Origin of the sequence: Aquimarina spongiae (assembly GCF_900141785.1) — a bacterium.
Taxonomy (GTDB): Bacteria; Bacteroidota; Bacteroidia; order Flavobacteriales; family Flavobacteriaceae; genus Aquimarina; species Aquimarina spongiae.
The window spans coordinates 171,949-229,619 of the sequence record NZ_FQYP01000009.1 but is presented as its reverse complement, the minus strand read 5'-3'; the positions used below and the strand labels follow the sequence as shown (position 1 = coordinate 229,619).

The 57,671-nt window shown below is 35.9% G+C and carries 44 protein-coding genes and 1 tRNA gene (2 of these 45 only partly in view); 19 read left to right on the top strand and 26 right to left on the bottom strand.

What is annotated here, in order from left to right; genetic code table 11:
* The 5 genes from BUE24_RS19895 to pbpC form a co-directional block, all read right to left on the bottom strand.
* Positions 1-756, bottom strand: partial view of an acyl-CoA carboxylase subunit beta gene (locus BUE24_RS19895; RefSeq protein WP_084549628.1) — the 5' portion only. It extends 846 nt beyond the left edge of the window; 756 of the gene's 1,602 nt are visible here — the first part of the coding sequence; it begins with the start codon at positions 754-756; its stop codon lies off the left edge, out of view.
* Positions 756-1,550, bottom strand: a complete 795-nt coding sequence (locus tag BUE24_RS19890; protein WP_073320150.1) for an SDR family NAD(P)-dependent oxidoreductase — start codon at positions 1,548-1,550, stop codon at positions 756-758. Before BUE24_RS19890 ends, BUE24_RS19895 begins: the two co-directional genes overlap by 1 nt.
* Positions 1,543-3,231, bottom strand: a complete 1,689-nt coding sequence (locus BUE24_RS19885) for an AMP-binding protein (RefSeq protein ID WP_073320147.1) — start codon at positions 3,229-3,231, stop codon at positions 1,543-1,545. Before BUE24_RS19885 ends, BUE24_RS19890 begins: the two co-directional genes overlap by 8 nt.
* 9 nt (positions 3,232-3,240) lie before the next feature.
* Entirely contained in the window at positions 3,241-3,894 is a 654-nt protein-coding gene (locus BUE24_RS19880; RefSeq protein WP_170864646.1) for a TetR/AcrR family transcriptional regulator, read from the bottom strand.
* A 108-nt stretch (positions 3,895-4,002) separates the two neighbouring features.
* Complete coding sequence (gene pbpC / locus BUE24_RS19875) at positions 4,003-6,354, bottom strand: penicillin-binding protein 1C (protein WP_073320141.1); 2,352 nt, start codon at positions 6,352-6,354, stop codon at positions 4,003-4,005.
* A gap of 303 nt (positions 6,355-6,657) precedes the next feature.
* Between pbpC and BUE24_RS19870 the strand changes: the two genes are divergently transcribed.
* Positions 6,658-8,880 carry a tetratricopeptide repeat-containing hybrid sensor histidine kinase/response regulator gene (locus tag BUE24_RS19870; RefSeq protein WP_139242064.1) on the top strand — a complete coding sequence of 741 codons (2,223 nt, stop codon included), beginning with the start codon at positions 6,658-6,660 and terminating at the stop codon, positions 8,878-8,880.
* Positions 8,881-8,892: 12 nt separating this feature from the next.
* On the opposite strand, the gene BUE24_RS19865 is transcribed toward BUE24_RS19870, so the two are convergent.
* The 6 genes from BUE24_RS19865 to BUE24_RS19840 all read right to left on the bottom strand — a co-directional run bounded on the left by BUE24_RS19865 (position 8,893) and on the right by BUE24_RS19840 (position 19,467).
* Complete coding sequence (locus BUE24_RS19865; RefSeq protein WP_073320135.1) at positions 8,893-9,810, bottom strand: bifunctional metallophosphatase/5'-nucleotidase; 918 nt, start codon at positions 9,808-9,810, stop codon at positions 8,893-8,895.
* On the bottom strand, positions 9,800-10,564 hold the full coding sequence (locus BUE24_RS19860) for a 5'-nucleotidase C-terminal domain-containing protein (protein ID WP_073320132.1): 765 nt from the start codon (positions 10,562-10,564) through the stop codon (positions 9,800-9,802). Before BUE24_RS19860 ends, BUE24_RS19865 begins: the two co-directional genes overlap by 11 nt.
* 123 nt (positions 10,565-10,687) lie before the next feature.
* Positions 10,688-16,216, bottom strand: a complete 5,529-nt coding sequence (locus BUE24_RS19855) for an alpha-2-macroglobulin family protein (protein ID WP_073320129.1) — start codon at positions 16,214-16,216, stop codon at positions 10,688-10,690.
* 87 nt (positions 16,217-16,303) lie between these two features.
* Complete coding sequence (locus BUE24_RS19850; RefSeq protein WP_139242063.1) at positions 16,304-17,233, bottom strand: hypothetical protein; 930 nt, start codon at positions 17,231-17,233, stop codon at positions 16,304-16,306.
* Between the two features lie 166 nt (positions 17,234-17,399).
* Complete coding sequence (locus BUE24_RS19845; RefSeq protein WP_073320124.1) at positions 17,400-18,470, bottom strand: isoaspartyl peptidase/L-asparaginase family protein; 1,071 nt, start codon at positions 18,468-18,470, stop codon at positions 17,400-17,402.
* Between the two features lie 13 nt (positions 18,471-18,483).
* Positions 18,484-19,467, bottom strand: coding sequence for a toll/interleukin-1 receptor domain-containing protein (locus BUE24_RS19840; RefSeq protein WP_073320121.1), 984 nt, complete (start codon positions 19,465-19,467; stop codon positions 18,484-18,486).
* 148 nt (positions 19,468-19,615) lie between these two features.
* Between BUE24_RS19840 and BUE24_RS19835 the strand changes: the two genes are divergently transcribed.
* From BUE24_RS19835 to BUE24_RS19825, 3 genes are all read left to right on the top strand, one after another.
* Positions 19,616-20,689 carry a PA0069 family radical SAM protein gene (locus BUE24_RS19835; RefSeq protein WP_073320118.1) on the top strand — a complete coding sequence of 358 codons (1,074 nt, stop codon included), beginning with the start codon at positions 19,616-19,618 and terminating at the stop codon, positions 20,687-20,689.
* 461 nt (positions 20,690-21,150) lie between these two features.
* Positions 21,151-23,142: a M12 family metallo-peptidase gene (locus BUE24_RS19830; protein ID WP_073320115.1), complete on the top strand. Its 1,992-nt coding sequence runs from the start codon at positions 21,151-21,153 to the stop codon at positions 23,140-23,142.
* A 74-nt stretch (positions 23,143-23,216) separates the two neighbouring features.
* The gene (locus BUE24_RS19825; protein WP_073320112.1) at positions 23,217-26,498 is read left to right on the top strand and encodes a discoidin domain-containing protein; all 3,282 of its coding nucleotides are present in this window, start codon (positions 23,217-23,219) and stop codon (positions 26,496-26,498) included.
* 82 nt (positions 26,499-26,580) lie between these two features.
* Here BUE24_RS19825 and BUE24_RS19820 read toward each other — a convergent pair whose 3' ends face one another.
* From BUE24_RS19820 to BUE24_RS19805, 4 genes are all read right to left on the bottom strand, one after another.
* Positions 26,581-27,234 carry an HD domain-containing protein gene (locus tag BUE24_RS19820; protein ID WP_073320294.1) on the bottom strand — a complete coding sequence of 218 codons (654 nt, stop codon included), beginning with the start codon at positions 27,232-27,234 and terminating at the stop codon, positions 26,581-26,583.
* Between the two features lie 12 nt (positions 27,235-27,246).
* The gene (locus BUE24_RS19815; RefSeq protein ID WP_073320109.1) at positions 27,247-28,242 is read right to left on the bottom strand and encodes an acyl-ACP desaturase; all 996 of its coding nucleotides are present in this window, start codon (positions 28,240-28,242) and stop codon (positions 27,247-27,249) included.
* A 13-nt stretch (positions 28,243-28,255) separates the two neighbouring features.
* Positions 28,256-28,996: a lysophospholipid acyltransferase family protein gene (locus BUE24_RS19810; RefSeq protein ID WP_342039432.1), complete on the bottom strand. Its 741-nt coding sequence runs from the start codon at positions 28,994-28,996 to the stop codon at positions 28,256-28,258.
* A gap of 174 nt (positions 28,997-29,170) precedes the next feature.
* Positions 29,171-29,581, bottom strand: coding sequence for a BrxA/BrxB family bacilliredoxin (locus tag BUE24_RS19805; RefSeq protein ID WP_073320105.1), 411 nt, complete (start codon positions 29,579-29,581; stop codon positions 29,171-29,173).
* Positions 29,582-29,796: 215 nt separating this feature from the next.
* Here BUE24_RS19805 and BUE24_RS19800 point away from each other — a divergent pair, with 215 nt between their 5' ends.
* Positions 29,797-30,528 carry a TerB family tellurite resistance protein gene (locus BUE24_RS19800; protein ID WP_073320102.1) on the top strand — a complete coding sequence of 244 codons (732 nt, stop codon included), beginning with the start codon at positions 29,797-29,799 and terminating at the stop codon, positions 30,526-30,528.
* A gap of 3 nt (positions 30,529-30,531) precedes the next feature.
* Here BUE24_RS19800 and BUE24_RS19795 read toward each other — a convergent pair whose 3' ends face one another.
* The 3 genes from BUE24_RS19795 to crtD are packed head-to-tail and all read right to left on the bottom strand — an operon-like array spanning position 30,532 to position 33,786.
* Positions 30,532-31,671 carry a lycopene cyclase family protein gene (locus tag BUE24_RS19795; protein WP_073320099.1) on the bottom strand — a complete coding sequence of 380 codons (1,140 nt, stop codon included), beginning with the start codon at positions 31,669-31,671 and terminating at the stop codon, positions 30,532-30,534.
* Complete coding sequence (locus BUE24_RS19790; RefSeq protein WP_073320096.1) at positions 31,672-32,298, bottom strand: carotenoid biosynthesis protein; 627 nt, start codon at positions 32,296-32,298, stop codon at positions 31,672-31,674.
* Between the two features lie 6 nt (positions 32,299-32,304).
* Positions 32,305-33,786 (bottom strand): 1-hydroxycarotenoid 3,4-desaturase CrtD, encoded by a 1,482-nt coding sequence (gene crtD, locus BUE24_RS19785; RefSeq protein ID WP_073320093.1) that lies wholly within the window; start codon positions 33,784-33,786, stop codon positions 32,305-32,307.
* Positions 33,787-33,883: 97 nt separating this feature from the next.
* Between crtD and BUE24_RS19780 the strand changes: the two genes are divergently transcribed.
* Complete coding sequence (locus BUE24_RS19780; protein WP_073320088.1) at positions 33,884-34,303, top strand: hypothetical protein; 420 nt, start codon at positions 33,884-33,886, stop codon at positions 34,301-34,303.
* Positions 34,304-34,348: 45 nt separating this feature from the next.
* On the top strand, positions 34,349-35,275 hold the full coding sequence (locus BUE24_RS19775; protein WP_073320085.1) for a DMT family transporter: 927 nt from the start codon (positions 34,349-34,351) through the stop codon (positions 35,273-35,275).
* Here the strand turns inward: BUE24_RS19775 and BUE24_RS24090 are convergent.
* The 4 genes from BUE24_RS24090 to BUE24_RS19760 all read right to left on the bottom strand — a co-directional run bounded on the left by BUE24_RS24090 (position 35,272) and on the right by BUE24_RS19760 (position 38,574).
* Positions 35,272-35,424: a hypothetical protein gene (locus BUE24_RS24090; protein ID WP_170864645.1), complete on the bottom strand. Its 153-nt coding sequence runs from the start codon at positions 35,422-35,424 to the stop codon at positions 35,272-35,274. The two genes, BUE24_RS19775 and BUE24_RS24090, sit on opposite strands and share 4 nt — an antisense overlap.
* Before the next feature lie 39 nt (positions 35,425-35,463).
* On the bottom strand, positions 35,464-37,560 hold the full coding sequence (gene feoB / locus BUE24_RS19770; protein ID WP_073320082.1) for a ferrous iron transport protein B: 2,097 nt from the start codon (positions 37,558-37,560) through the stop codon (positions 35,464-35,466).
* A gap of 15 nt (positions 37,561-37,575) precedes the next feature.
* On the bottom strand, positions 37,576-37,803 hold the full coding sequence (locus BUE24_RS19765) for a FeoA family protein (RefSeq protein WP_073320079.1): 228 nt from the start codon (positions 37,801-37,803) through the stop codon (positions 37,576-37,578).
* Between the two features lie 93 nt (positions 37,804-37,896).
* Positions 37,897-38,574 (bottom strand): SCO family protein, encoded by a 678-nt coding sequence (locus tag BUE24_RS19760; protein ID WP_073320289.1) that lies wholly within the window; start codon positions 38,572-38,574, stop codon positions 37,897-37,899.
* A gap of 156 nt (positions 38,575-38,730) precedes the next feature.
* Here BUE24_RS19760 and rseP point away from each other — a divergent pair, with 156 nt between their 5' ends.
* From rseP to BUE24_RS19745, 3 genes are all read left to right on the top strand, one after another.
* The gene (rseP, locus tag BUE24_RS19755) at positions 38,731-40,053 is read left to right on the top strand and encodes an RIP metalloprotease RseP (RefSeq protein WP_073320076.1); all 1,323 of its coding nucleotides are present in this window, start codon (positions 38,731-38,733) and stop codon (positions 40,051-40,053) included.
* 91 nt (positions 40,054-40,144) lie between these two features.
* Positions 40,145-40,218: transfer RNA gene (locus tag BUE24_RS19750), tRNA-Asn, on the top strand.
* 557 nt (positions 40,219-40,775) lie between these two features.
* Positions 40,776-41,600, top strand: a complete 825-nt coding sequence (locus BUE24_RS19745; RefSeq protein ID WP_170864644.1) for a putative zinc-binding metallopeptidase — start codon at positions 40,776-40,778, stop codon at positions 41,598-41,600.
* Between the two features lie 32 nt (positions 41,601-41,632).
* Here the strand turns inward: BUE24_RS19745 and BUE24_RS23765 are convergent, their stop codons facing one another.
* The 3 genes from BUE24_RS23765 to BUE24_RS19735 all read right to left on the bottom strand — a co-directional run bounded on the left by BUE24_RS23765 (position 41,633) and on the right by BUE24_RS19735 (position 44,132).
* Positions 41,633-41,830: an ATP-binding protein gene (locus tag BUE24_RS23765; RefSeq protein ID WP_139242062.1), complete on the bottom strand. Its 198-nt coding sequence runs from the start codon at positions 41,828-41,830 to the stop codon at positions 41,633-41,635.
* Positions 41,831-42,525: 695 nt separating this feature from the next.
* A complete protein-coding gene (locus tag BUE24_RS19740; protein WP_073320070.1) occupies positions 42,526-43,734 on the bottom strand; it encodes a hypothetical protein in 1,209 nt (402 codons plus the stop codon).
* A gap of 71 nt (positions 43,735-43,805) precedes the next feature.
* Entirely contained in the window at positions 43,806-44,132 is a 327-nt protein-coding gene (locus tag BUE24_RS19735; RefSeq protein ID WP_073320067.1) for a hypothetical protein, read from the bottom strand.
* Between the two features lie 198 nt (positions 44,133-44,330).
* Between BUE24_RS19735 and BUE24_RS24085 the strand changes: the two genes are divergently transcribed.
* The 3 genes from BUE24_RS24085 to BUE24_RS19720 all read left to right on the top strand — a co-directional run bounded on the left by BUE24_RS24085 (position 44,331) and on the right by BUE24_RS19720 (position 47,198).
* Positions 44,331-45,068 (top strand): hypothetical protein, encoded by a 738-nt coding sequence (locus BUE24_RS24085; RefSeq protein WP_073320064.1) that lies wholly within the window; start codon positions 44,331-44,333, stop codon positions 45,066-45,068.
* 143 nt (positions 45,069-45,211) lie between these two features.
* Positions 45,212-46,390, top strand: coding sequence for an SMI1/KNR4 family protein (locus BUE24_RS19725; protein WP_170864643.1), 1,179 nt, complete (start codon positions 45,212-45,214; stop codon positions 46,388-46,390).
* 142 nt (positions 46,391-46,532) lie between these two features.
* Entirely contained in the window at positions 46,533-47,198 is a 666-nt protein-coding gene (locus tag BUE24_RS19720) for a hypothetical protein (RefSeq protein WP_073320059.1), read from the top strand.
* Positions 47,199-47,736: 538 nt separating this feature from the next.
* Here the strand turns inward: BUE24_RS19720 and BUE24_RS24285 are convergent.
* A complete protein-coding gene (locus BUE24_RS24285) occupies positions 47,737-47,973 on the bottom strand; it encodes a hypothetical protein (RefSeq protein WP_073320056.1) in 237 nt (78 codons plus the stop codon).
* 612 nt (positions 47,974-48,585) lie between these two features.
* Here BUE24_RS24285 and BUE24_RS19710 point away from each other — a divergent pair.
* The 6 genes from BUE24_RS19710 to BUE24_RS19680 all read left to right on the top strand — a co-directional run.
* The gene (locus BUE24_RS19710; RefSeq protein WP_073320054.1) at positions 48,586-49,224 is read left to right on the top strand and encodes a hypothetical protein; all 639 of its coding nucleotides are present in this window, start codon (positions 48,586-48,588) and stop codon (positions 49,222-49,224) included.
* A 109-nt stretch (positions 49,225-49,333) separates the two neighbouring features.
* A complete protein-coding gene (locus BUE24_RS19705) occupies positions 49,334-50,947 on the top strand; it encodes an AraC family transcriptional regulator (RefSeq protein ID WP_073320051.1) in 1,614 nt (537 codons plus the stop codon).
* A 137-nt stretch (positions 50,948-51,084) separates the two neighbouring features.
* Positions 51,085-52,749, top strand: coding sequence for a tetratricopeptide repeat protein (locus tag BUE24_RS19700; protein ID WP_073320048.1), 1,665 nt, complete (start codon positions 51,085-51,087; stop codon positions 52,747-52,749).
* A gap of 571 nt (positions 52,750-53,320) precedes the next feature.
* Complete coding sequence (locus tag BUE24_RS19690) at positions 53,321-54,769, top strand: hypothetical protein (protein ID WP_073320042.1); 1,449 nt, start codon at positions 53,321-53,323, stop codon at positions 54,767-54,769.
* 59 nt (positions 54,770-54,828) lie between these two features.
* Complete coding sequence (locus BUE24_RS19685; RefSeq protein WP_073320039.1) at positions 54,829-56,733, top strand: leucine-rich repeat protein; 1,905 nt, start codon at positions 54,829-54,831, stop codon at positions 56,731-56,733.
* A 51-nt stretch (positions 56,734-56,784) separates the two neighbouring features.
* A protein-coding gene (locus BUE24_RS19680; RefSeq protein ID WP_139242061.1) for a hypothetical protein crosses the window boundary here: on the top strand, positions 56,785-57,671 show its beginning. 970 nt of this gene lie beyond the right edge of the window; the window shows 887 of its 1,857 coding nt (coding positions 1-887); its start codon is at positions 56,785-56,787; its stop codon lies beyond the right edge, outside the window.

Sequence of the window (57,671 nt, the reverse complement as noted above, 5' to 3'; positions counted from 1 at the left end):
AGCGTCCTTTTCATCTTCGGCCAGATAATCTGAAACTCCAGATACTCTACTGTGCATTTCGGCACCACCTAGTTCCTCGTCGGTTGCAATTTCATTGGTTGCCATTTTTACTAGTGGAGGTCCCGCCAAGAATACTTTTGCAGCTTGCTTTTGAAAAATGGCATAGTCGGACATCCCTGGCACATACGCTCCCCCTGCCGTAGCATTACCAAATACTACAGATATTGTTGGAATGCCCATTTCAGATCGTCTGGTAATCTCTTTGAAGGCTTCACCTCCATAATTGAATATTTTGGCCTGGTCCGGGAGGTTAGCCCCGCCACTTTCTACCAAATTGATAGAAGGCAATCTACATTCTCTGGTAATTTTTGCGATGCGGAAACCCTTAAAAACCGTTGCATAGTCTACAGATCCTCCTTTACGCGTTCCTACATTGGCATTGATCATGCACAATTTACCTTGTACCAACCCGATTCCTGAAACGTTGGTTCCACCAGCCCCAAAACCATTCTTATTTTGCATACCCGCTAGTGGTAATAGTTCTAAAAAAGGACTGTCTTTGTCCAACAACAATTCGATTCGTTCTCGTGCGAGTAATTTGCCTCTGCTCCTGGCTTTATCAATGGATTTTTCCTTCCCTTGAAATCGACTTTCTTTAAGATGTTCCTCTAATTTGGCAACCAAATCGAGCATGGCTTTCTTATTTTTCCGGAAAGCTTCACTTGTCGTATTAATTGTAGATGATAAGGGCCTCATTATGCTATTTCTTTAATTTCTTTTCTGACTAAAAACTGTTGAAATCTATAGGGAAGTAATCCAGAGATTCGGTATAACATTCTCATCTTTCTACCACTTATGATAAAATCTTTTCCGCCACTAAACCCTTTCCAGATATCACTGGCTACCTCTTCTACTGTTGTTGCAGCGATACCTTGAAACGTTCTTACCTTTTCCATATTCCCTGATTTCTTGAAGTTGGTATTCTCGATGGCCGCGGGACATACACAAATTACTTTTACCTTCGATTGCTGCATTTTCAATTCTTCATTTAAACTTCGACTGAAATGGGTAACAAATGCTTTTGTGGCTCCATAAGTGCTTAATTTGGGAGTTGGTTGGAAAGAACTATTCGAACTAATGTTGATAATAGTCCCCTTGTTTTTGTTAGTCATATCTTTCAGAAACAACTTGGTCATTTCATACACACATACCACATGGAGATGAACCATCTTGAGTTCTTTTTCTAGAGGTGTATTGCTCAAATATCCATAGGTACCAAATCCTGCATTATTCACTAGTACATCAATACTCCATTCGTTTTTAGTAACCCATTGATGCACTTTATGTGCTGCATTTGTTATTGACAAATCTTCAACAAGAGTATGTATCGTGCATCCTTCGATTTCTTGCAATAGTTTTTTCTTCGACACTTCAATTTCTTCTGGCAAAAGAGAAACCCAAAGAAGGGTGTATCCTGCCTTTGCAAAATATCTGGATAGGGAATACCCGATGCCACTAGAACCTCCTGATATCAGCGCCATTTTACTCATACCAAACTATATTTTCATTACGATCATGCCACTCCAAAAAGTACTTGCTATATCGCCTATCGATCTCTCCTCTTCTGATTTTTAATGTTGGTGTAAGGAATGCATTTTCCATATTCCAGGTATTCTGATCGATAACAATGGTGGATACTCTTGTATAATTTGCCAAAGTATCATTCAATTTGGAAAGTGTTTGATCCAGTGCTACCTCAACTTCTTCTTTTGGAGTTGCATGTGCAACTTCAGAAAGATTCACAATCGCAATGGGTTGGGGAATGCCTAAACCAGCAATACATACTTGTTCTATTAATACATTTTTCTCTATTTCTTCTTCGAGAGGATTGGGTGTAATGTATTTTCCTTTGCTTGTTTTAAAAGCATCAGAAACTCTACCTATGATTTTTAGGAAACCATTCTCATCAAAACTCCCTTTATCACCGCTATGGAGCCATCCATTCTTTAGCACTTTTGCTGTCATTTCTGGATCTTTGTAGTACCCTTTCATCATATAAGGGGATTTCATTAATACCTCTTGTGTATCCTTTGCGATTTTTATCTCACAACCTGGGATGGGTTTTCCCACGGAATCTTTAGGTGCATCTAGCATGGGCGTATTGGTAATCGAACCACAAACTTCGGTCATCCCATAGGCTTCGATAAGATGAATCCCCAGACCGGCATACCATACTTTGAGATAGGTGGGTGTAATCGCAGATCCTGTAGCCACTATTTTGGCTTTCGACAATCCTAAACCATATCGTATTTTCCTTTTCAGAATCCCAGAGATGATCGGAATGCTAAACAGCAGCTTCTGTTTTTTTAATGACATTTTGTTGGCAACTGCAAGATAAAATTTGGTCCAAATTCTGGGCACTGCAAAAAAGATCGTAGGTTGTGTATCTTGTAAATTTTTGGCAAAAGTATCGATGCTCTCTCCAAAAGAAACAGTTCCACCAAGCATTAGTGCTACAGCATATACTCCTATTTTTTCGGCAACATGATTTAGCGGCAAATACGATAATAAATTAGGTGTTGGATGCTTAGCGATCCCTACCCAATCATTCTTACTGTCGTCCTTAATAATCTGCACCGGAGTATTATGGATATGCATTACTCCTTTTGGTGTACCTGTAGTGCCAGAGGTAAACAAAATGGTCCATAGTTCTTCTGGATCCGGAACATGAACTTCTGGTAATAGTTCATTACTATTCACCAAATCGTCCCACAAAACACCTTCAGTTACTTCTGCATTGCCTTGATAATACGGAAAACGTATAATTTGAACATCATTAGGTACATGCTCTGGATGAGCTAACCATTGATCAAGCTTACCTATAAAAACTGCTTTTGCATCAGCCAACTGTAGTACTGTAGAAAGTTGGTTTGCAGAAAGGTTGTGATATAAGGGTACCGAAACCATCCCACACATCATTATGGCCAAATCTGCCAGAATCCAATGATAACAGTTTTTGGAATAAATGGCTACATGATCTCCTTTTTTTAAACCTATAGAGATCAAAGCATTTGCCATTTTTGAAGCCTGCTCGTAGGCTTCACCAAAGGTTACTATTTTCCAATGTGTTCCTTTTGGTTGTTTTAAGAATGGAGCATCAGGCTTTTCCTGCACCCAATGATAAAAATACTCTGGGAGTGAATCATGATCTGGAATACCGATGCTAGCCATATCTGAAGTTTAAAAGTTGATATACGATTCCATAGTTTGATCAAATCCTTCGCCCAAACTATCCAAATAAGCATCTCCAAAGAATTTTTTGAAGGAAGCCAATCCCTTTTCCGTAAGATGAGGCAGTAACAAACTCCAAATTACCTTCTCTCCATCTTCTTTCGTTTTATCTCCTCGAATCATTTGCTGTGATGACCAAAAAAACATCATCATCCAAGATGTTAATGCCAGGTTTTTGTACACCCCAGGTACTGGTTCTGTTTGCATATTTCCTAACTGGATAGAAAATGCAATTGCTGTTTCGATATCCTTTACCGTTTTATCACAAAGGGATTTCATTTTTGGTGCAATCAGTTTGTGTTTCAACACCTGGTTATCATGAAATATAAAAGAGTATTCTTTTTGCAGCTTATAATACAATTGTGCATCGTGATGCAAGTTCTGAAATGAAGGAATCCCCTTTGCCACTCGCCCACTAGTTAGCTTTTCCCATAATTGGTCCATCAATGCTTTCAACAAGGCTTCTTTATCCTTGAAATGATAAGTCATATTACCTCTGCTCATCTCCAAAGATTTTGCAAGTTCGAATAGATTTACTGCACCGTATCCCGATTTATTGAAGGCCTTAAGCGCCTGACTGAGTATCCTTTGTTTCGTTTCCACGTATTCCTTTTTACTCAAATATAGAAATAAATTTTATATAGTTAACAATATTTTTAGTCATTTATGACTAAATTAAGAAAATAAGAATACCAATATAGAAATAACGCACTATTCCTTCACTTCCAAAACCCGCTTTAACTCATTTCCATTTTCATCCAGAATAGTGATCAGATGTTTCCCTGGCTCGGGTAGGATTGGCATTTCATGAAATTGCCGGGTTGCTCCAACAAACTGCTCATCGACGTACCAGAATACTTGTGCCTCTGGATTGGTATGTGCAATTTTAAGAACAACTTCGTTGGTTTTACCATCAAAACCTTTAGGCAAGTAGACACTGCTATTGGCTTTGGGAAAAATAAAATCCATTCGATCTTCATCTACGGTACTACAACCAGGAAGAAACGAAGGTAATTCATGATAATCAGCATTGTTATTTTTGAAATAGTATGCTTGCAATGATGGTAATACAAACCACGACTCATGAATCATATTATCTACAGATTCGCAAGAGGAATTTACCTGATACCTCCGCTCTTTGTCCAAATGAATTAATCGATGATAAGTACAAGGTTCTGTTTTGGTTCCAGAAAGCGAAACATTAATAGTTTTTTTAGGACAATGCTCTCCAGCTATATGACCACTTTGAGCACATACTGTTGTCGTAACCAAATCGTCGTATGGAGTTGCAAACCATTTTGTATCCGGAACAATATTAAACACATCAAAGAGCACAGGTGCTGCAGCAGTTAGGCCAGTAACTTCTGGACGACCTTCTCCATCGGCATTTCCGATCCATACTCCAACCACATATTTTGAAGTAGCACCTATCGCCCATGCATCGCGATTACCATAACTGGTACCTGTTTTCCAAGCAATTTCTTTGGAAGAATCATAGAATTCCCAAGCATCATCTCCTTCGGGACGGTTTACCTCTTTCATGGCTTCAAAAGTGAGCCAAATACTTCCTGCTCCAAAAATCAATTTTTCTTTGATTGGTTTCCCAAAATCAACCTCACTATTCTTTTCAAGGATAGGTTCTGCAAATTCATTGGTAAAATATTCACTCGAAGACTCCAAAAAATGGTTCAGCGTTCCTGCCATCCCTGCATAAGTTTTACACAGATCCCAAAGGTTAGCTTCTGCACCTCCAACTATCAAGGATAACCCATAATGATCTGCACTATACTGAATATCTTTGATTTGAAACGCATTCAACTCATCTCGAAAACGCTGTAATCCATATTGTTGTAATAATCGTACTGCGGGCACATTAAGCGATCTTGCCAATGCCCTATTTGCTGGTACGGCTCCACTATAGGTTTCATCGAAGTTTTTGGGATTATACCCTGCTATTACTGTTGGGATATCGGATACCAATTGTTCTGGCAACAACTCTCCTTTATCCATCATCGCTGCGTACAATAATGGTTTTAAAGTACTCCCTGTGCTTCGAGGGGCCTGTATAATATCCACATCTTTTTGATGCGTCTTATCTGTGGGAGTGTTCCCAACATAACTCAATACATTTCTGGTTTCTACATCCAAGACCAAAACCGCCATGTTATACACCTCATTTTGACGAAGCTGATCATAATGTTTTTTTACAATGTCATTGACTTGTTTTTGAAGCGCTAATCGGAGTGTAGTTTGCACTCTTTCTCCTTTATGTTTTTTTGCAATGTTATCCACCAAATGTGGAGCAATCTGTGGCAACCTGTATGGCCTTTGCGGTAAAGTTTCTTGAATGGAAAGCGTATAGGTCAATGAATCAATAGTCTGCTGTTCTAGTAATGTTTTTAATAATCGATTCCTTTTCTTCAGCAATCGCTCTTGATTCTTTCCGGGATAAATCAATGAAGGTGCGTTGGGTAAAACAGCCAAGGTTGCACTTTCTGCCCAGGAAAGCTGATGCGCAGGCAACCCAAAGTAACGCCATGCTGCCATATCGACCCCAACAACGTTTCCTCCAAAAGGAGCATGAGAAGCATATAGTTTGAGGATGTCGGACTTTGATTTACCCCACTCTAAGCGAGTAGCTAAAATGAGTTCCTTTAGTTTTTCAAAGTATGTTCTTTTTTTTCCCTTTCTGGATAGTCGAATCACCTGTTGTGTTAAAGTACTTCCTCCTCTTACAATTTTACCTGCTTTACTATTATCGATCATAGCATCTACAATTGCAATAGGATTGAATCCGGGATGGTTGTAAAACTGCTGGTCTTCAAAAGCAATTATGCACTTTGCAAACTTTGTAGGTACACTGTCTGTTTCCGGAAAACGCCATTGTCCGTCCTTTGCTATTTTGGCTCCAACCAACTCACCATCTACAGATTCTACTACCGTTGCCGTGGGATCTTTAAACAATGTGGACGGAAGAGAAAAGTAATACCACACCAATAAAATGGTTATTAATACAATACGTTTAGGGTGGTTTTTGATGTATGTCTTTATTCTCTGAAACACAAATATGCTTTGTTTATGGTAATCGCTTTCTAACCTCTCAAGTTTAGAAAATAAAATTAGCGTAAATGCAGGTATTTATCCTTCAAAACTATTAGAATTCATTAAAGTACCGCTATCATTATTCGAATAAATCCCAGATTTTCATTAAATTTAAGAACCTCTTAAAACAAGAAAATGCTTTTTTTTCTTCAGTTCGGTTGAGAAAATTAAGGGACTCAAACGTAAAAATACAATTGGTCGGTCATTGATATAATGGGTATTACCCCTACGCAATCCGTGTATTTTTATTAAAATTGTTGTGTGTTGAAAAAAGTTACCATCGTCATTCTCCTCTGGCTTATGCCTGCGGTTCTGCTTTCTCAAAACGATAAAGGTTATGAGAAAATAGATAGTCTTGATGTGCTTATCCAGCAATCTCAAGAACTAAGGTTGGAGAATAATATGTATGAGGCCTTAGAACTTACCTTCAAGGCGGTCACCTATGCTAACGAGCTCAATCACAATCATTACTTGTCCCATTCTTATTTTATGATGGGTACTATTCAATATGAAATTATTGATTATGACAATGCCAAAATTAATCTCTTAAAAGCTTTAGACCATAGCGAAAAAACTATTTCAAAAATACTATTACCTTATATACTGCATAGCCTAGGAAACATCTACTATGATGACAATGAAGATTATGAAAATGCTCTAATTTATTATAAAAAGGGAGTAAAACTCAGCAAAAGAATCAATCCAGCCAACAATTATCAAATTCCCTTGCATAACCTTATTTGGACCTTTATGGATTTGGATAGGTACGAAGAAGCTGCTCCTTACCTTAAAGAAGCTGATAGTTTGGATCTTATCATCCCAGATAGTATTCAACTCGGTAGAAGCACCCTGTACCTAATACGCGCAAGAAACTATGCACATCAGAAAGATTTCGAAAGTGCAGAAGAAAACTATGATAAAACCTTCGACCTGTTGGAGACCGAAGACAAGTACTGGCTGAAAGGTAAAAGCTATTTTTATCAATATCGATCAGAGATGTATCAGGCGATGGGTGATTATCCCAAAGCCATACAAGATCTAAATAGTATGCAGAGGAATGAGTTTGAAGTTTTTAAAAACGCTCGGAAGAAAAATGAAGAAATTGCAAAAATCAGGTTCAAAGTAGATGAATACGAACGAAAATTAAGCGCTTCAGAAAGAGAAAAAGAACTACTACAAAATATTGATCGAAGTAATAAAACTATTATTACCATTTCTTTGGCAGCACTTGTTTTACTCATTTTTGTAGTTTTCTTTTATTACCGGGGATATATATCGAAGAAGAAAGCAAGTGAAATTCTTGAAGCTAAAAATGCTGAACTGAATCAAGCCAAGCTTCAGGCCGAGAAATTGAGTAACATCAAGTCACAGTTTATTTCTACGGTAAGTCATGAACTTAGAACTCCGCTATATGGAGTGATTGGTATTTCGTCTCTGTTGATAGAAAACAACAAACAGTCCGACAACGACAAAAAGCTGCTCAATTCCTTAAAGTTTTCTGCAGACCATTTGTTAAACCTGGTCAACAAGGTCTTAAAAATTAGTAAAATAGATTCAGAAAAGACAGATCTTACACAAACCCCTACCAATCTAGCTTCGCTAACAAAAAACATATTGCAGTCCTTCGAATTTCAATCTGGAGAAAAAGGAAATGAGTTGATTTTTGAATACAATCACTCCATCCCTAATTCGTTGTTGATTGATCCGTTAAGAATCTCCGAAATCCTAATCAATCTGATCAACAATGCGATAAAATTTACTGTTGATGGAAAGATCTGGCTTCGAGTCAAACCAATTACTACCTCTGCCGATAGGGTTACTCTTCGATTTGAAGTCGAAGATACAGGAATAGGAATTCCAGAAGATCAGAAAGAATATATTTTTGAAGAATTCTCTCAAATCGGAAGTATTTACAGCAACAAACAAGGAACAGGGTTAGGATTGGCTATCGTAAAACGATTGTTAGGATTAATGAACAGCAGGATTCAATTTGAAAGTAACAAAAAACAAGGAACCCGCTTTTACTTTGATGTCGATTTACAAATTGCCGATCAGTTAAACGGTACTCCTGGCCTGCCTGCAGATATGGAAGTTAGTCACACCATTTCTGCTCACATCTTGATTGCCGAAGACAACAAAATCAATCAGATGGTAACCAAAAAACTGCTTACTCAAATTGGTTGCAAATCAACTATTGTAGAAAACGGAGAAGAAGTGCTCGAAATTTTGAAAAAAGAAAATTTCGACCTGATTCTAATGGACATTAATATGCCTGTGCTGGATGGTATGCAAGCCACTTTAAAAATTCGCGAGTTTGATACTATTATCCCTATTATCGCCCTTACTGCATCAGAATTAAGCGAAGTAGAAGAAGAATGCAGAAAAGCAGGTATGAATGATTTACTTAATAAACCGTTACTTAAAATGGATTTACGTAATGCTATATTCAAACATCTTGTAAAAAGAAAGCACCAACCTGGCTCTTAAGATTGCTATAGATTACACTGCTATAGATCTCCCTTTTGATGTTTTATTCCCTTTGTTATCCAAATAAAAATCAATTTGCCCCATATAAACACCACTATTACCACATTGATTGATTAAAACCTTTTCTCCAGCTGCATTGTCAACTACGGTCGGTTTTGGTAATAAGGTATGGGTATGCCCTCCAATAATTAAATCAATATCCTTGGTTTTTTTGGCCAAATTAAGGTCTGATATCCGATCTGGCGATTTTTTGTAGTCATACCCAATATGCGATAAACAGATAACGATATCACACTTTTCTTCTTGTTTTAGTGCCTGTGTCATATCCTGGGCAATCTCTACAGGATCCAAATACTTTGTTTCTTTGTATAGGTTTTTGTTTACCAACCCTTCTAGTTGAACTCCAAGTCCAAAAACTCCAATTCGGATACCATCTCTTACTAATACTTTATAAGGTTTTACATGACTGTCCAAAACGGTATTTTTGAAATCATAATTAGCCGACACAAAATCAAAAGTGGCATTGGGTAACTGGCCAAATAATCCATCTATTCCATTATCAAAATCGTGATTTCCTATCGTTGCCAGGTCATAATTCAGCTTCGACATGAGTTTAAACTCAATTTCACCTCCATAATAATTAAAGTATGGTGTTCCTTGAAATATATCGCCAGCATCTAGCAAGATCGTATTAGGATTCTCTTTTCGAACTGCTTCGATAATTGAAGCTCGTCGTGCAAAACCTCCTAATCCCGGATATCGGTAATGGTTCTCGGGAAGAGGATCTATTTGACTATGTACATCATTGGTGTGCAATACTGTAATCTTTTTGGATAAGGGTTGTGTACACGAAGTTAAACTTAACCCTCCCAGGCTTGCAAAGGCTGTAGCCGAAGCCATCTGCTGAATAAACACTCTTCTACTTTGCATAACTCATTCTTTTATCTAGTGAAACATGAAGTGTATCTGTCTTTTTGAAATAATCAATCAAAGCATTCCTAAGCTTATAATCTGTTTTATAGAGATGTACCGGATCCTTAAAGAAATCCATACGATCGCCACCTTGTTGCAAATAATCTGTAGTCAATACCAAATAGGTTCTTCCTTCTTCCAAAGGTTTACCATCGATTAGTACTTTTTCTGCTTGCTTGGTTTCCTTATTAATACTCAATTCCAGATTGCTTATCGGATGGGCACGAAGTCTTGCAGTCAAATAGGAAATTAATTCTTTTGTCTTTTCAGAAGTCAATTCGGCAACTACCAGTTCATTTTCAAAAGGCATTACTTCGAAAGCAGTCCTTGCTGTAACGTTCCCTTTCAGGATTGGAGCTCTTAATCCACCATGATTTAGCAATACCAAATCGATATTCTTGTTATGTCTTTTGGTAAAAATTGAAGCCGTTTGTTCTAAAGATATATCCGCTACCAGATTTCCTAAGGTGCTTTCTAATTCACCATCTCCTTTGGTAAGGTTCTTTGTTGCAAAACTAAGTGGAGCATCCAGTGTTTCATTTAAATGCTTGCGAAATGGCGCAATAAAATCATCTACTTCTTTATCGTCGGCAATCGATGCATCAATTTTTTGAGGACTAGAGGTTACCTTTTCTACTACAAATGGTTGTTGTTTACACGAAAACAAGGTTCCGGTAAGCACCATCAAAATTATTCTGACTCTAAATTTCATGTTTTTACCACATATAATTTCCACAATGGTACGCAAAATTGTTTTAACTCACTGTTAATTCTAAGATCATCATATCATTTAACATTTTGCTAAGTTAAAATAAGGGATTTCATCCTAGTGTATTTATTTTACTACTTCAATCCACCTTCCTTTTGTTCTCACCAAATAGTCATTGTCGTACATGGCTTCACACTGGATCCCAGGCAAATAATATTTCCCTAAGTAGGAAGCATTAAGCAACAAGGTCACTTTTTTGCTCTCTCTCGGTTTCAAATCAAAATAGAAATTAACACGATCATCTCTGATATCGGTATGGGTCACTTTATTGGCTTTAAAAGAACCAAAATCAGTAAATCGGGTATTCACCACTTCCCAGCCTGAGGGGAATAGTTCGGTAAGCGCAATATCCTTCACTTTAGATCCTGTAGTATTGGTAATGGTAACTTCGGCAACAAAATCGGTCCCTTGGGTCAATTTTGTAGGATCAATGATTCTACCATCTCTATTTTTATAATCTACGATCGCCTTAAAATTACTCTGAATTACTTTCTCTTCTCCAACCGGTAAAATCCCACTAGCTGCAATTTGCACAAAGATGGTATTGTCTTTATTATTTTTCAGGACCAGCGTATTGTTTTTGATAATGCTCAACTCTCCTGAGGTCGCCAATGTTTTCTCTGTATTTGCCGTATTGGATTTTCCGTTGAGACTGTATCCTACGTTTACTCCTTTACCACCTACATAATCCGCATATTTGGCCATAGCTACCAAGGCATATGCCGTGGTTTGTGTACTCATCCAGCTATTAGAAGATAACTCCTTTGCTAGGGCAACAGCTACTTCTTGTGCTTTTTCTTTACGATCTAGCGATACATAAGTTTCGATAGCCATAGCTCTATTTCGATTGGTAGAACCATAAGTGTAATAGCTATTTTTTGTTGCGCTATAATCGATATTTGCCGAATTTAATAATTGGTTAGCTGCGCTCTTTTGTCCTGCCAATCCATAAGCCGCTGCTAATCTAAGTTTGGCATTGTTAGACAAATTCGAGGACTCTCTTAATCTATTCATTGATGACAAATCTGGACTTCCAGCCAATGCCAAGGTATATAATCTGTACGCCTGGGCGAGATCATAGTTTCCGTTTCTCCATCGTTTGGCTTGCTGTTGTTGGTAATTAATCCAGTTACTCTTGAATCCTATTGGCAGCACATACCCTTTCTTATTCGCCTCTAACAAGAAATGACCGGCATAGGTCGTTCCCCAATCATTAGGATTCGTATATCCTGGCCAATATGACATCCCCCCATTGGGTTGTATAAAACGTTTTAATCTTCGAATAGCCGCTTCAATGTTTTTCTGAATTTTATCTTTCTTTTCTGAAGAAAGGTTGAATACATCTCCCAGATACAACTGCGGAAATGCGGCCGAGGTAGTTTGCTCAACGCATCCATGCGGATAGCGTATCAAATAGCTTAATCGACCTTCAAAATTCATTGGTGGCAACGAAGAAAACTCGATTGTAGCACCATTGCTTCCATCAATCCCAAACGCGTCAAAATTGATCGTTTGTTCACTATTAGGTTCGAGTACCACCGAAGTGATTTCGGTAGTCATCGGATTTGGATTCAAAATATCTATAGGTACACTATATGAGGCTTTCTCTCCATTACCACTAGCCACAACTTCAATATCGGTAATCGATGCACCTTCCAATACCTCAATATCAAAATAAGTCATTTTTTCGTCGGGTTGCGCAAAGGAGAGTTGTTGTTGTGCTTCTCCAACAACAGTAAACCCTTTGTTTGGCTTCAAACTTACGGTCACATTTTTCACTTTCTTTTCCATTGCAAAAACAGTAACAGGTATGGTCACTTTTTCTCCCGGAGTAATTTTTCTAGGAATTGAAGTTAGTACCATTAATGGTTTGCGAACTGGTGTTGTTTTATCTGTACTTCCATAAGCCGCTTTTTCTGCATCAGATGCCACAACCATTGTACGCACAGAACCTACATACTTCGGAATTTTAATTTTATGCGCTCTAGTTTCTCCTTGTTTTAATTCAAACGGCCCTTCATAAACCACCATGGGCTTAAAGCGATTTGCCTTCTTGGATTTACTTCCTCCGGCTTCGGCATCCCCACCAATACTAAACACCTGATTAATACTACCTCCATATGCACCGATCACCTCATCATAAATATCCCAGGTTTTTACTCCTAATGCTTCTCGTGCATAAAAACTAGTCCATGGATTCGGTGTTTTAAAACGAGTAAGATCTAAAAGTCCTTCATCTACTATAGCAATAGAATAGGTCATTGCCTTCCCTTTGGTTTCGCCCACTTTTACTGTAATCGTCTCTTCAGGTCGCAACACATCCGGCATGGTCAATTTTGGTTCGATCTTCGTATTAGGATCTTCTACAGATATCGGCACCACCCCATACAATCGTATAGGCAGGTCATTTTTGGTTGAAGAATGTGGTTGTAATAAGGTAATATGGATATATACATTGGGTGTATACAATTCTTCTATTGGGATTTCGAACTTGGTCTCGTCCTTTTGAGGAGTCACCCACTGGGATAATAATACCTCTGTACCATTCTCTACAGTAACCAAAGCACGACCACCTTCGCTAGACGGGAAGGTAACTGTGGCTTTTTCTCCTACGTTGTAGGTATTCTTATCAGTAGAAAACAATAACATGGTAGCCGCCGAAGGGTCATTTTTTCTTGATTTTCCTGCCCAACCTGGCCAGTCAATATAAATGGTTTTTCCGGTAGCATGCCCTCCTGAAGGATCTATGACTCTTACCAGATATCTACCCCATTCTGGATATTTCAGTTCAAAATTGAAATTAGCTTTTCCATTACTCCCGGTATTCACTTTGGTTTTGAATACTTCGTCTCGATATGAACCTCGGTTATACGACGACAAGTTATCTTCAGAGGTGTCCCACCACCATCTCCAATTTACTTTATACACAAAGACCTCCAGATCATTTACTGATTTCGGATTTCCTTTTTCGTCTACCGTAACCACTTCAAAATTATGTTGGGTATCGGTAAGCAACATCCCTCTGGCTTTATCTCCTTTGGGAGTATTAAGTCCTACATAAGTTTGATACGGAGAATAGGTTTTGGTCATCACATCAGTACTAAAATCTCCTCCGTTTTCATACACTTTGGTAATAAATGCTGCTCTTAGCATTCCAGGAGCTTTATTCTCCAGATTAGGTGTAAGGTTGAAACTTGCTTTCCCTTGGTCTGAAATTTTGCCATTAAAGACCTCTTGCTCTTCGGTCCCAAATCTTCTGGTAGGATCATCAAAAATATAGCCTGGGAATGTTGTAAAACTGGTTTTTGTTGGGCTGAATCGAGTATTGATATCAGCCTGCAGGTTTTTGGCAATAGCCCCGTGCAACCATAGTACTTCTAGATCACCTTTTATGGCTTTATTCGCTCCAAGAATCTCATCTTCAAAGGTTGTTTTTATTTTTAATCGATTAGGTTTGATCGTTTCGATTTTCAAGGTTTTGCTAAAGCTAGCCCCACCAACATTTACTTTTGCCTGCCAATTTCCTGTAGGTGCATCATCTGAAGTTGCAACTGTAAATCGATAGAAATTATTTACTCCTTGAGTTTTGGTTTCTTGATATGTTACCTTGCCATAAGGATCTTTCAACTCGAATTTTACAGGATGTCCTTGTGGGAGTTTATTCGCATTATCATTGAGCATGAACGATAAGAACAAGGTATCTCCAGGTCGCCAAACGCCACGTTCACCATACAAATACCCTTTGATTCCTTTTTGCAGTCGAACACCTGCCACATCGAATTTACTTACTGATAATGCATTACCATCGTTCAGCTTTACATAGGTTTGTTGTTTTCCTGACTTAGCAATTGCAAAGTACGCTGGTCGATCAGCATCAAAACCTGTAATCCCTTCGGCATCGGTAGTGGCCTCACCCATCTCTTGCTGCTGATAGTTATAGAAAGTGACCTTGGCATTGGATACTGGATTGGTGGTTACGATATCATTTACACTAACCACATAAGAATGGTTCAATCCTTTTTTGACCACAACTCCTAAATTGGACGCCAGAATATTAGCGCTTAGCTTTCTATCTCTATAGTACGAATTGTCGCAAGGATTGTCTCTCTCATTCCAATTGTACCCGTAATAACTTTCATAATAATATTGAGACGTATCCCAGAAACTCGACTCTGCTTCTTCTTCATCATAATTATCAGCAAGCTCTTCGATAGGAGTATCATTTCCTGCTCCTCCATCGCAACGATATAGAGAATATGCTTTTTTGTAGTTTAACTCTACTCGGTAAATAGCTCCTGGATCCGGAGTGATTAAATCTTTGAGATCGATTGCAAAGGCATTCCATTTACTGAGATTCAAAGAAGCATTTTCCTGAAGGTTGATCAGTTTTTTTGCTATTGGTCTTGCCACACTTCTCAAGTTACTTGAGCCAGACAAATTGTTGTTTTGAAGGAACTGTAATACATTATCTTCAAATACTTTGATCACCTGCACCTCTACAGCACGAAGGTTAATTGCTTCGAAATTGAATTTCAGATTGTCTGAGGTTGGAAGAATCACTCCACTCTGTAACAACCGAATTTCTGGTTTGGGTTGCTGAAATGAAATGTTCTCTGTGTAGGTGTTTTTTAGACGATAATCATCTGTACTTTTAATTCCTTCATGAATGGTAACCAATTGTGTCCCTTTTAATTCTTTTTTGGGATATGCTTTTAGTACATTTCCGTTTACCACGTATCGTAAGTTGCCTTCATTCCCTACGGTTACCAATCCTCTGAAATCCTGATTTTTACGTAACGGATCAGAGAAATTAACCTCGATATATTGATCATCTACATTGGCTACCGATACGCTGATTACAGAAAAATTATTCTTACCGGGTATAGACAGCACACCTTCTCCTTCGGTATCAATATCCAAAGATTTTCCAGACCACTTTATCTCTACTTCAGAATCATCTTCAAAACGCTGTATACTATCTATTCTAAAACTGAATTGTCGACTTTTACTACCCGACTCACTAAATTTTACAGATACCTTTTTTCCTTTTTGTGTTGCCGTTACCAATTGCTTCGCAATCTCAAAAATCATTTGATCACTAGAAGACAACGTACCGTCAATATATTGCCAATCCTTACTATAGGACTGTAAATTGTTAGTCAATACAGAAAATTGTTGTTTCAGCGTTTTAACACCAAATACAAACTCATCATCAAGACCATCTTTAAGACCCTCAACCAAGTCTTCCAGATCAAGGGTAAATGTATATTGCGTATCTTCTTTAAATTGAGTTTCAGGCTGAAAGGATATTGTTCTGTTATTCACAGCAATTACTTTACCTTTTACTCTAGGAGATACAGACAATAAATCACTCGGTAACTCTTGATTATCACTCCATCCTTCTATCGGGGTTTGTAGCACGACATACACCTGATCATGTACTGATATTACTCCAGAAGAAATGTCTGAAATATACTCATGATATTTACTAAGTTCTGAGGCGTTGGATCTTGCCATTTCGGCCTCATCCTTTTTCTTACAGGAAAAAATAAGTGTTACGAATAGTAATCCCCAAAGAATTCTAGAATATTGCATACAGATTGGATTTAGTTGACTTTATAAATGTAGTGTTTTTTGTTTTTCTATATGGTATCCCAATCTCTATAATTAAGAACTAATACCTTAATCACATTTTTCAATAAAAATCGATTCCTTATCAATCTCTATCGCAGATATGTTTACAATATTTGGATTACATCTACGGTAAGCATAAATTATCGACATATCGTCATAATCATATTCATCTGGGATAAATTCCTGATCTTCTTGATAACTATCGGGATCTAAATAAGCTCCTTTCTCTTCGTTAAACACATAAAACGATGGAATCGGATCTTGAAAAAGATGGTATTGCGGATTACAATATTTCACTTTTTCAATGTGATCTATAGTATTTGCCAATTCCCTGGCATATTGAATATCTTCTCCTTCTTGAGGTAAATCACTTCTTGTTATACCTTCGTTTTCATCAAAAAATAATTTGTTTTCCTTAAACACCGCATAAAAAGAATCGACTGGTGGTGACCCAACGTAGTAAGCAATAAAATCATTGTATGCTTTAATATCAAAAGCTACAGTTTCTACACCTCCTAACTCCTGTTGTGCTGCAAAACGAATTTTCTTGGTATTTGTATCAAAAACTTCGACATGAAGTGGGCCAAAACAATTGGCATCGTCATTAAAAACTTTTTTGAATGAATCCTTTCTTGATGTATCTATCCCCAGGAGAGTAGGTCCATTTTCAAAGCCGAAAAAAGCAATCCTAATTTTGTTATTTAAGTCACTATCTTTTCTACCATATACTTGAAAACTGCTTTCTTCCTGATGAGGAGTAAACACCACATTATGATCTCCAACATTTTTCCAACGCCCTATCTGTGCTCCTCCAAAGTAAAAAATAATGTATTTCCCATTTTCCAAGGCAACCAGGGTACTTCCTCCCTCTGGGTTACCCGACGGCATCCTATATATTCCTGTAATATTTTGTGCTATCATATTGGTAGTGGTAACGATAAACAAAAAGCACATCAATCCGTTCAACACTGTTTTCACGAAACAAATTTTAGTCCCCAAATTACTTCTAAATTGTTATTCAAAAGTACTAGGATTTTTTTACCCATTTTACCCTGAAAACAGTGATTATAAGGCATAAATGTATCGTTAAGAACACAAAAAAGCCTCCATTTCTGGAGGCTTTATAACTTTGTTTGTATACGTATTACTTTTTATAAATACCTATAGTGAGTTCACCTTTTGCATTCATTGTAGCTCTATACATTCCTTCGGTATTAAACTCCATAGACACATTACCTTTATGATCTATCGCGACGATACCTCCGGTTCCTCCAAGCTCGGTAAGCTTCTTTTGAATTACCTCTTTGGAGGCTTCTTCAAGAGATAATCCTTTATATTCCATCAATGCAGAGATATCATGAGCCACCATAGCCCGAATAAAATACTCTCCCCAACCTGTACTAGACACTGCACAAGTCGCATTGTTGGCGTAGGTTCCTGCTCCAATAATAGGAGAATCTCCTATACGATTCCATTTCTTGTTGGTCATACCTCCCGTAGACGTCCCTGCGGCCAGATTCCCATGTTTATCCAACGCAGCGCATCCTACTGTTCCATATTTTGAATTTTTGATGACCGGATCATAAAAAGCAGTCGTTTTACTAGCTTCTTTTTCTTTCATTTTCTCTTTTACACGCTCCAAAGCTTTCATACGACTTTCCGTAAAGAAATAAGAAGGGTCCACAATCTCTAAATCTCTTTCTTTGGCAAAGACTTCAGCACCAGTACCCGATAGTAATACATGCGGTGAGTTTTGCATTACTTCTCTGGCCAGGTTAATAGGATTTTTTACGGTCTTTACCCCAGCTACTGCCCCTGCATTAAGCGTACTTCCATCCATAATTGACGCATCCAATTCGTTAGTTCCGTCAGCCGTAAACACAGCTCCTTTTCCTGCATTAAACAGCGGAGAATCTTCCAAAACATTAATGGTCTTTTCTATAGCTTCCAGACTAGTACCTCCGTTTTTAAGAATGGTGTGCCCAACTTTTATAGCCTCTTCCAATTTGGCTTTGTATGCCGCTTCTTTTTCCGGGGTCATATTTTTTTTCAGAATAGTACCCGCACCTCCATGAATAACAAGCCCAAAAGATTCTTCCGGGGTCTTGGTATTCACTTCTGAAGTATTAGCCACTAACGTTTCGGCAGTTTCCTTAGGTTGTTCTTTACAAGCCCAAAGCATAGCCAAACTTAATAAGACGATGATCTTTTTCATAATGAGTTAAATGTTAGAATAGTTTGTGTACACAGTAATCTACTAAAGCGATTCTTCCTTGAAAAAATCTAAAGGTTAAATGTATAATATTTCCTGCATTATCCTCAAGGCTTAAGGATTTATTTAACTCAAAATCACAGGGCTGCGGTATTCCTCCTTCGATCGCAATGTTGTCCGCATATAACGCATACTTTTTATCGCTGGTTAAAATCGGTTCTATTTTTCCAGCCATCATTGGCAGTTGGCCGGATTTATTAATCACTAAGGATCCAAATCCTTCTGTTTTCTCAATAGTAACCTCAATATCCTCTTTGGGATTCATATTCGGGAACAATACCGCTGGATACTCTGGATGAGCAATCAAAACCGTATATAGTTTTCGGGTTCTAATCAATACATGTGCAATTCCGTTCTCGTCTGAGTTGCCCTCCAAATAAGTGGAATTACCCGCCACCAATACCACTTTTGCATTCTTGACCGGGATCCCTGACTTGTCGGCGATCTTTATTGAAAAGATAAAAGGCTTTGGACTGATCATGGTAGAGAGTTTCGACCATCTTCTCCTAAAAAAAGTTTGATCCTTTTTTATTTTTTTTTCGATAAGAATGGCTAATTCCTCCGGAGTTTTGGACTGAAGACTTACATAGCCCACTGTTTTCAGAATGCCGGGAATTTCGGTATCATCAAACCTAGCCGGTAAGATGTACTCTCGACTCTCCTGAAACGCACGTGCTTGCATCGAAACCCTCTCATGATTGGTCCATAGTTTTTCGTTATAAAAATTAGAAATAAACATCACCGTATATCTCGCTTTATTTTGATAAATATCTGAGAGGTACTCATATAAATTTTTACCCCACAGACTTGCCTCTTCAAAAGCATCATAAAACACTTTGATTCCTTTCTCTTTCAGGCTATTTGCAACTTCATCTACATATACCCTATTCTCTCCCGCAAAGGAGAGTGCCACATCATACTCATAGCTTTTATTCTTCATCACTGACTATTTTTTTAAACCTAAACCTATCCGTTTTTTTATCAAAAACCTTCTATACAAAATTACTTTCTTTATTTGGAATATTTCCAATTTTACTAGGAAAAATTCCAACAAAAGTTTTACTTTTAAACCGTAAAAAACCATACTTATGAAACCAAAAAAACATATCAAAGGACGAGGTGCTCAAGAAAAAGTACACAATCGATTTTCAGAAAATCACTATGAAATACGAGATGACTTTCTTAATTACTGTATTACTCAAGGAGAACCTGTAAACAAGTTTACCACAACCTATATTGAAACTTTTCCAAAAACAATCGTGAACAAAGTAACCAGTCCCGATGTTGGCATGGCCTATTCATTGAATCCTTATCAAGGATGTGAGCATGGGTGCGTTTATTGCTATGCACGAAACAGTCATGAATATTGGGGATATGGAGCAGGAATCGATTTTGAAAGTAAAATTCTAATAAAAAAAAATGCGCCAGAGCTTCTAGAGCAAAAATTAAAAAGCAAACGCTGGGACGCTTGCCCTATCTCCCTTTCTGGAAACACCGATTGCTATCAACCTGTCGAGAAAAAATTAAAGATCACGAGACAATTGTTGCAACTATTTCTGAAATACAAACACCCTGTAGGTATCATTACAAAAAATGCACTTATCCAAAGAGATATGGATATCTTGGCTGAACTTGCCAAAGACAACCTGGTGGTGGTATTTTTATCTATCACTTCTTTACAAGAAGAAACCCGAAGAATATTAGAGCCTCGTACAGCTAGCATAAAAAAACGATTAGAAACCCTTGAAAAACTAACTGCTATAGGAGTTCCCACCAATGTCATGATGGCTCCTATAATTCCTTCGATCAACAGCCATGAAATTCTACCGCTTACCCGCGAAATCGCAAAAAGAGGTGCAAAGAGCGTTGGATATACGGTTGTTCGGCTCAATGGAGCCATTGGTCAGATATTTACTTCATGGCTGGAGAACACTTTACCTGATCGAAAAGACAAGATTTTACATCAAATCATGCAGTGTCATGAAGGAAATTTAAACGACAGTCAATTTGGAAGAAGGATGTCTGGCAGCGGTAAAATAGCAGATCAAATCCATCAACTTTTTGCATTAGCACGAAAAAAGTATTTCCCAAAAAACGAAAGAATTCAATTGAATTGTGAATTGCACGCTCATCATAAAGATGGACAATTGAAATTATTCTAGAACAATTATCTATCTATACTTTTGATTTATAAACATATACAATATTCATTTTATATTTTCTTTATTTTCTATTGGACGATAGTATGAAAATTTTGTATTTTTGGGCAACCAATTTAACGAAACACAAATAATTCATTTCCCAACCAAAACAACAACAATGAAAAGGAATTCAGTACCCCAAAAAATGACTTCTTAAGCACTCGATATTTCGAATTCTTATTGCATTCATGCACCAGGTAATTGTTATGTACTAACACTATTACTTGAATTTACGATCTATACTCACGGATTTTTTTCCGTAGAATTTCAATAGCTATTTCTTCCCCTACAAATAGGTAAAGACATTGTTCTTTCCCAAAAGTATTGATTTAAGAATCGGTTCACACTGTTTCTTGAGCAATAACCCCTGTTGGTATCAACTACTAACAACCAATTACTAAATAATCTTAAAACCTAAACACATGAAACGTATTTTTACATTTCTTGTCATTTCATTTTTGACAATCCCTTTTTTTGCCCAAACACAAAAACACAAACCAAATCAACAAGTCCTTCACGCCAAAGCTCTTGGTAAGGAGTTCAAAGAAATTTCTCTTTTTGAAGTAACCACTGGAAAAACGAAAACCAAACTACCCAAAGAATTCAAAAAATTTTCCATCCTTACGTTGAAGTCTGAGGCCATGAAAAGCTTTGAACAATCAACACCAGATGCTATTCACTTTTCTTTACCCAGCAAACATTCTTCTATGCTTCTAGAATTGGTGAAGGTAGAACTAACTACAGATGATTTTTCTATAATAGAAATGCCATCAGGTAAAGTCATTAAACCTAATACAACACTTGTTCATTATCGAGGTATTGTAAAGAACAGTCCAAATTCTATTGCCGCAATAACCATTAGTAATGGTGAAATTTCTGGAATCATTAGTTTAGAAGATGAAGTTGGGAATTTAGTTCTTGGAAAATTGGATGATAGTATAGCGCATATTCTTTACGAAGACAAAGATATTAGTCATTTGAATGACTTTGCTTGTCAAACTAAAGATGTTCAAAACAAATCCCCAGAGGATGATCACACAAAACAAGAACCATCAGCTAATCGCACCAAATGTCCAGAGATTTTCTTTGATATTGCCAATGATATTGTTCGGGACAAAGGAGGATCCCAAGGGGCTTCCAATTACATCCAATCTATCTTTAATCAAGTAGCCATTCTGTATAACAATGAGGACGTCAACCTGAAAATCTCAGGGATCAGAGCTTGGACTTCTGTAGCACCTTTTAATAATCTTGATAATTACCGCAGTTACCGCAACCAAAATGGATTTAATGGCGATCTAGGTCATTTCGTAACCTACAACTATTCTGGGGGAGTAGCCTGGTTAAATGCTTTATGCGGATCGTATCGCTATGGGTTATCTGGGATTAATCGAAGCTATGATAACGTTCCTAGATATTCCTGGACCGTATCTGTAATCGCACACGAACTAGGTCATAATTTTGGATCAAATCATACGCACTCTTGTGTATGGAATGGTAACAACACCGCTATCGATGGTTGTTACAACACCGAGGGAAGTTGTAGTCGACCTGGAGTACCATCAAACGGAGGAACAATCATGAGTTATTGTCATTTAACGAGTGTTGGCACGAACCTCAACAAAGGCTTTGGATCACAACCTGGTAATGTCATCCGTAGAACTATAAGCAGAGCCAGTTGCGTAGGCACTTGCGAAGGTGGAGGCAGTGATGAAGTAAGCTGTGCTGGGGTCGAAGAATGGTCTGGCAATGTCAATTACACTGCCGGAGATAAAGTAACATACCAAGGTCGACTATTTGAGAGAACAGCAAACAACAGCTGGAATGACTTAGGGCAATGTAGTGATGATCCCTGTTTTGAAGTACCACAGTGGTCCTCGAATACCACATATAACCCAGGGGATTTGGTTGTCTATCAAGGCAATCTGTTTAGAAGAAACGATAACAACGGTTGGGATAGCTTGGGTTCTTGTGAGAATAACAATGATCCTTGTTTTGGCATAGCCCCATGGTCTGAGGGTACCAACTACGGTGCAGGGGATCAGGTCGTTTATCAAGGTAACCTTTTTGAATGGAATGGAAGCGAATGGATAGAACTTGCTGCATGTGCGGGATCTTTGGCTTCGTTACCAGGAACAGTATCTTTCATCGACGATCAGGATGACATTATCATTTATCCAAATCCTGCCAAGGAATACATTCATATAGAAGTACAAAATGTAAACCATCCCAATGCACTGGTAATCATCAAAAACCTTCAGGGCAACGATGTGCTTCATAAAAAAATAAACACTGTTTTTCCTGTTCGAAGAATTAAAGAAACCCTGTCGTTACAATCACTTGCTAGCGGAATTTACTTCGTAAAAGTGATGTACGGCAATAACCAATTTACCAAGAAAATTACCGTAAACTAAATCACCAATAATTGCACTACAAGGGCATGTTTGGTAATACATGCCCTTTGTATTGCTTTCAAACACACATCAACATGACACAACTCAAAACACCAATTCTAGAGCACAAAAAAGTGCTTCTGCTGATCATTTTTTTGATCAATTCGATCAACTATCAAGGGTATTCTCAAGAATTATTTGAACTCATGCAGGAGGAAGATATCAAAGTGAATAGACTTGAACGCTTAGGAAATAAATATTACAAAAACCGGGACAAAGGAAAAGGTAGCGGTTATAAACTTTATATGCGAAACTTATATTGGGCCAAGAGAAATCAAAATGCCAATGGCCGTATCATTAGCAATCGAAAAGTGGTAGACGAGTCCAATAAATTTCGAAAACTCTGGAGCCAAAATGCTAGCCCTGATCTAAAAAACAACACCAAAAACAACGGATGGCAAGAGCTTGGCCCTTTCAGCTGGACACGTACAAGAAGTTGGTCGCCCGGATTAGGAAGAATCGTATCGATAGCAGTCGAACCTGCTAACCAACAAATCATTTATGCTGGATCTCCTGGTGGTGGTATCTGGAAATCAGTAGACGCAGGACAAAGTTGGGAACCCAAAGGTGATCAAATGGTCAATATGTCTATCTGGGCCATTGCTATTGATCCCAACAACACCAATGTGGTATACCTGGGTAACGGAGCCGGACAAATTATGAAATCTACAAATGCCGGAAACTCCTGGTCAGAGATTTATCAGGTAAATGGAGTACCTCGTACGATTCTTATCAGTCCCGCTGGTAGTCGTATTTTTATCGGAACGACCAAATCTTTATACCGCTCAACTAATGGGGGAAGTTCCTTTAGTCGAGTATTGAATGACCGGGCAGAAGATGTAAAGTTCAAACCAGGAAATACTAATGTTGTTTACTCTTGTGGGACTAGTTTTTATCGATCTACTAATGGAGGAGGTTCTTTCAGCAGAATAACAAGTGGAATTGTTTCTTCAGAACGAATGAAAATGGCAGTCACTCCTGCCAATCCTAATGCCGTCTATTTGGTACAAAAAAGAAGAAGTAGCTTTGGGTATTTGTACAGATCATTGGACGGAGGATCTAGTTTTAGTATACGATCAAGCTACAATACAGTTTCTACAAATCAGGTGTATTTCACACAGGCATCCAGAGATATGGCGATTGCTGTATCAGACACCAATGCAAACGAAGTACATGTGGGTGGTATGAACTATTCTCGTTCATTGAATGGAGGTTCTAGCTTCACTACCCTTGCTGCCTGGAATCAGCCCAATGACAGATCTTATGTACATGCCGATATTGAAGTCATTGACTATATCAACGGAACCTTATACATAGGAACCGATGGTGGAGTTTTTAGAAGTCGCGATCGGGGCGATAATACTACTGATTTGACCCAGGGAGGACTAGCTGTGCGACAATACTACCGAATCGGAAACTCCGTTACTGATCCCAATATGATTGTTGGAGGAGCCCAGGACAATGGTACTAATATCATGAGCGGATCTAATCGGCAATTTAAAGAATGGTTAGGAGCCGATGGGATGGAATGCTTTGTAGATCATAAAAACAGTAACGTGGTGTATGGTACAACCCAATTCGGAAACTTATACAAAAGTACCGACAAAGGAAACAGTATCGGTAGCATCAGTAAGCCGGGAGATTTTAGCGGAGAATGGGTTACTCCTTTTATGAATGACCCTATTGACAATAAAATGATCTATGTTGGTTATCGAAATTTGTACCGAAGCAATGACGGTGGAAGAAGAGGCAGTTGGAGAAATATAACCAGCAATATCAATCTACCAGGCAATTTGGATGAAATGGCTATCGCTGCTTCAAACAATAACTACATCTATATCGCTGAGGAAGGGCGCGTATGGAGAACCAAAAACGGCCAAAGCAACACCCCAACATGGACAGAAGTAAGCAATTTCAGAGGAGATGTCAATTTTATAGCCGTAGATCCTAATAATCCTGAACGTGTAGCTATTGCCGCAACAGGATCAAGAGTATATGTATCCAATAATGCAGGAAATTCCTGGACCAATATCAGAGGAAATCTGCCTAACATTTCTGCTCAATGTCTGGTGTTTGATGATACTTCTGCCAACGGGTTGTATGTAGGTATGCAATCTGGTGTGTATTATACCAATGATAACTTAAGCTCTTGGGTGCCTTTCTCTACCAATTTACCAGGAGTACAAACGACCGATCTTGAAATTCACTATCCAACTAGAAAACTTCGTTTGGCGACCTACGGTCGCGGGATATGGGAGTCTGATCTGTATAATGAGCAAACCAATCCCGACGATATCAATCCACCGAGCGATCTGACTGCTCAAATTACCGAAAAGGACGTTACCTTGAACTGGAAAGATAATTCTACTAACGAAAATGGATTTACCATCCAGAGAAATGATGGATCCGGTTTTGAGCGTATTGATTTCGTGAGTAGAGGAGTACAAACCTATGAGGATAAAAACTTAGAAAACGGTAACTATTCTTACCGGGTTAGAGCCTATGACAGTGATAGCTATTCTGATTTTTCCAATACTACCGAAGTGGTAATAGGCGATACCAATCCTCCCAATGTTCTGGATAATTGCACAGGGTGTACCGTATACGATACCAATAGTGAAGAAACCGGAAATGCGGATCACGCCAAACAAAGAGCTGCCGATGGTGATCCTAATACCTATTGGCACACCAACTGGTATGACGACAACAGCTCACACCCTCACTTTATTGCCATCGATTTTGGAGAACAAAGAGAACTGGTAGGATTCTCTTATTTAGGTCGCCAGCAAGGCACTACAGGAATGGTAAAAGATTACATTTTATTTGGATGGGATGGCTCCAGCTGGCAACAACTCTCTACGGGATCTTTTCAAAAATCTACGTTGAAACAAAGCGTAGAGCTCAATAACTTTAGTTGTCGTTATGTTTACTTTAGGGCACTTTCTGAAGTCGATGGGAAACGATGGGCTTCAGTGGCAGAATTAAGTTTCAAATACCTGGCCCCATCCGCCAGGAACTTTGTTGCCAACAAGCAATCTGAAAGCACCCCGCCTCCTGTTGTTGACCTGCAGGATTTTGATGGGATCATAGTATATCCTGTTCCTTTCAGAGATCACCTTACTGTGAAAGGAATTACATCAAAAAAAGAAGTGCGTTCCATACAATTGATCGGAAACAATGGCGTTGTACAACCGATTAAAGTGGAAGTCACAGAACAAGGCATACAACTAGACGCACACGCACTCTCTAAAGGGTTCTATATTCTAAGAATCCAAAAAGACGGAGTAGAAAAAAGTGTAAAAGTCTTTAAACAATAAACTTAACCAACTTCGCTATATTAGACTGAAGCAAAAAGCCGGAAGATATTGGTTCTTCCGGCTTTTGTATTTGAAATGTATTTTAGGCTTCGCCTTTCCATTCCTGATAGAACTGAGAAAGGTATTGCTCCATAAACGCATGGCGTTGTTCTGCTATTCTTTTTCCAGCCTTGGTATTCATCCGATCTTTGAGCAACAGTAGCTTTTCATAAAAATGATTGATAGTAGGTGCTGTAGAGTTTTTATACTCTTCTTTGGTCATATTCAAATTAGGCTCGATTTCTGGATCATAAAGGGCTCTGTTCTTGAATCCGCCGTAATTAAAACACCTTGCAATTCCTACCGCTCCAATGGCATCTAATCGGTCTGCATCTTGCACAACGGCTAATTCTGGAGAAGTGAACTTTTGCGTTGTATTTCCACCTTTAAAAGAAATGTTTTCGATAATGGCTACAACATGGTTTACTAGATCTTCTGCAACTCCTAATTCAAAAAGAAACTCACTTGCAACTTTGGGTCCAATAGTTTCATCTCCATTATGAAACTTAGAATCGGCAATATCATGCAGCAATGCTCCTAAAGCAACTACAAAAGTATCAACATCTTCTTCTTTGGAAATCAACAGCGCATTTTTATACACTCTTTCTATATGAAACCAATCATGTCCTCCCTCTGCTCCTGCGAGCGTATCTTTTACAAAAATGATGGTTTTCGAAACAATTTCTTCATTAGTCATTGTGACTGCCATTTACTTCACCACTGCAGGTTCCACCCATTTGAATTGAAACACATCTTGTGGAATTACCAATCGTTCATTGATTCGTTGCATTCTGGCTGGTAATTTCATTACAAAATCACGAGCTCTCTCAGCTTCATCGGTAAGATCTAATAACTTATCGATCTCCCACTTATCAATGAGTCGTTGCATAATATCTATATAATCCTGAGAAGTATATACTCCCAATCGCTGAGCTGCATAAGAAAATTCTTCAAAAGCAGATCCTATGCTCTCTCCAGATTCTCTAAGAAAATGTGCTGGCATGACAATTTTCTTTTTCATCATGTCACTAAAAGCAAGCATCATCTGACTCGGATCTACTTCAAAAATATTCTTTACAAACTCGCTATACGCGTTAAAATGCCTCATTTCATCTCCGGCAATAATCTTACACATTTTTGCCAAAGACTTGTTCGAATATTGTTTAGCCATTTTTGCCACACGGTTGTGCGAAATATATGTTGCTAATTCCTGAAAACTGGTATATACAAAATTCTTATAGGGATCCTGATCGGTTCCGATATCAAAACCATCATTGATCAAGTGTTGCGTGGTGCGTTCTACTTCTCTCATGTTCACACGTCCTGACAAATACAAATATTTGTTCAAGGTATCCCCATGACGATTCTCTTCGCTGGTCCAAAAGCGCGTCCATCTCGACCATCCGTTTCCTCCTTCTTGCTGATTGATCCCTTCTACATCCATCAACCAGGATTCGTAGGTTGGTAATGCTTCTTCGGTAATGGTATCTCCTACCAGTACCACCCAAAAATCATAAGGAAGTTCTTTGGCCAACTCTCTTAGTTCTTTCACCTCATCAAAAAAAGTATCCTCATTTTGGGAATCCGGTAAAAAATCAGTGGGTTGCCACACCTGATCTATCGGGATCAGGAATTTTTCGATAAATGCATCTATCTTCTTTTCCAACAGTTGCATTACTTCTAATCTAATATTGTCTAAAGCCATTACATTAAGTGTATTATGTTCTTACTCCTTGGGTTACTCGTTCTTCTGCAGTTGCAATTACCTCTGCAACATTTTTGCGATCTACTGGGAGGGGTTCATGAACATCCAGGGTTAGGTGAATGCCAACTCCCATAGGGAAATTTCCAAATCGCACCAGTTTCCAACTGTTGTTGATCGTTACAGGAACCACCAACGCCTCTGGTGCATGTTTAAATAATATTTTGAGTCCAGTCTCAGCAAATTTCTTTGGTTTCCCAGTTCTGCTGCGGGTTCCTTCAGGAAAAATAACCGCGGCAAATTTATTTTCTGCCACAAACTTGGCAAATCTCGTTAATTCTGGAATCGATTGTTTTGGATTTTTTCTGTCGATCAATGCATTACCCCCATGACGAAGGTTAAATGAAATACTAGGGATTCCTTTACCCAATTCTATTTTAGAAATGAACTTGGTTTTGTGAGCTCTCATAAACCAAATGATCAAAGGAATGTCGAACATGCTTTGATGATTCGAAACAATGATTTTTTCTTTATCCTTGGGTAGATTTTGCTTGTTACGATAGCTAAATCTTACTCCCAAAATCATCAAACAACCTAAAAGGCATAAATTCATAAGGTTTACCATTCTTCGGTGAGCTCTAGGGCCAATACGAACAGCAATCCATTGTAGTGGATGAAACACCACCAAAGTAAGCCCGAAAAAGAGGTAAAACAATACGCTTAACGGATAAGACAGTATCTTTTTGATCAATTCCATTTTTATTATTGTGTGAATGCCTAAAGACCATTACTTGTATCTGTTAGGACGGTGCAATGTCTGATATTATTTTTAGTTGAGCAACTGTTTAACAGACTAAATTACCGTGTCCAAAAAATAAAAAAACCGCCCTGCATGACAGAGCGGTTTTTAATCCTATTTCGTATGGTATTTTTAGCAATGCTCGTTGTATGCGTCCATTAAGTTTTCTGCAATCATTTCTGCAGGTCTTCCTTCGATATGGTGACGCTCTAACATGTGCACCAATTCTCCATTTTTAAATAATGCCATAGAAGGAGAAGATGGTGGAAATGGAACCATAAATCCTCTGGCTTTGTCTGTTGCTTCTCTATCTACACCCGCAAATACAGTCACCAGATTATCTGGTTTTTTATCATTATTTAAAGAAGCTTTTGCTCCCGGACGCGCATTTGCTGCAGCACAACCACAAACAGAATTTACAACTACCAATGTTGTCCCTTCTTTTGCCATTGCCGTCTCTACCGCCTCTACTGTGTGTAATTCTTCAAAACCAATATTGGTCAAATCTTCGCGCATTGGTTTTACTAAATCTGCTGGATACATATTTCTTTTTATTTTTTTGTTTACATTTTCATACAAAGGTACAAATTATGTACCACATACGGTTACCTGACATGTAGTCGGTAATTGATCAATTCCCCAACAATATTCCTTGATAATGAGTAACAAAAAATCATAAGTGTTGACCAATATTGTAATAGAATAAATCAGGTTTTAGATAATTAGGATTATCTTTACCGCTCAAAAATTGCAACGGAATGATCAAATGGCTTGCCACCTTATTAGGGTATATATTTTTTAGGTTTCCCGGAGCCGTTCTTGGATTTATATTAGGAAGCCTTTTGGATACGACCTCTATTGGTAAAGGTGATTTCAAAACGGTTTTTTCTGATCAACCTAAAGTCACCCCCGCCGATTTCGAGTTGAATCTTTTATCCCTGTCCTCTATCGTGATCAAGGCAGACGGAAGGGTCAATCAAACCGAATTGGATTATGTGCGCCTCTATTTTGTAAGTGCCTATGGGAAAGAACGAGCCAATGCCACCTTTAGAACATTTAATGAAATCATTAAAAAAAGGGAGGTGTCTGCTCCGCGAATATGCATGTATATTAATCAGCATACTCGCTATCCTTCGCGATTACAAATTCTTCATTTTTTATTTGGTATAGCCAATGCCGATGGTAGTATAAGCTCTTCTGAAGCTTCGGAAATACAAAAAATAGCTGGTTTCTTAAGAATCAATGTTCGGGATTTTGAAAGTATCAAAGCCATGTTTTTCAAAACAGGAGATCATGCGTATAAGATTCTTGAAATCGAAAAAACAGCAACTGACTCTGAAGTAAAAAAAGCCTACAGAACCATGGCCAAAAAGTATCATCCCGACAAATTACAGCATATGGATGAAGTGTATAAGAAAGGTGCCGAAGAAAAATTCAGAGAGGTTCAAAAAGCGTATGACTCCATCAAAAAAGAACGTGGTATTAGTTAGATGTTAAAACAGTCTTCTCCATAAGGCTTTCAAAAACAATAAATTTGGCAAGCTGGTTGTAATTTTAATTTCTTCCCAAAGGGTAGTTTCCTCATCCAAAAATTTTAGAATTTTACGACTGTCATTTTTCCTAAATAATATGGAGAACAATCGGTGTCCGAAGTCGTTATTTTTGTACAACACATCCAAAAACAATAAATCGTAATACCAAAATCGAGTTCTTTTTTCAAATTTTGATAGATCTGTATTGCCTTTAATGTATGCTACCAATCGTTTTGTTTTTTTCGAAGAAATCGCAAAGGTATATCCAGTACTTGCTTTGGTCCATCCCCCTGCTGTACCCATGTGGATGATATTGGTACTATTGAATTTTTTGAATTCATACGAAGTCATCGGGATGCATCCCTTTTCTTTTTCTACAATTTGATAGTTCTTGATTCCTTTACTTTCCAAATAGCTTACAATAGCTTCTTCGTACTCTTTTTCTTCTAACAAATCTTCAGAAAACAGGGTGTATTCAAAAAGGGCTTCTCGTTTTGAAGTGGGCAGCACATACATAAACCGGGTATTCCCTTTTTGATCCACAGTAAAGTCCATAAAAGTGGCTTCCTGATCATCAAAAATATCTGTTTCGGTTTTAATAAACCAGCCCAAAAAATGTTGATTCAACAAAGGAAACTGCTGTTGCTTTTTATACGCATCGGATAGAATAACGCTATTGAATACTTTACCTGCCTGATAGGTGGTCTGATCTGTAACAACTTCTGCATAAGATCCTTTTTCATTCAATGCAACAAGGGTCTCTTTGGCAATGCTTACATTGGTTTTTGAAGCTATTTTTTTTAAGATAAAATCATAGAAATCCTTCCCTTGAATCATTTTGTATTGATACGGCAAAATAGCTGTGTGTTCTTTGTAGGTAGTACTTCCGAAATAGATATTATCCCACCTTTTGTGCAATATAGCATCCCAATCTCCATCCGTGAGGTCCCAATAACACCAGGTACGATCATTTTGATCTTTGGAAACTTTATCGATCAGTAATATGGAATGATCATCGAAGTAAGGGTCAGATACTAACCTATAGGCAAACATAAGGCCAGACGCTCCCATACCCGTAATGATGTAATCATATTTTTGCATTCAGAACAATATGAAAATGGAAAAGAAGACCAATATAGCAATAAAAATATGTACCGAGATCGTGAAACGAAACATGTTCACCATTTTTTGAAATAAGAACTGAACAATACATGCCGTTACCAACCAACCCACATAATTTTGAAATGGAGCAATTCCTCCTTCAAATTCCCAAAAATCAAATCTAGGTGCTGAGAACTCCATGACCACATCCAGCAATACCATAATTATTGCTCCCAATGCTGACGAAACCAAAATAGGATCAACAATTTTCTTTGCTAAAGCGGCACAACAAAACGTTAAGATAGCCCAATTCACCCCAATCATCCAAGGTACACCATACACTTTTGGGCCTAGGTTCTTACCATACTCGTATGTTCCGAAAATCAATCCGGTATTGACACCAATTATTTCGGCAATCATACCAATACCAAAAGGAATACACAATGCATATATCAATTTCCGATTGAAATCAGCATTCCAAAGAATTAAAAAGAGGTATATCAGCAAATGCAGCCAGGTTAGGGATAAAAACCAGGATTCATACCCCATAAGAATTCCTAAAATCCCGGAGATAGTAAACAACCAAACAACAACAATGGAATATATGAGCTTTCTTTTGGGGGCCATTTTCTATTATTTTTTAGTGTCTTTTGAAATGAGCTCTGCAACTATCTTCCCGGATAACAAGCACAAGGGAATCCCTCCTCCTGGGTGCACGCTACCACCACAGAAATACAGTTTCTTGATCTGTTGAGAAAAGTTAGGGTGCCTTAAAAAAGCTGCATATTTATTATTACTAGACGAGCCATACAAAGATCCTTGATAGGACTGTGTTCTTTCTTCGATAGTACGTGGATCCAAAATAGACTCGGTCTCGATGATTTGCTCAATATCTCTTTGCAAAATTCTGGAGAGTTTTTGCAAAATGTTTTTTTTGGCCGTTGTGATGATACCATCCCAATCTTGTCCCTGATTGCCAGGAACATTAATCATTACAAACCAATTTTCGCACCCCTCTGGTGCATCATTGGGCTCATTTTTTGAGGTAATATTAATGTATATAGTTGGGTCGTTACCAACTTCTTTCCTCGTGAAAATACAATCGAACTCTTCTTTGTAATTTTCGCTAAAAAATATATTGTGAAGATCCAATTCTGGAAATGTTCCTTTGATTCCCCAATAAAATATTAATGCCGAACTCGATCGTGGTTGTTGTAATGTTTTTTCAGGAGCTTTACAATCAGGAAGTAACTTTCGATATGTAGGAACTATATCCATATTAGAAACTACTACATCAGCATCAATACGTTTCTCCCCAACAAAAACTCCTTCTGCACTATTATTTGCAACAGCTATTTGCGTGACCTTTGCATTGAAATTAAAGACCACTCCCAAGTCTTGGGCCAGACGATATAGACTATGAGCTATGCTATACATTCCTCCTTCTGGAAAAAAGGTACCATAGTATTGTTCCAAATGCGGGATCATAGACATGATTCCGGGAGTTTTATATGGATTAGACCCATTGTAGGTGGCAAAACGATCAAAAAACTGAACCAATCGGCGATCCTTAAATTTTTTTGAATTCACTTTATGCAGCGTTGCACCTATATCCAGCTGTCCAACATTGGTTATTGCTTTTATCGTATCTGATGACAAATAGGTGTTTAATTTATGGAGAGATTTCTCAAGAAATAAAGATGATGTTAGATCAAATTTCTTTTTACTACTATCAAAATAATCTTTGATAGTTTGAGCTTCGACCTCAAAAGCTTCGGCGGCAGACATTGCAAATTTATCAATATCGGCATGTGCCGTAAATCGGGTATCATCCTCATAGAAGTAGTTACAAACTGTCTCTTTTTTTACATAAGAGAAATATGCCGACATGGGTTTGCTGGATATCGTAAATAATTCTTCTATAAACTGAGGCATTGTAAACAAAGAAGGACCACAATCAAAACGATAACCTTTTTCTCGAATTTCTGCCAATTTACCTCCTGCACTTGGATTGGTTTCGAAAACCTCGACATCAAAATTTGCACTTTGCAGTCGAATTGCTGTTGCCAAACCAGCAATGCCAGCACCTATTATTATCGCTTTTTCTCTTTCCATAAATTTATGACGATCACTCAAAATTCCGTAATATTAGGATCTTTTACCGCATAGGCATTTCATTTTTTATATATCTTTAACACGTGTTGTAGCTGTTATGATCAAATCCATTATTTTTCCGTTAATAATCCTACTATTTCAGGTATCGTTATCCGCACAAGATTCGACTAACACCGAATCTCCAAAAATCATTAGTAAACTGAAGTTAGGATCTACGATCGAATTCGACTCAAAGAGCATCAAATTTGTAAAAGTTATTGAAGATTCAAGATGTCCAACAGGAGTATCTTGTATGTGGGAAGGGCAGGCAAAAGTGCAGATTGAAATCTATGAAAATGAAAAGCTACTAGAAACGAAGGAATTGATTTTTGGCAAGACGAACATTAACCCTAAAAAACAAGAGTTAGTAATGACCAAGGGGGACAAAACGGTTTATGGATATACAATTAGTCCATATCCCGTCAATCAACAACCTATCCCCGAAGAAAACTATTATCTGGAATTGATCATCAAATAAACAGCTAAACAATAATGTTGCCAACCCATTTATTATTCGCACCCTATGATTTCTAATACTGGAAAGGCTCATATTGCCTTATTAAGTGTAAATATTGTTTATGGTGCCAATTATTTAATCGCCAAAGGGTTGATGCCTAATAAAATGGAAGCCTCTGCATTGGTATTTCTTCGTATAGCAGGAGCTGGACTTTTATTTTTTATTCTGAAAACATTTATCAAAGAATCTGTAGATCGAAAAGATATTCCCAGACTTGCGCTATGTGGTTTTTTGGGAGTAGCTACCAATCAGTACTTCTCGATGAATGGTTTAAGCCTTACCTCTCCAGTAGATGCTGCTATAATAATTACTGCCATGCCTATTTACACGGTGATTATAAGCCGGTTTTTACTAAAAGAACCTTTTACCTCTAGACGTGTGCTCGGGATTACTATTGGAGGACTAGGAGCCATATTGCTTATCTACTTAGGAAATTCTGGGTTAGGGACCGGTTCGATTAAAGGAAATATTTTTATTGCCATCAACGCCTTGGCTTTTGCTTTTTATCTAGTCATTGTAAAACCCATGATGTCTAAATACAAACCCGTTACCGTGATCATTTGGACCTTTTTATTTGGGTTTATATTCATGTTTCCGTTGTGCATTTCTCCCTTATTAAACACTGACTTTGCTGCTTTTGAATTTACCAATTGGATATCGCTAATCTATGTTGTCGTTGGGCCCACCTTTCTTGCCTATTTACTCAATATGTTTGCATTACAGTATGTAAAACCAACGGTATCCAGCAGTTATATTTATGTGCAACCTGCAGTGGCTATGATTTTGGTTGCGCTGGTTTCGTATTTGGTAATAGATAGCCAGTACCAAGGAGATATTACCATCTCAAAATTACTTTGTTGTATTCTTATTTTTATGGGAGTCTACTTGATTAGCAGTGGTCCTTTACCTTGGAAAAGAAAGTCTAAAACTTAATGGCAGCCACAACCTCCATCACCACATGCTCCTTTGTCCTTTTTCTTTGCTGAGGACCAGGAAGGTTTCCAAAAGAATTTTTTGATCAAAAATCCTACTGCGACCGCAAATACCAGAAGTACTAATATGTTTTGGATTATAATATTCATACAAAATAGGTCGTATAAAGATACGAAACCTTAAGTGATTTATTTTAAAATTTGATACGCAATCAATGCTACCACATAGGCCAATCCGCTCATAAAAAACAGCTGAATAGTAGGCCATCTCCAACCGTTGGTTTCTCTTTTTACGATAGCCAACGTACTCATACATTGCATGGCAAAAGCATAAAACAGTAACAGGGATATTCCACTTGCAAAATTAAATACGGGTCTTCCTGTTTTTTCATGTACTTCGGCTGCCATTCGGTTTTTGATGGTTTCTTCTTCATCGCTCCCTACGCTGTAGATCGTAGCCAACGTACCTACAAACACTTCTCTAGCAGCAAAAGAACTTATGATTCCAATTCCTATTTTCCAGTCATATCCCAAAGGAGCAACGATAGGTTCTATCCCTTTTCCGGCATACCCAATAAACGAATGCTCTAATTTGTAAGACACGATTTCATTTTCAAGTTCTTCTCCAGAAAGATCACTATGAGTAGCAGTAACAATCTCTTCGGCTTGATCAAATTTATCATTTGGACCAAAGCTTGCCAATACCCACAAAATAATCGAGATCGCCAAGATGATTTTTCCTGCACCAAATACAAATGCTTTGGTTTTTTCGATCACATTGATCATTACATTTTTAAACAATGGCACTTTGTACCCTGGCATTTCGATCACGAAATACGATTTGCTTTTTATTTTGAGCACTTTATTCAGTATCCAGGCTGCTCCTACAGCAGCACCAAAACCTAAAAAATAAAGGAACATCAAGGTAAGACTTTGATATCCAAAAATCCATCCTACTTTTTCGTCTGGGATTACTAATGCGATAATGATTAAATACACAGGTAATCTGGCAGAACAAGTGGTAAACGGCACTACCAAGATCGTTATGAGTCGCTCTTTCCAACTTTCTATATTTCGGGTAGCCATTACTGCAGGAATTGCACATGCCGTTCCCGATACTAAGGGCACTACACTTTTTCCGCTTAATCCAAATTTGCGCATTCCTCTATCCATCAAAAACACCACCCGACTCATGTAACCGCTTTCTTCGAGAATCGAGATAAATAGAAACAAAAACGCAATCTGCGGAATAAAAATCACGATTCCTCCTAACCCAGGTATGATCCCATCGGTAATCAGATCCACAAATGGTCCTGCTGGTAATGCGGATTTGGTAGCCTCACTAAGCCATGCAAAAGCTTCATCAATCAAATCCATGGGATAAGACGACCAGTCATAAATGGCTTGAAAAATCAATAATAGAATACCGAAGAAAATAAAATAGCCCCAGAATTTATGAGTAAGTATTCTGTCTAATCGTTCTCTAAGTCCGGTGGCCGCTTTTTCGTCTACAGTAACTCCTTGTTTGAGTACATTATTGATAAACTGGTAACGTTTGATCGTTTCTTTTTGCTGTAGTCGTTTGAGTTCACTTTCAGATTTAATCTGAAAATCCGGAGAGATATCCAATTCTTGTTTATCTACTTTTCTGAAATTGACATCCTGAGTAATCACCAACCAAAGTTTGTACAAAGACTGGTTAGGGAACGCTTGTTGTAATCTTTCAAAATAATCTGGCGCAAAAGTAAGCGCATCTACACAAGGGGATTTGGGCAAAGATGCATAGGATTCGATCATCTTTTTGAGCTCATCGATTCCTTGCTTTTTTCTGGCACTTACCAAAGCTATTTTGGTATTCAATTCTTTTTCCAGTCTTGGGATATCCAGAGAAATTCCTCTTCGCTGCATACGATCGGCCATATTGATTACCAAAATGGTGGGAATTTCCAAATCTTTGATCTGTGTAAACAGTAATAGGTTTCTTTTTAGGTTTTCGACATCGGTAACCACTACGGCCACATCTGGAAAATCTTTATCCTTTTTGTTGAGTAACAACTCAATCACTACATTTTCGTCTAGCGACGATGCATTCAAGCTATAAGTACCCGGTAAGTCCAGAATATGGGCTTTTACTCCTCTGGAAAGTTTACAAATCCCTTCTTTTTTTTCTACCGTTATCCCGGGATAATTTCCTACCTGTTGATTGAGTCCTGTAAGTAAATTAAAAACCGAAGTTTTTCCTGTATTTGGGTTTCCTATTAGTGAAACTTTAATCTGCTTAGCCATAAAAAGAAACTACCTTTATAAAATTTGAACTTCGATTTCTGCCGCCACTTCTCTGCGGATTGCAAGGTGACTGCCATTGATATTGAGATACATTGGACAACTAAAAGGAGCCGTTTGTAGTAACTGTACCTCGTTACCTGGAAGACATCCCATTTCTAATAATTTTAACGGTATCACATCGGTGGGAATCTCCTTAATCAAGGCTCGCTGACCTTTCTTAAGATGGGCAATAGTAGTCTTCAAAAGCTTATTTAGATTAATTTTAAACTAGGCAAAAGTACGGAAAAAAACCTAGTGCAAATGCTAAATTCTTCAAAATAAAGGGGAGAAAGTGGCCTATTCTGAGGGGTTTTCTTGCTTTAATACCTCAATATCTTCGATCAAGCGATCAATTTCTTCAGGATTGGTACCATCATAAAACCCTCGTATGCGTTTCTTTTTATCTACCAATACAAAATTCTCGGTATGTACCATATCATAAGGACCACCATCGCCATCTGATTTGGCCGCCAAATACGATTTGCGAGCCAGGTCGTAGATCTGTTTTTTATCTCCTGTTACCAGGTTCCATTTGCTATCGTCTACTCCTTTTTCGATAGCGTATTTTTTTAATCGAGCTACGCTGTCAATTTTGGGAGTGACACTATGCGATAATAACAATACTTCCTGATCATCTTTAAGTCGATCCTGAATCTCTTTCATATGCCCGGTCATAATTGGACAAATAGTTTGGCAGGTGGTAAAGAAAAAATCAGCTACATAAATACGATCTTTATAATCCTCCTGAGTAATTGTTTTTCCGTTTTGATTGGTCAATTTGAAATCGGCAATCTTATGATATTTACGTACATATTGCACCGTACTATCTACCAGTTCGGTATTCACCATCTCTGGAGCATATACCTGCAGGATTCTTTTGGGTTTAAGAATGGTATAAATGATACTAATGATAATTGCAGATAGTATGAAGAGTACTACGGCAAAAAACTTATACTTTGAAAAAAACTGAAGCATACTCATTTTTCTGGCTGCAAAAATACGAGGATTATCCTGTATTTGTAGTCTCTTTTTCATTAAAAAAATACTAAATCTGGTGATATCGAGGGTAGTTTTTTTTTATATACCTCTTAAAAGGTTACTTTTGCGTGATTAAATTTTGAATACGACCTAATGAGTCCATTTTTTGTAAAAGCCATTCAGTTACTACTGAGTTTATCGATCCTAATCGTTTTGCACGAGCTAGGGCATTTTATACCTGCCAAATTATTTAAAACCCGAGTAGAGAAATTTTTCCTCTTTTTTGATGTGAAATTTGCGCTCTTCAAGAAAAAAATTGGTGAGACCGTTTATGGTATCGGTTGGTTGCCTTTGGGAGGATATGTAAAGATTGCCGGGATGATCGATGAGAGTATGGACAAAGAGCAAATGGCTGGACCACCTCAACCTTGGGAGTTTAGATCCAAACCGGCTTGGCAACGATTGATCATTATGCTAGGTGGAGTTACTGTAAATATCATCCTTGGATTTTTGATCTATATGGCCATCATTTTTACATGGGGTACCAATCATGTAGGATTTGATGACTTACCACAAGGATTTGCCGTAGCAGATTCGTTTAAAGAGTTAGGATTCAAAGATGGGGATCGCGTGATGGAAGTAAATGGCGAAACGCTGGAAGATGTGATCCAGATCAACCATTATCTGTTTATGAGAGATGTAGAAAACATCACCGTAATGCACCAAAATGGACAAAAAGAAACATTGTCTATTCCAGAAGATATCGGAACAACCATGTTTGAATCTGGAGTACTACGCCCATTCTCTCCTATTGCAGAGCCTGTATTAGATAGTGTGGTAGCAGATACTCCGGCGCATAAAGCAGGATTATTAAAAGGAGATCGCATCCTAAGCCTAAATGATCAAAACGTAGTCTATTGGAACGATTTTAATCGATTGAAAAGAGCAGATACTACTAATTCGGCATTAAAGATAACCTATCTAAGAAACGGAGCAGAACAAACCATAATGGTGACTCCAAACGAAGATGGTGTGGTTGGGGTATATCCCAAAGCAAATTTTGAAATCCAGAAAAGACAATACTCCTTTACAGAAAGTATCTCCGCAGGTTTTGATTTCGGATATTGGACGCTGCACGACTATATCGCTCAGTTTAAATATGTATTTACGAAAAAAGGAGCTAGTCAGGTAGGTGGTTTTGGAGCTATCGGAAATCTTTTCCCTGATGCCTGGAACTGGAAAGCCTTTTGGGGTACTACCGCTTTTATTTCTATTATTTTGGCTTTTATGAACATCTTACCGATTCCTGCATTGGATGGTGGACATGTGATGTTTTTACTGTATGAAATTATTGCAGGAAGAAAACCAAATGATAAATTTATGGAGTACGCCCAACTTGTTGGTTTTATTATTCTTATCGCCTTATTATTATTTGCAAACGGAAATGATATCTATAGAGCGATCACAGGAAAATAATAAAAATTAAAAAAATCTTTTTGAGAATCAAAAATTAGTATATATTTGCACTCGCAAAAGAGAAATACTAAGTATCTTTGCAAACATAAATTCCTCCTTAGCTCAGTTGGTTAGAGCATTTGACTGTTAATCAAAGGGTCCTTGGTTCGAGCCCAAGAGGGGGAGCTTAATACTTAAAGAGTTACGATGTTATTTCGTAACTCTTTTTTGTTTTCAGCCTGTTTTCATCAAAATTTGCTTGCATTTTGCTTGCATTTCGTGGTACTTGATGAATTAATACGAACTATTATATCATATTTTTAAGTAAGATTCATTATCGAATTGTTTTTTAACCAATTCGTCCTGATCTAGCAATCTAAATTTTAAAGCTTTGGATCTTAATAGAATGTTTTCTAAGTTAATACTACCCAAAATGTTATTAATTTGGTCATGGTCCGTTTGCCTCCATAATATATTATCGGGGTTTTGCTTGGTCTGTCTAATAGGGATCCGATCATTTATTTTTATAAGATTTTAGTAATGATAAAAACCTGTTATAACTAACTTCTTGTTTAATCCTTTTTGATCATTATCCTCAAGATAAATTTATAAATAGCCCTAACAAAAAAATCACTACAAAAAGTTTAACATTGTTTTCATACTAATGAATTGTATAACCAGGCGTCTTGTAAATTCACTTTCATTAATTATCTTTAGTAATAATAGAAAACTCCTAAATAATATTGAATAAATTAATTTTACTCCTCTTTACAATTCTATGTTACTCCTTGTCTGCTCAAAATCAAGCCGAAATTATAGGTGAAAGTTGGGAGATATCGAATGGAACCCTTCAACTCGGTAAAAAACAGTCTGATTCTCTTGCTATTAAATATTGGAACTACCTAAATAATCTACTCCCCTCCAAATTACTAAAGAGATATGTAACTCGTTTGATACTTTTTACTGATGGTGCCGAAGAAGTATTGGGCGAAATAGCTCCTCTAAATAACATCAACACCAAGTGGAGTGTTGCAATCGATACCATAGACTTTAAATTTGAAATTAAAGATTCTACATACATACAAGATTATACCCACACATTGATTCACGAATTTGGTCATTTGCTAACTCTTAATCCTGAACAGGTAGAAATAACCGATGATGACTATCAAGATGATGAAAAAGGCTATCTTACCTCGGAAGGTTATGCCAAAAAAAACAGCTACCTAGGGGAGTTTGTAAGTACTTTTTGGAATGCTGATTTTCTAAAAGAATGGGATAAGATCGACAACATTAAAAATGAAAATAGAAAAGTTAGAAGATTACAGCGTTTTTATTTTCATAACAAAAACCAATTCTTATCAGATTATGCCTCAGAAAGCCCAGAAGAAGATATTGCCGAGTCTTGGACATTTTTTGTTCTAAGTGATAAACCGTCGAAATTTGGAAAAATTAAACTTAAGAAGATTCTCTTTTTTTACAAGTTCCCTGAACTTATTCAACTAAGAAGCGAAATTCGATCCAAAATCAGTTTGATCCCAATTGATTATGTCAACAATTACAAATAATATTTCTTAAATCACCTTAATTCGTAAATATTTTAGAATCCTATAGTTATAATATGCCATGGATCAATATTCCTATATTGTATAGAGAAGTTATAGTATTGCACTATACGCTGTACTAAAGACAATCCTAGACCGGTAGATTCTATATTTCCTCCTGATTTCACAAATCTCTGAAATAATTGGTCTTCTGATATTTTTAAGCGTTCCCCCGTATTTTTGATACTGAACATTCATCAGTTAGAGTTAATTCTAATTTCCCATTATTGTTATTGTATCTGTATCGTCATCATTCGGAATATCTGCCACTACCTCCTGTCCAATTAGTCTTTCAAGTACTTCGGTATTTATTTCTGAACTCATAATTTATTGGTTTAATGAATTTTATTGACAAACAATATCAATAATTTATCAATTCAATAGTTACGGTTATCCTTAAGGATCAATTTTTTTATAATAAACACCTAATCTCGTTATAGCATCAATTTCGTAGGTTATGAGCTGATTAGCTTCGGTAATGGTTAAAATAGAACGGTGTATAATTTGAAGTTCTTATAATCGCCTATATCGTATGTATCACTTTGCTGTTTGGTTAAACGTTCTATTGTTTTGTTCGGGGTAACGGTATTTTCCCCTTTTTTGAGGAAAATTAGAGATAAAAAGAAAAAAGATAAGATAAAAGCTTGCAACTAACTTCAACATTAAAACTACTACTTTGAAATAATTGCAAATTAATGATATTTTTTTCGGAGGATTCAGTAGAGTGCTCAATTTTTAATTTTTAACTCTAACCCTAAACGGATAATGAAAACTGTACAAGTTTAAAGGGAAATCAAATCTCAATTTTGAGGTTTATATGTTATCTTTTACTTTACTTTTAAATTCGTTTTTACCTTTGATTAAACTCATGGTTATTAATTTGTATCAATTAGTTAGATATTTCATCCAGATTAAATTCTGATTGTAATAATGGCAAGATTATTACTGCTAACTCTTTTCGTTTGGTATACATCAATTCGGGTTCTAAATATGAGTTTTTGTTAAAAGCATCTCGAATTAGCTCTAAATCTTGATTTCTAAACTGGACATTCTCTTTCCAATGAGTCGTAATTTTGTTGTAAAAAGAATCTTGTAACGGTTTATTAAAGTAGAGACTTATATGACCAATGGCCTGTTGCACCAAATAAAGTTCTAAATCGTTTTTTGCTTGAAATGACCGGATTTCTTCTATAATGCTTTTGACAATATTTGTTCTTTTTTTCTTAAAAGGGATTGCCCTTCCTTTTTTAACCTGATTATTGTATAGTGTAAGATTTTTAAAAAAAACATCATCAAAACTGTAATCAATAATCTCGTTATCTAGTATTTTGATTAAAAAGAGCGCAAATGATGCTGATAGATATCTGGGAGGTTGTTCTGGTAAAAGTTTTTTACTTTGATCTTTTTGAATATCAGTTAAATATTGTTTGAAAGTTTTAGATAATTCTTTATCACTTAAGTGTAATTCCCACTGCGAATCTTTGTTATACTCTTGTAACCAAGCAAGGGCGTAAATGCCTTCTTCTTTAGATAAATATCCCGTTTTGATTTCATTAGTACTGTTTTTATTACTGTGTAATTCACACCAAAAGTTTCCAAATCCCATTACCAAGACCAATATATCGGTCAGCTTTTCATCATTAAAGAAGAGTTGTTTTTGCCCTTGAAGAAAATAGTGGGCCAATTCATGAGCTAGGGTGTATACTAGCAGATAGTGATTACGCAACACGGACATTTCTATACAGATAATATGTGATGTTTTATCATTCCGATATTTTCCTATCTTGATGGTTTCTTCTTTAAATAGATCGGTGGTTTTTAATACAGCAAATGGATCTTTTGGTTGTATGGGTTTTTCCCAAAAAAAGTCAAGTGTAATGTCAGCATCTTTTAACCCAATAGCTTGTTTGACCTGGTTAAAAACAAGTTGAGCGATTTCTTTATGATCAACGCCTTCAACCTGAAAATGAGTAAGAACAAAAGGTTTAAAATTAGAAAGCCAATCAGCACCCATCAAGCGTTCAATAAATAATAGTTGATGCTCAATAAATTGTTTAGCTTCGTCTTTTAGGATTTTTGTTTTTCTTTTCCAAAGCACGGACGTTAGTATTTTAAGTATTAAAAATAGGGTGATGACTACTTTCTGTCATACGTTTTCTATTTAGTATATTAATAAATAAACTGCTTAATAAATGTAATAAGCGACAATTTCCAAGTGAACAGCAAACAGATATTTAACATTGCTAAACTACCTATAAAAACACCCATAATACGTGTTGCTTTTGAACGATTATCTAATAGTCCTAATAGTAAAAAGCCACTAACTCCAATCCCAAAAATGATAATTACTATCGTCATTAATACAGCTAGAATAAAACCGCCTAACCCATCTGCACCACTACCGATATTATTTATAAAAGGGTGAAAACTTAGCAAAAGAAGTACCCAGATCATAAAAAAGAAAGTGATAGCTATTCTGTATTTTTTAAAATTCATTTTTCATAGACATTTTGCCTCATCATAAAACTAAGGATTATACATTAAAAAAAGCACCAACTTATAAATCGGCACGTGTTGTGACCTAATTTGAATGCTAGTTTAGCTACAAATTAATAATTTTAACAATACTGAATTTAAATTGATAAAGGTCAAATTAAATGTAGTCACAATAAGTAGGTAGTAACTATAAAGATTATGAATTCATTTAAACCAAATAAGGATATTAAATTGGAAGAACATTTATCAAAATTATCGCAAGGCCTTAATGAAAAAGTTGTTATTGTAACCAACTCAAATGGAATACCGTCACATTGGTTGGATTATCTAAACGATAATAGTAGAATAAGACAATCTGGAATAACAAATGAACTTTCAAAAATAGAGCAATATTTTCCAGAATTAATCAAAGCACTTAAGCCAAAAACAATTGATGCGTTTTTATTTAAAACAGAAAAAAATGGAATATGTAGAGCTTTTGTACATTTAATTGACGGCAAAGAATACTTAACGATTTCAAGATTGCCATGGAAATATAAAACAGTAGAACCAACGGCATCTTACACTACATTTCAGAATAATATTCATATCGCAATTTACTGGATATATTATAACATCATGGATGGTTTAACAGACATCTATGGATTTGCAGGATTTAAACCTTTGTATAATGTATTTACAATAACTAAGGAAAAAAATATGTGGACAGAAATGGATTGGTATTCTGAATTTTCTAGTAAACACAATATCACCAAAATATATGAATTATTGAATACTGGAGGTGGAGGATATTTACTTCTGGATTTAAATTCAAATTGGAGGTATAAAAATGAATTTAAGTGTTTTTATGTAAATGTAAAAGATATAGCACCGCCAGAACTTGTGCATTTATTTCCTTACCTGGATTATTTAATGTCTATAGGCTTAGCTGAATAAAGAGCCTCAGCGCAAGCCTGTAAAGCATTTAAAAAGTTATATATCCAAGTATTTCGACGTAGGCGCGGAGCATTTAAATCTCGATTATCGGGTAAGACATTATTAAGAAGTCCAAAATGAAATACTATTTACTCATAAATCTAATGATACTACTCACGAACTGTAACAACGAAATGAATATAAATACCATACCCTATGACAATCAGTTAAAAAAAATAAAGTTCGATGATATTACATTCAATACCATCGCGCTAAATGAACTTCCCGAACCTTTTTATAAAGATTACTCGCATCATAAAAATGCTGCTGCCAGAAATTATAGGTCTTATGATACAATGGAGTTTAGGAACATTATACTGGAGAAATTATCGGTTCATTTAGGAGTTAAAGTTCTAAAACTATTGATTATTACACCAAAAAACGGAGAATCAACATATGATGTGTTTGCTTATTTATCAGGCAAAAAAATAGCCGGATTGCATTTGGGGAATAGTGGCAATTTCAAATTATGGATGGACATCATATTTGAAAAACAATATAAAAATCTTGAAGAATACAGAAGTAACGGTCAATTTGAAATACAGCCGGAACTTAATCCAAATCCACAATTTTTGCTTGTTTTAGGAAAAGGGCAATTTTCTCAAAAATGGGTAAACTCTGGAATGATGATGGATGAAAGACCCTATGAAAACACAGGATCTTATTTACATAAGAATGCACCGCAACAATATAATGAAGCCAAAATAGCTAAAGAAAAAAAGAACTATATTAAAAAATATATTGACACTACCGGGTGTGGTACTATTGATGAAGCGATGTTAAAAAGAGTATTCGATGAGCTCATTAGTACAAAACAACTTCAACCAAACCCTCCTGTAAACAATACAGAATTTTACCAGGAATTTGAAAATTTAGCAGGTTATACATTTCCTAAAGAATTACAGGTGCTATTAAATGCACATAATGGAATAGAAACCCAAGGGTTTTTATCTGCTGAACAAATACTTGATGAATGGAAAAATTGGAAAGAGATTTATGATAGTGTTGATTGGATGTTAATTGATTTGACGGGTAATAATCACCCAGACGGAAGAAAAACAATAGGTATCTATACAAATCCATATTGGATTCCTTTTATGAGTACAGGTGACGGAAATTTTATAGCTCTAGATTATGCGCCTGGAAGCAAAGGGAAATCAGGACAAATAATCGCCTTTGGGGTCGACGAGATTAAAATTCGCTGGATAGCAGAAAATATGACAGATTTCCTACAGGAATTTATAAAAGAAACAGATGTTATGAGTAATGGATTTGAAAAATAATTATTGCGTAATACAATTTTTACGAGAACAACTAATAATGTTCAATATTCATATAAAAAATAAAGTAATAAAAGTAACACCAGATTTTTCCATATCGACTTAAATGCTAATAATAGATTACATCTGGTAATAAGAAAAACAAATGAAGATTTATATTTTGTTAATAATCCTTTCAGCTCTATTACTGTCCTGCAATAATACATCGGAAACGGAAAGCTATACACTTCAAAAAATAACAGATTACAGGAATAAGGGTAACACAAAATACTTATTGTATGAGTTAAAAGAGAAGAAGTTTTTATTAAGGTTTCATACAAAAGAAGGGATTGATTATGGTGTTTTGGAAAAATACTCGGATAGTGCAGATGCTTCGGATTACTACATCTTTAAAAAACCGAAACAACTGGAAAATGTGCTTATAGTAAATATTAAAGATGCACTATTTATGAAAAAAAAGAGCGAGATAGATTCAGAAAGTTCTGAATGGTCTTATATACAGGAACTCTTAAAAAAACATATCATTTTTGGCTTTAGAGGAGATGGTAATAGTAATAGTTACGTCATAATCAACATTAAAAATCAAACTGTTTCTAATTTTGAAACAGTAAGTGAAACCTTTGAAGTTTCTGATGACGAGAAGTTTTTAATAGGCTGGAAATACTCTACAAAGAAAGTAGACCTTTATACAATCTGTCCTGAATTACTCGATTTTGTGCCAAATTACGTATTAAGTGAAGAAATTAAGTATAATCTCGAAACTGGAGAACGGACCTTGACTGGAAAATTAGGTTGTCAATTTGTACAGTAAAAATATGAATAAGTTTAAACAATCTGTAGTTGAACAGCTAGGTTATTGGGCAACAAATGTAGAGTAAAGTCAATTAAAAAGTATATTTAAGATCGAAATTCAATTAGATATAGTAACTGCTTAACTTAAGTAAAATAAAATACCCCTTGCCTGGAATTAATCCGGACAAGGGGTGATTTGCATGTTTATGTTGAATCTAAAATAAGGATTTTCATTGAACCTATTATTTTTTCCTTATTTGTTTGTGGTGTTTTTTACAATAAACATTTTCTGGATACTGACCGTTTCTTTTTAACCTTTAATTAATACTATTCAGAAATTATTTTTTCAGTATGGATATTCCGTTTAATTCCTGTAATTCCATATCTATTCTTAGACGTTACCGCATAATTATTCTCAAACGTATCATCCACCTTAACCACTTCAATATTAAACCCTGCATCAAAAAGTGGAGCTGTACCACCACCTGCAGTTTTTTGAATAGTTCGTTGGAAGATTACAATAAAAATAGTACTAATTTGTTGTTCTGATTCTGGAATTACATATATTCTTCTTTCATACGAGTGATGAGATCAGATCTACTACCGATCTCTAAAGAAAAAATAGCGATTCGATTTCCGATCTCTGCAAAAGCGTCTGCTAATTGATAGGTGAATCTGGTTTTACCACCACCTTGGTCACCTTCAATAGTAATTGCCAATTCGAATTTCTCAAGATCCCCTAAAAGTTCTCCAAGAGTTCCATTGAATCTAAACGGAAATTTTGATTTCAACATTACCAGTACTCTCCATAATTTTAATTATTACCAAGAAGTATAAAAAGACCATTAAAAGAGATAGGTTAAACTAAGAATATGCCAATAGTAAATTGTAAGTCTCCATTTCAAATAGAGGTTGCAAAAGATAACGCTACACCTCTTTCTGCTATTTAGTTTAGAAGGGAACTAAACTCATTCTATCTTTACAGGTTCATAAAAACAATTCTATTTGATGTGTTTAATCCAAATTATTGTATCTTTACAACAGAGTTAACACCTTATTTATCAAATAATTAATAATTTGTTTAACTATTATTTTGAGGTAATACTCACCTCTTCACAAAAAGTCACATTGTACACTTGCTCTACAAAAGGCTTTAGGGACCCCTATAAAGCCTTTTACTGCCAATATTACCTTTCCTAGTTCTTCCTTATTGTTTTTAATGCTCACATAGTAATATAATATTGAGTACCCACCCATGCATGATCTTTGTTCCAAAAGATTTTATAGATATAGACATTAACAAACAGGATATTTATGATCATAAGCCCCAAATTATAATTTGGAACCATTTTATTAAAAAAGTAAGTTAGTTTTGATTCCATTTTTCATATCAAAACAAACATCTTATGTTCATATCAGTAACAGAATACATTGTCGAAGAACGAAGATTTCAACTTGATTCCAACAATTGTGTATCTAATGATGTATTTCTTCAATTAATGCGTCGCGACGTTCGAGTTCTCTTTTTTTTGTTTCCTAAAAAAGTAACACAACTGATTTGTAAGGACACAGGTAAAAAAATAAAAAAAAGTTTGTGGAGCCCGGAAATAAAAGCAGCTGCTTTAGGGATGAAGAGCAACCATAACATCCCTATGTGGGGTTATTACAGCTTTGGGGTTATAGCCTTAGCTATTCTTATTGGGGTTCCTATAGGTTTTATAAATGAATTGAAAGCAACTAAACAATACCAAGAATCCTTCATGGGACAAAGTGCAGAAAAGAAAAAACAAATCCTCCAAAAATTAAACACAGATGATTTGATAGCAACTACCAAGAACGTGTATATCATAAAAACTATTGATGCAAAAAAAGTAACCTTAGTCAGTAGTAAAAACTCAGATAGGAACAACATATATGAAGAATTGACCAACGAAGCATATCCCAAAAATTCTTTTAGCGGAGAAGAAGTAAGCGTACCCATCTCCAAATTCACCAATTGCATAATATCGAATACCGAACTAATTGTAAACACATTGGATAATTAATTGTAGTAGCGGTAATAACTGATTCAAGTAAGGTTTAGGTTCAACATAGGAACAGAGCTTCAACAAAAAAATAAATTCTTAATTTGCAACTACCTTAAAAATAGTTCTAATGTTAAAATTAGTTGCTAATCTTTACCTCATTCTTTTTCTTTTTAGCCCTGTATTTTCTCAAAAAGAAAAGCATAATATAACTCCCAAAACAGAGATTGAGCGTTTAACACAGTTGCAAAGTGATACTTATGATGCTGGAAATTATAAAAATTTCAAATTATATACAGATTCTATTTTAAGTATTGCACGAGCAAATCAGCTTAGAGAGCACGAAATTGATGCACTAACAAGATTAGGGGTTTACTATAAGAAAACTGATGCTTACGATGAGGCAATGACCTATTATTCAAAAGCCCTAGAAATCTCTGAAGATATTCCTGATAGTTATAAAAAACAAACCGTTATTCTGATAAATCTTGGACATGTATATAATCAGATAGGATATCACAAAAAAGCAAAAGAATCTTTTGATAAAGCTTTAAAATACATCGAAGACTTCAATGGACCAAACATTTATAGAATGGCCGCTTACACCGGCCTATCTGATGCTGTTTCTGGAAACAAAAACTTCACACTTTCTTTGAAATACTTGGAAAAAGCCAAAGCGATAGGAGAAGAGTTAAAACGTGATGATATTATCCTAAACGCCCTAAATGGCATGATCGAAAACTATTTAAAACTAAATCAATATGAACAAGCATTAACGTATAGTAAACAAGCTCAAACATTTCATTCAACAGTCCCATCTATCGAACTTAGAGCATTAAACAACTATCTATTAGGAGCTTCTCTAGTAGGGCTTGAAAAATACAATGAAGCCATTTCACCTTTACAAATGGCTAAAGGAGTTGCTATTACCAATCAGTTTTTAAAAGTCCAAATGTTAACACATAAGCAGCTAACTATAGTTTTCGAAAAACAGGGAAACTTAAAAAAGGCAAATATGGAACAGAAAGGCTACATCAATGCTAAAGAAAAATACTTACAAACTCTTTCTAAAGCAAAACGATTAGATGTAGAGCAGGAGTTGGCAGATACAGAAGTACTTCTAAAAAGAGAAAACTCATTTAAATGGACATCAATTTGGATAGGAGTTAGTATCGCTGTTACATTACTAGTGATATTGTTTGTATACAGGAAAAATAAGAAACAAGCAGAGTTTGAAGCAAATCAATTAAAGGAGGATCGAGAATTATTACAAAATGAGAATGAAGCCCTTAAACAAAAGATTCTGAAGATAGCACAACAAAAATCTACTAGCACCATCAACGGAAATGAGAAAAACAATGCTAAAAAAACCTCTCTATCTAAAGAAGAACAGGAGAAATATGTGAGTTTGATATTAGATTATATGGAAAAAGAACAACCTTATCTGGACCATGAAATGAATCAATCCCTTCTTGCCGAAAAACTCGGCATGACAATACATCTCTTTTCTGAAATATTAAACGTATGCTTTGAAAAGAACTTTAATAATTTCATGAACTTATATCGTGTGGATAAAGCTAAACAACTCATTAAAGACCCCGCATACTCCCAATATAAAATTCTAGCTATAGGTTATGAAGCTGGTTTTCCCAGTAAAACTTCATTCAATCGTGTCTTCAAAAATTTGGTAGGCCAAACCCCTTCAGAATATCGAAATAAACAGAGCGATGAAATTGCTTTATAAATGAGAATTTCAACTTTTTTGTCTTAACTATAATTAGTTTTACAAAGGTTTATTACTTCAGGAGAAAGAAATGCTTTTCCTAAAGTAATATTTTTGATTTATTTTTACCGTAAGTAATCTTTTTGAGGTTAAATAACATGAAAAAGCTCCCATTTCTAATTATTTACGTACTTACCACAGTCTCTACTCTATTTGCCCAAAATCAAACGGAAACAGACTTTGATATATATAGTCAAAAAGTCAATTCTCCCAAAGATAGTATTGCAAAATATAGACAATTACTAAGCAAGTCACATAGAGCTGGAGATTTAGAAGCATTTCAAAAGTATGGTCAAATCATATTTTTAATTGCAGAAGCTAATGAATTAAAGGAAGATCAAGTTTCTGCATTAACGTATCTGGCTATTTATCATCAGCAAGTAGATCAGTACGAAAAATCATTGGCTAAATATCTTGAAGCAGAAAAACTTAGTAATTCCCTTCCCGAAAATTCATTTTCAAGAATTCTAGTACAAGTCAACTTAGGAAACCTCTACAACAGTATAGAAAATTACGAGAAAGTTAAAAGTTCTATGCAAAAAGTAATAGAGCTTGCGAAGTATCAAGAAAATCCGGATAACTTCATTATTTCAGCATATAATTCCTTAGGAACAGCAAATCTTAATCAAGGTAATTATCACGAAGCCTTAAAATATATGTACAAGGCAAAAGATCTTGCTGAAAAAATGAACAGAAATGATAGAATTATAGGTGCTTTGATAAATATCTCAGAATGTCAACGCCACCTAGGGAAATATGAACAAGCTATAGAAAATAGTCAAAAAGCCTTGGATAGAATGGATCATAATGAATCCATCGAGCTTGAGGCCTCAGCCAATTGCGTGATGGGTATTTCTTATTATTTGTCTGACCAACCGATCCAAGCTCTTAAAAAATTAAAAATTGCCCGCGATTTGGCGATTAAAGGAAGTTTTTTGAATATCCAAATGGAATCTCATGAATATCTAACAAAAACCTATGAAGCATTAGATAGCATCAAAAGTTCTCTTCGAGAGCAAAAGGCCTACACAGAAACTAGAGAGAGATATTTTAAAACATTATCAAAAGCTCAACAATTAAAGTTAGCGAAAGAATCTGAATTAAAATCTGACATTATTTCTGAGCAAAAGAAATCCATACTTTCCTTGATAAAAGAAAAACAAGTTTTCATTTTTTCGGGAATTGTTTTGACTATTCTTTTAATTATATCCTCAATAATCTATCAAAACAAAAGAAGAAAATTAACTGAAGAGTCATCACAGTTAAAGGATATTAAAATACTATTAGAAAATGAAAATGGAGTACTAAGAGATAAACTTAACGCTCTTGCCGAACAGATACAAAAACAAGGAACTTTTGAAAAGGACAAACAAAAATCACAAACCAAAAAATCTTCTATTTCTGTAAAGGATCAGCAAAAGTACATGGAACTTATCTTAAACTATATGGATAAAGAAAAGCCATTTTTAGACCACGAGATCAAACAATCAGATATTGCAGATCAACTAAGCATGAGTGTACATCTTTTTTCCGAAATGCTAAATGTATGCTTTCAGAAGAATTTCAACAACTTTATCAATATCTACAGAGTAGATACCGCAAAAAAATTAATGCAAGACCCAAAATATAAAAACTATAAAGTCTTAGCCATAGGATATGAAGCCGGATTTCCAAGTAAGACTTCTTTTAATAGAGTTTTTAAAAAATTAGTTGGGCTTACTCCTTCAGAATTTCAGAACAAAAAAACTTTAACCACAAATTAAAGCTCCACTTTATAATTTGGCACTTTTTATCAGTCACTTCTTTTTATTTTCAGTAAAATATTAAAGTATCCTATATGCTAAAGAAATACATAAATCCAAAATAATGAAGCCGCTGAAAATAATATTTATTATACTCATTATACTTACCATTTTATCAGCATTCCTATCTTTTTTTACTTTAGATTTTTTTGGCAGTAATAGCAATTCTTCTGGAGGAGATTATCTTGGAGGTTTGATACTTGTTTTATTTTTTTGTTCTTTTTTAACATTTATGATTGGATCGATAAGTATAGGTACTATTTTGCTTTTACCCAACTTCTCCAAGATAACATGATTTTTTGCCGCTATATTCTTATCCGCTCTTGCGGTATATCTCGTCTTGGTGTTTACCTTTTTTCCGAGTATCCGTTTTTGGTAAAAAGCATTTAGTACTTACAGTATTAAATACCGCATATTCGAAAACTACGTGTACCAAATTATAATCTGGTACTTTTTTACGATGCATCCCGCCTACTTTTGACCACACTCATTTTAAATCTAAGCAAACAAACAAACCTAAATATTACAAATCATGAAAAGTAAATTGATTAGCTATTCTTTGATTCTTCTAGCGATTATAGCTTTTTCTTGCAATGGCGAGGATGGTGCAGATGGTATAGACGGTGTTGACGGAGTCGACGGTATCAATGGGACCGATGGACCTGATAATGGGCTTGGAATCATTATACTTTCAGGAGATATTACCAACGACGAAGCTGCAACAAGTCTTACAGAAAATTTAGGTAAAAACACTCATACGATTTCAATTTCTGGCACTACAAATCTTACAGCTATAGATTTATCAGAAATATCAACTTTAGCAGTTTTGGAAGTTAATGGTAACGAAAATCTACAAACCCTTAGTTTACCGGATTTAGAAACGACTTTTGATAACGTACAAATTTTTGGTAACCCCAAGTTAGAAAACATAGATCTGCCAATTCTAGAAACTACATTGGGTAATTTTGCTATTGGTAATAACGAATTGTTGGTATCTATTAACTTTCCACGTCTTACAAGTGCACAACGTATCTCATTCTCCTCACAACCAATATTACAAAATTTAAGTTTACCTCTTGCGGCTCAAATAGAAGTTTTGAATATCACAAATAATGAAAGTTTAGTTCAAATAGATCTTCCTAACTTAAGAAAACTCTTGGGTCTATCTCTTTCGAATAATGAGATGATTCAGAGTTTCAGCTTACCTCTATTGGAGTCAACTACTGGTAAAAACGAAAACTCTTTTACTATAGGAAATAACCAAAATTTACAATCTGTAGATTTCGGTAATCTCGATGAAGTTGGAGGTGTTTCTATCTCTAGCAATCCAAGGTTAGCCCTGTTTAGTATGAACAATTTGGTTACAGCTAATGGTACAATAAGAATTACAAATAATGTTTTATTAACAAATGCTACGTTTTCAAGTTTAAAAAGTGCAGCATCCATAGATATAACCAGAAATGATGCTTTGACAAGTATCAATTTCGACGAAATAGAAATCATTAATCTTGTAATACAAATTAGCGATAATAATATGCTAGAAGATCTTTCTTTTCCATTATTAACTTCTATTGGAACCGAGAATAGATTTAGTTTCAGAATTTGGAATAATGACCTTATCACTAGCATTGCTTTTCCTAATCTGGAAAACTTGGGAAATAACATTTCAAAAACTATTGATATTAGATCTGACGGCTTAGAAATATTGGATTTTAATGAATTAACCACGGTTTCTACATTTTCTGTTCGTTCTAACGGCACACTGACTAGTGTGGCATTATCTTCTATTCAAAACTTCTCATCACTGCGCTTTCCTAGAATGTCTACTCCAGTAATTGATAACTTAGTAAGTACACTAATAAATATTACTCCTTCTATTACCGATACCTCAATTTCATTAGTTGGTACTGCCTCGACTCAGGCTTTAACCGATATCGAAACCTTAAGATCCAACGGTAATACAGTTACGCTAAGAGATTAGATATTCGAAAAGTATAAAATTTTAAAAAGTAAAACTTAAAGCATTTAATAATGAAACATATGTCGATTAGAATTTTTGTGATAATTGTAATCACTATAATGGGTGTGTCTTGTAGTCCAGAAGATGGGGAGAATGGCGTAGATGGAATAGATGGTATCAACGGGACAGATGGCAGAAACGGCGCTGATGGAGGTTTAGGATACGTTGTGCTTTCTGGGGATATTACTGATGATGAAGCTAGTGTTATTGCCGCTGAAATTAGCGGAAGAAATACACATACTTTATTAATCAAAAATACGACCAACCTAACCACATTAGATTTGTCACAAATTTCAACTTTGGTACACTTAGAAGTTACAGATAATGAAAATTTACAAACATTATCGCTTCCTAATTTAGAATTTACGTATGAGCGCGTAATTATTAGTGAAAATCAATCCTTAGAACGTATTGATATTCCTAATTTAATAAACTCCTTTGGAAGCTTTTCCATTAATTCGAACGAAATGTTGAATATTGTTAATTTTGGAAATCTTACTAGGGTAGAAACGCTCATAATTCTTGAAAACCCATTATTACAAAATGTAGATCTACCGTCTTTGACTGATATTATAAATAGATTATCAATCTTAAATCTCGAAAGTCTAAACACATTGAATTTAAGCGCTTTACAATCTGTAAATGCGATAGAGATAAGAGAAAACGAAATGCTAACAACAATCGATATTCCAAATCTAACAACTCATGGAGCACTGGTATTTATAGAGAATTTAGCTCTGGAGACTATTAATTTACCTTCGTTAACCAATAGTACTTCGGTTCTTGGAAATACTCGCTTTGGTGACGGTGAAATACGTATTGATGGTCCTGGTATTTTGATAAGTAACAATAGCAGCCTTACAACCATTGATATTACAAGTTTAAGAAACCCTGGCAGCTTAGCTATTAGTAATAATGAAAACTTAACGCTAATAGATACAGACGGTATCACCTCTGCTGGAGATATCTCCTTTAGATCAAATCCAAAAATTACCGCTATTTCCTTTCCTGAATTAATAGATTGTACAAGAATATCAATTTCAGGAAATGAAGTTTTAACAAGTGTAGCATTTCCAAATTTAGAAGAAGGTAATCCTAGTATTAGTTTCTCAGACAACAATCTGGTAAACAATATTGCATTTCCTAAACTGATAAGTACCGATGAGATATCAATTTCTCAAAATACATTGCTAGAAAATGTTGAGTTCAATCTTTTAAGAAGTAATGAAGGATCTTTTTCTATAGGAGATAATCAAAGTTTGCAGACTACTTCTTTTCCAAACTTAGAAAATTCGCTATCAAGTTTTTCGATTTCTAATAATCCTGCCCTTACGACAATATCCTTTCCTATGTTAACGGTCATTGGTCGTGAAACTCGAGCTAATCTTAATATTTCTGACAACCTTCTTGTTACAAATCTTAATTTTCCCAACTTAACTACCCTATTTCTAGGTCTTACTATTACAGGTAACAGTGCTTTAACCGAAGTGACATTCCCCTTACTGACTACAATTGGTAATGAAAACGGCCCTAATTTCAGGATTATCGATAATGACCTGATTTCAAACATTTCGTTCCCAAATCTAGAAAGGGTAAATTCTATTAATTCTATGGATATTTCTGAAGACCAGTTGGAGACAGTCGATTTTGGTAAACTTACGACTTTTTCAGAATTAGATATAAATTCAACAATTCAGTTGACATCAATCAATCTTTCTTCTATTCAGGATTTTAGAACTTTAGATTTTGATAGTACAGGAGGATTATCTACAATGACTATCGATAATCTACTCACTCGACTAGTTAGTATTACTCCTGCAATTACTGAAAAAAGAATTTCTTTACGCGGTGTTCTTTCTACAGAGGCACAGGCACAGGTAGAAACCTTAAGAGCAAACGGCAATTCACTTACGATCAGAAATTAATTTCAAAAGTTGTTTAAAAAACCTATTGAATTCAATCAAAAAAATAAACCCATGAAACGTATAATTTACAAATTTTTTATAATCACTTTAGCTATGCTTTCTTTTTCATGCAGCGATGGTGAAAACGGTATTGATGGTACTAATGGTGAAGACGGTATTGATGGTATAGATGGCTTTGATGTTGGATTAGAATACGTTGTATTTGCTGGTGATATCACAAATGAAGAAGCTGCAGAAATTGCTCAACAAAATTTTGGCAAGAATACGCACTCTATTTTGGTAATTAATACTACAAATCTAACCGTTCTCGATCTTACAGAAGTATCTAACTTAATAAAGCTAGAAGTTACAGGTAACAAAAGTCTACAAAGTCTTTCTTTGCCCAATTTAGAGTCTATTATCGAAGACGTTTCTGTAGAAAATAATGAAACATTAACAACAATAAATTTTGAAAATTTATTAACTGTACCATCCATTATTTTTGAGAATAACGCTGTATTAAATACTATTAACTTAAATAATCTTATCAATTCAAATAGATTAGAACTTGATGAAAACGAATTGCTTGAAACTCTCAGTCTACCAGCTTTGAAGGAAATAGGAAGTCTTCGACTACGACCATCAAAAAATTTGACAACTCTTGATTTACCCAATTTAGAGGTATTACGCAGTCTATCTATTTCTGATACTAAATTATCCGAAATTAATCTTCCTAGCGTAGAAACTTTAAACTTCTTAACCATACAGGAAAATGAAGATTTACAAACTGTAACGATTCCCTTACTTGCCAATACCCAAGAAGATGGTGCTGGTATTACAATAAGAAGTAACATAGCTTTGCGTACCGTGAGTTTGGGATCTATCAATAAATTTGGACGATTACGTATTGAAAACAATGAAAATTTAACCCTTTTTGAAGCAAACTCTATTCAGGAGAT

Bases quoted from the DNA above. Each gene is read 5' to 3' on its own strand.
- BUE24_RS24090 (WP_170864645.1), bottom strand. From the start codon at position 35,424: ATGAATATTATAATCCAAAACATATTAGTACTTCTGGTATTTGCGGTC.
- BUE24_RS19820 (WP_073320294.1), bottom strand. From the start codon at position 27,234: ATGACTAATGAAGAAATTGTTTCGAAAACCATCATTTTTGTAAAAGAT.
- BUE24_RS19815 (WP_073320109.1), bottom strand. From the start codon at position 28,242: ATGGCTTTAGACAATATTAGATTAGAAGTAATGCAACTGTTGGAAAAG.
- BUE24_RS19735 (WP_073320067.1), bottom strand. From the start codon at position 44,132: ATGAATTTTAAAAAATACAGAATAGCTATCACTTTCTTTTTTATGATC.
- BUE24_RS19775 (WP_073320085.1), top strand. From the start codon at position 34,349: ATGATTTCTAATACTGGAAAGGCTCATATTGCCTTATTAAGTGTAAAT.
- BUE24_RS23765 (WP_139242062.1), bottom strand. From the start codon at position 41,830: ATGTTCAGTATCAAAAATACGGGGGAACGCTTAAAAATATCAGAAGAC.
- BUE24_RS19835 (WP_073320118.1), top strand. From the start codon at position 19,616: ATGAAACCAAAAAAACATATCAAAGGACGAGGTGCTCAAGAAAAAGTA.
- BUE24_RS19700 (WP_073320048.1), top strand. From the start codon at position 51,085: ATGAAAAAGCTCCCATTTCTAATTATTTACGTACTTACCACAGTCTCT.
- BUE24_RS19790 (WP_073320096.1), bottom strand. From the start codon at position 32,298: ATGGCCCCCAAAAGAAAGCTCATATATTCCATTGTTGTTGTTTGGTTG.
- BUE24_RS19720 (WP_073320059.1), top strand. From the start codon at position 46,533: ATGAAGATTTATATTTTGTTAATAATCCTTTCAGCTCTATTACTGTCC.
- BUE24_RS19810 (WP_342039432.1), bottom strand. From the start codon at position 28,996: ATGGAATTGATCAAAAAGATACTGTCTTATCCGTTAAGCGTATTGTTT.
- BUE24_RS24085 (WP_073320064.1), top strand. From the start codon at position 44,331: ATGAATTCATTTAAACCAAATAAGGATATTAAATTGGAAGAACATTTA.
- BUE24_RS19865 (WP_073320135.1), bottom strand. From the start codon at position 9,810: ATGCAAAGTAGAAGAGTGTTTATTCAGCAGATGGCTTCGGCTACAGCC.
- BUE24_RS19825 (WP_073320112.1), top strand. From the start codon at position 23,217: ATGACACAACTCAAAACACCAATTCTAGAGCACAAAAAAGTGCTTCTG.
- BUE24_RS19890 (WP_073320150.1), bottom strand. From the start codon at position 1,550: ATGAGTAAAATGGCGCTGATATCAGGAGGTTCTAGTGGCATCGGGTAT.
- BUE24_RS19780 (WP_073320088.1), top strand. From the start codon at position 33,884: ATGATCAAATCCATTATTTTTCCGTTAATAATCCTACTATTTCAGGTA.
- BUE24_RS19845 (WP_073320124.1), bottom strand. From the start codon at position 18,470: ATGAAAAAGATCATCGTCTTATTAAGTTTGGCTATGCTTTGGGCTTGT.
- BUE24_RS19840 (WP_073320121.1), bottom strand. From the start codon at position 19,467: ATGAAGAATAAAAGCTATGAGTATGATGTGGCACTCTCCTTTGCGGGA.
- BUE24_RS19690 (WP_073320042.1), top strand. From the start codon at position 53,321: ATGAAAAGTAAATTGATTAGCTATTCTTTGATTCTTCTAGCGATTATA.
- crtD (WP_073320093.1), bottom strand. From the start codon at position 33,786: ATGGAAAGAGAAAAAGCGATAATAATAGGTGCTGGCATTGCTGGTTTG.
- BUE24_RS19855 (WP_073320129.1), bottom strand. From the start codon at position 16,216: ATGCAATATTCTAGAATTCTTTGGGGATTACTATTCGTAACACTTATT.
- BUE24_RS19885 (WP_073320147.1), bottom strand. From the start codon at position 3,231: ATGGCTAGCATCGGTATTCCAGATCATGATTCACTCCCAGAGTATTTT.
- BUE24_RS19805 (WP_073320105.1), bottom strand. From the start codon at position 29,581: ATGTATCCAGCAGATTTAGTAAAACCAATGCGCGAAGATTTGACCAAT.
- BUE24_RS19860 (WP_073320132.1), bottom strand. From the start codon at position 10,564: ATGAAATTTAGAGTCAGAATAATTTTGATGGTGCTTACCGGAACCTTG.
- BUE24_RS19800 (WP_073320102.1), top strand. From the start codon at position 29,797: ATGATCAAATGGCTTGCCACCTTATTAGGGTATATATTTTTTAGGTTT.
- BUE24_RS19830 (WP_073320115.1), top strand. From the start codon at position 21,151: ATGAAACGTATTTTTACATTTCTTGTCATTTCATTTTTGACAATCCCT.
- rseP (WP_073320076.1), top strand. From the start codon at position 38,731: ATGAGTCCATTTTTTGTAAAAGCCATTCAGTTACTACTGAGTTTATCG.
- BUE24_RS19710 (WP_073320054.1), top strand. From the start codon at position 48,586: ATGTTCATATCAGTAACAGAATACATTGTCGAAGAACGAAGATTTCAA.
- BUE24_RS19760 (WP_073320289.1), bottom strand. From the start codon at position 38,574: ATGCTTCAGTTTTTTTCAAAGTATAAGTTTTTTGCCGTAGTACTCTTC.
- BUE24_RS19705 (WP_073320051.1), top strand. From the start codon at position 49,334: ATGTTAAAATTAGTTGCTAATCTTTACCTCATTCTTTTTCTTTTTAGC.
- BUE24_RS19685 (WP_073320039.1), top strand. From the start codon at position 54,829: ATGTCGATTAGAATTTTTGTGATAATTGTAATCACTATAATGGGTGTG.
- BUE24_RS19725 (WP_170864643.1), top strand. From the start codon at position 45,212: ATGATACTACTCACGAACTGTAACAACGAAATGAATATAAATACCATA.
- feoB (WP_073320082.1), bottom strand. From the start codon at position 37,560: ATGGCTAAGCAGATTAAAGTTTCACTAATAGGAAACCCAAATACAGGA.
- BUE24_RS19795 (WP_073320099.1), bottom strand. From the start codon at position 31,671: ATGCAAAAATATGATTACATCATTACGGGTATGGGAGCGTCTGGCCTT.
- BUE24_RS24285 (WP_073320056.1), bottom strand. From the start codon at position 47,973: ATGTTGAAATCAAAATTTCCGTTTAGATTCAATGGAACTCTTGGAGAA.